At 70.1% G+C, this 56,231-nt stretch carries 50 protein-coding genes, 1 tRNA gene and 4 pseudogenes (2 of these 55 only partly in view); 35 read left to right on the top strand and 20 right to left on the bottom strand.

The window, feature by feature from the left end; all coding sequences use genetic code 11:
- Positions 1–687, top strand: the 3' portion of a protein-coding gene (locus ACTWQC_RS10820) for an RDD family protein (protein WP_443315381.1). It extends 39 nt beyond the left edge of the window; the window shows 687 of its 726 coding nt (coding positions 40–726); the start codon falls outside the window, past its left edge; its stop codon occupies positions 685–687.
- 17 nt (positions 688–704) lie between these two features.
- On the opposite strand, the gene ACTWQC_RS10815 is transcribed toward ACTWQC_RS10820, so the two are convergent.
- Complete coding sequence (locus ACTWQC_RS10815; protein ID WP_443315380.1) at positions 705–995, bottom strand: hypothetical protein; 291 nt, start codon at positions 993–995, stop codon at positions 705–707.
- Between the two features lie 309 nt (positions 996–1,304).
- On the opposite strand from ACTWQC_RS10815, the pseudogene ACTWQC_RS10810 reads away from it, so the two are divergent.
- Together ACTWQC_RS10810 and ACTWQC_RS10805 are read left to right on the top strand one after the other, a co-directional pair.
- Positions 1,305–3,721 (top strand): annotated as a pseudogene (locus ACTWQC_RS10810) (immune inhibitor A domain-containing protein).
- Between the two features lie 125 nt (positions 3,722–3,846).
- A pseudogene (locus ACTWQC_RS10805) lies at positions 3,847–4,170 on the top strand (hypothetical protein); the annotation flags it as partial.
- A 481-nt stretch (positions 4,171–4,651) separates the two neighbouring features.
- On the opposite strand, the gene ACTWQC_RS10800 reads toward ACTWQC_RS10805, so the two are convergent.
- On the bottom strand, positions 4,652–5,236 hold the full coding sequence (locus tag ACTWQC_RS10800) for an isochorismatase family protein (protein WP_443315379.1): 585 nt from the start codon (positions 5,234–5,236) through the stop codon (positions 4,652–4,654).
- 499 nt (positions 5,237–5,735) lie between these two features.
- Positions 5,736–7,064, bottom strand: coding sequence for a nicotinate phosphoribosyltransferase (locus ACTWQC_RS10795; protein ID WP_443315378.1), 1,329 nt, complete (start codon positions 7,062–7,064; stop codon positions 5,736–5,738).
- 178 nt (positions 7,065–7,242) lie between these two features.
- Here ACTWQC_RS10795 and clpS point away from each other — a divergent pair, with 178 nt between their 5' ends.
- From clpS to ACTWQC_RS10760, 7 genes are all read left to right on the top strand, one after another.
- Positions 7,243–7,554 carry an ATP-dependent Clp protease adapter ClpS gene (gene clpS, locus ACTWQC_RS10790; RefSeq protein WP_365260592.1) on the top strand — a complete coding sequence of 104 codons (312 nt, stop codon included), beginning with the start codon at positions 7,243–7,245 and terminating at the stop codon, positions 7,552–7,554.
- Positions 7,554–8,147: a DUF2017 domain-containing protein gene (locus ACTWQC_RS10785; RefSeq protein WP_443315377.1), complete on the top strand. Its 594-nt coding sequence runs from the start codon at positions 7,554–7,556 to the stop codon at positions 8,145–8,147. The genes clpS and ACTWQC_RS10785 overlap by 1 nt, the downstream gene beginning before the upstream one ends.
- Before the next feature lie 396 nt (positions 8,148–8,543).
- Positions 8,544–10,001, top strand: coding sequence for an amino acid permease (locus ACTWQC_RS10780; protein WP_443315376.1), 1,458 nt, complete (start codon positions 8,544–8,546; stop codon positions 9,999–10,001).
- 121 nt (positions 10,002–10,122) lie between these two features.
- On the top strand, positions 10,123–10,548 hold the full coding sequence (locus ACTWQC_RS10775; RefSeq protein WP_443315375.1) for a Mov34/MPN/PAD-1 family protein: 426 nt from the start codon (positions 10,123–10,125) through the stop codon (positions 10,546–10,548).
- A gap of 98 nt (positions 10,549–10,646) precedes the next feature.
- Complete coding sequence (locus ACTWQC_RS10770) at positions 10,647–10,781, top strand: putative leader peptide (RefSeq protein ID WP_443315374.1); 135 nt, start codon at positions 10,647–10,649, stop codon at positions 10,779–10,781.
- 118 nt (positions 10,782–10,899) lie between these two features.
- The gene (locus tag ACTWQC_RS10765) at positions 10,900–11,178 is read left to right on the top strand and encodes a MoaD/ThiS family protein (protein WP_443315373.1); all 279 of its coding nucleotides are present in this window, start codon (positions 10,900–10,902) and stop codon (positions 11,176–11,178) included.
- Positions 11,178–12,128: a PLP-dependent cysteine synthase family protein gene (locus ACTWQC_RS10760; RefSeq protein ID WP_443315372.1), complete on the top strand. Its 951-nt coding sequence runs from the start codon at positions 11,178–11,180 to the stop codon at positions 12,126–12,128. The genes ACTWQC_RS10765 and ACTWQC_RS10760 overlap by 1 nt, the downstream gene beginning before the upstream one ends.
- Before the next feature lie 105 nt (positions 12,129–12,233).
- Here ACTWQC_RS10760 and snpA read toward each other — a convergent pair whose 3' ends face one another.
- Positions 12,234–12,935: a snapalysin gene (snpA, locus tag ACTWQC_RS10755; protein WP_443315371.1), complete on the bottom strand. Its 702-nt coding sequence runs from the start codon at positions 12,933–12,935 to the stop codon at positions 12,234–12,236.
- A gap of 288 nt (positions 12,936–13,223) precedes the next feature.
- On the opposite strand from snpA, the gene ACTWQC_RS10750 reads away from it, so the two are divergent.
- Positions 13,224–14,231, top strand: coding sequence for a LysR substrate-binding domain-containing protein (locus ACTWQC_RS10750; protein WP_443315370.1), 1,008 nt, complete (start codon positions 13,224–13,226; stop codon positions 14,229–14,231).
- 297 nt (positions 14,232–14,528) lie between these two features.
- Here the strand turns inward: ACTWQC_RS10750 and ACTWQC_RS10745 are convergent, their stop codons facing one another.
- Positions 14,529–15,056, bottom strand: coding sequence for a type II toxin-antitoxin system PemK/MazF family toxin (locus tag ACTWQC_RS10745; protein ID WP_443315369.1), 528 nt, complete (start codon positions 15,054–15,056; stop codon positions 14,529–14,531).
- A gap of 190 nt (positions 15,057–15,246) precedes the next feature.
- On the opposite strand from ACTWQC_RS10745, the gene ACTWQC_RS10740 reads away from it, so the two are divergent.
- Positions 15,247–15,999 (top strand): MBL fold metallo-hydrolase, encoded by a 753-nt coding sequence (locus ACTWQC_RS10740; RefSeq protein ID WP_443315368.1) that lies wholly within the window; start codon positions 15,247–15,249, stop codon positions 15,997–15,999.
- 10 nt (positions 16,000–16,009) lie between these two features.
- Here ACTWQC_RS10740 and ACTWQC_RS10735 read toward each other — a convergent pair whose 3' ends face one another.
- The 4 genes and pseudogenes from ACTWQC_RS10735 to ACTWQC_RS10720 form a co-directional block, all read right to left on the bottom strand.
- Complete coding sequence (locus ACTWQC_RS10735; RefSeq protein ID WP_443315367.1) at positions 16,010–16,963, bottom strand: hypothetical protein; 954 nt, start codon at positions 16,961–16,963, stop codon at positions 16,010–16,012.
- A 253-nt stretch (positions 16,964–17,216) separates the two neighbouring features.
- The gene (locus ACTWQC_RS10730; protein WP_443315365.1) at positions 17,217–17,342 is read right to left on the bottom strand and encodes a hypothetical protein; all 126 of its coding nucleotides are present in this window, start codon (positions 17,340–17,342) and stop codon (positions 17,217–17,219) included.
- 261 nt (positions 17,343–17,603) lie between these two features.
- On the bottom strand, positions 17,604–18,905 hold the full coding sequence (locus tag ACTWQC_RS10725) for a PTS transporter subunit EIIC (RefSeq protein WP_443315364.1): 1,302 nt from the start codon (positions 18,903–18,905) through the stop codon (positions 17,604–17,606).
- A 168-nt stretch (positions 18,906–19,073) separates the two neighbouring features.
- Positions 19,074–19,553, bottom strand: a pseudogene (locus ACTWQC_RS10720) (PTS transporter subunit EIIC); the annotation flags it as partial.
- A 353-nt stretch (positions 19,554–19,906) separates the two neighbouring features.
- Between ACTWQC_RS10720 and ACTWQC_RS10715 the strand changes: the two are divergent.
- The 4 genes and pseudogenes from ACTWQC_RS10715 to rdgB all read left to right on the top strand — a co-directional run.
- A pseudogene (locus ACTWQC_RS10715) lies at positions 19,907–20,146 on the top strand (glucose PTS transporter subunit EIIB); the annotation flags it as partial.
- Positions 20,147–20,221: 75 nt separating this feature from the next.
- Positions 20,222–20,953, top strand: a complete 732-nt coding sequence (gene rph, locus ACTWQC_RS10710) for a ribonuclease PH (protein WP_443315363.1) — start codon at positions 20,222–20,224, stop codon at positions 20,951–20,953.
- 178 nt (positions 20,954–21,131) lie between these two features.
- A complete protein-coding gene (locus ACTWQC_RS10705) occupies positions 21,132–21,533 on the top strand; it encodes a hypothetical protein (RefSeq protein ID WP_443315455.1) in 402 nt (133 codons plus the stop codon).
- A 32-nt stretch (positions 21,534–21,565) separates the two neighbouring features.
- Positions 21,566–22,168 (top strand): RdgB/HAM1 family non-canonical purine NTP pyrophosphatase, encoded by a 603-nt coding sequence (gene rdgB, locus ACTWQC_RS10700; RefSeq protein ID WP_443315362.1) that lies wholly within the window; start codon positions 21,566–21,568, stop codon positions 22,166–22,168.
- A 66-nt stretch (positions 22,169–22,234) separates the two neighbouring features.
- Here rdgB and ACTWQC_RS10695 read toward each other — a convergent pair.
- Positions 22,235–22,319 (bottom strand) — tRNA-Leu (locus ACTWQC_RS10695).
- Positions 22,320–22,527: 208 nt separating this feature from the next.
- Positions 22,528–22,995, bottom strand: a complete 468-nt coding sequence (gene bcp / locus ACTWQC_RS10690; RefSeq protein ID WP_443315361.1) for a thioredoxin-dependent thiol peroxidase — start codon at positions 22,993–22,995, stop codon at positions 22,528–22,530.
- 133 nt (positions 22,996–23,128) lie between these two features.
- On the opposite strand from bcp, the gene ACTWQC_RS10685 reads away from it, so the two are divergent.
- Both ACTWQC_RS10685 and ACTWQC_RS10680 read left to right on the top strand, forming a co-directional pair.
- Complete coding sequence (locus ACTWQC_RS10685) at positions 23,129–23,449, top strand: DUF3618 domain-containing protein (RefSeq protein ID WP_443315360.1); 321 nt, start codon at positions 23,129–23,131, stop codon at positions 23,447–23,449.
- Between the two features lie 99 nt (positions 23,450–23,548).
- Positions 23,549–23,851, top strand: a complete 303-nt coding sequence (locus ACTWQC_RS10680) for a GroES family chaperonin (RefSeq protein ID WP_443315454.1) — start codon at positions 23,549–23,551, stop codon at positions 23,849–23,851.
- A gap of 74 nt (positions 23,852–23,925) precedes the next feature.
- Here ACTWQC_RS10680 and ACTWQC_RS10675 read toward each other — a convergent pair whose 3' ends face one another.
- Positions 23,926–26,184: a transglycosylase domain-containing protein gene (locus ACTWQC_RS10675; RefSeq protein ID WP_443315359.1), complete on the bottom strand. Its 2,259-nt coding sequence runs from the start codon at positions 26,182–26,184 to the stop codon at positions 23,926–23,928.
- Positions 26,185–26,407: 223 nt separating this feature from the next.
- Here ACTWQC_RS10675 and ACTWQC_RS10670 point away from each other — a divergent pair, with 223 nt between their 5' ends.
- The 4 genes from ACTWQC_RS10670 (at position 26,408) to ACTWQC_RS10655 (ending at position 29,815) form a co-directional block, all read left to right on the top strand.
- Positions 26,408–27,208: an ABC transporter permease gene (locus tag ACTWQC_RS10670; protein WP_443315453.1), complete on the top strand. Its 801-nt coding sequence runs from the start codon at positions 26,408–26,410 to the stop codon at positions 27,206–27,208.
- The gene (locus ACTWQC_RS10665) at positions 27,201–28,091 is read left to right on the top strand and encodes an ABC transporter permease (protein ID WP_443315358.1); all 891 of its coding nucleotides are present in this window, start codon (positions 27,201–27,203) and stop codon (positions 28,089–28,091) included. Before ACTWQC_RS10670 ends, ACTWQC_RS10665 begins: the two co-directional genes overlap by 8 nt.
- Positions 28,092–28,177: 86 nt before the next feature.
- The gene (locus ACTWQC_RS10660; RefSeq protein WP_443315357.1) at positions 28,178–29,032 is read left to right on the top strand and encodes an ABC transporter ATP-binding protein; all 855 of its coding nucleotides are present in this window, start codon (positions 28,178–28,180) and stop codon (positions 29,030–29,032) included.
- A 90-nt stretch (positions 29,033–29,122) separates the two neighbouring features.
- On the top strand, positions 29,123–29,815 hold the full coding sequence (locus tag ACTWQC_RS10655) for a DUF1707 SHOCT-like domain-containing protein (protein WP_443315356.1): 693 nt from the start codon (positions 29,123–29,125) through the stop codon (positions 29,813–29,815).
- Positions 29,816–29,925: 110 nt separating this feature from the next.
- Here ACTWQC_RS10655 and ACTWQC_RS10650 read toward each other — a convergent pair whose 3' ends face one another.
- Positions 29,926–31,236, bottom strand: a complete 1,311-nt coding sequence (locus ACTWQC_RS10650) for an SGNH/GDSL hydrolase family protein (protein WP_443315355.1) — start codon at positions 31,234–31,236, stop codon at positions 29,926–29,928.
- A 289-nt stretch (positions 31,237–31,525) separates the two neighbouring features.
- Between ACTWQC_RS10650 and ACTWQC_RS10645 the strand changes: the two genes are divergently transcribed.
- A complete protein-coding gene (locus ACTWQC_RS10645; protein WP_443315354.1) occupies positions 31,526–32,881 on the top strand; it encodes a DUF445 domain-containing protein in 1,356 nt (451 codons plus the stop codon).
- 43 nt (positions 32,882–32,924) lie between these two features.
- On the opposite strand, the gene ACTWQC_RS10640 is transcribed toward ACTWQC_RS10645, so the two are convergent.
- The gene (locus ACTWQC_RS10640) at positions 32,925–33,911 is read right to left on the bottom strand and encodes a CHRD domain-containing protein (protein WP_443315353.1); all 987 of its coding nucleotides are present in this window, start codon (positions 33,909–33,911) and stop codon (positions 32,925–32,927) included.
- A 216-nt stretch (positions 33,912–34,127) separates the two neighbouring features.
- Between ACTWQC_RS10640 and ACTWQC_RS10635 the strand changes: the two genes are divergently transcribed.
- The 6 genes from ACTWQC_RS10635 to ACTWQC_RS10610 all read left to right on the top strand — a co-directional run bounded on the left by ACTWQC_RS10635 (position 34,128) and on the right by ACTWQC_RS10610 (position 40,923).
- Entirely contained in the window at positions 34,128–34,622 is a 495-nt protein-coding gene (locus ACTWQC_RS10635) for a COG4315 family predicted lipoprotein (RefSeq protein ID WP_443315352.1), read from the top strand.
- 422 nt (positions 34,623–35,044) lie between these two features.
- Positions 35,045–35,866, top strand: coding sequence for a hypothetical protein (locus tag ACTWQC_RS10630; protein ID WP_443315351.1), 822 nt, complete (start codon positions 35,045–35,047; stop codon positions 35,864–35,866).
- 765 nt (positions 35,867–36,631) lie between these two features.
- Positions 36,632–37,912, top strand: coding sequence for an ABC transporter substrate-binding protein (locus tag ACTWQC_RS10625; RefSeq protein ID WP_443315350.1), 1,281 nt, complete (start codon positions 36,632–36,634; stop codon positions 37,910–37,912).
- Positions 37,909–38,862: a carbohydrate ABC transporter permease gene (locus ACTWQC_RS10620; protein ID WP_443315349.1), complete on the top strand. Its 954-nt coding sequence runs from the start codon at positions 37,909–37,911 to the stop codon at positions 38,860–38,862. Before ACTWQC_RS10625 ends, ACTWQC_RS10620 begins: the two co-directional genes overlap by 4 nt.
- Positions 38,862–39,695: a carbohydrate ABC transporter permease gene (locus ACTWQC_RS10615; RefSeq protein WP_443315348.1), complete on the top strand. Its 834-nt coding sequence runs from the start codon at positions 38,862–38,864 to the stop codon at positions 39,693–39,695. Before ACTWQC_RS10620 ends, ACTWQC_RS10615 begins: the two co-directional genes overlap by 1 nt.
- Before the next feature lie 19 nt (positions 39,696–39,714).
- Entirely contained in the window at positions 39,715–40,923 is a 1,209-nt protein-coding gene (locus ACTWQC_RS10610; RefSeq protein ID WP_443315347.1) for an ABC transporter ATP-binding protein, read from the top strand.
- On the opposite strand, the gene ACTWQC_RS10605 is transcribed toward ACTWQC_RS10610, so the two are convergent.
- Positions 40,892–41,854, bottom strand: a complete 963-nt coding sequence (locus ACTWQC_RS10605; RefSeq protein ID WP_443315346.1) for a LysR family transcriptional regulator — start codon at positions 41,852–41,854, stop codon at positions 40,892–40,894. The two genes, ACTWQC_RS10610 and ACTWQC_RS10605, sit on opposite strands and share 32 nt — an antisense overlap.
- 156 nt (positions 41,855–42,010) lie before the next feature.
- On the opposite strand from ACTWQC_RS10605, the gene ACTWQC_RS10600 reads away from it, so the two are divergent.
- Positions 42,011–42,298 carry a hypothetical protein gene (locus ACTWQC_RS10600; protein ID WP_443315345.1) on the top strand — a complete coding sequence of 96 codons (288 nt, stop codon included), beginning with the start codon at positions 42,011–42,013 and terminating at the stop codon, positions 42,296–42,298.
- 7 nt (positions 42,299–42,305) lie between these two features.
- On the opposite strand, the gene ACTWQC_RS10595 is transcribed toward ACTWQC_RS10600, so the two are convergent.
- Positions 42,306–42,836: a nuclear transport factor 2 family protein gene (locus ACTWQC_RS10595; RefSeq protein ID WP_443315344.1), complete on the bottom strand. Its 531-nt coding sequence runs from the start codon at positions 42,834–42,836 to the stop codon at positions 42,306–42,308.
- Between the two features lie 258 nt (positions 42,837–43,094).
- On the opposite strand from ACTWQC_RS10595, the gene ACTWQC_RS10590 reads away from it, so the two are divergent.
- Together ACTWQC_RS10590 and ACTWQC_RS10585 are read left to right on the top strand one after the other, a co-directional pair.
- Positions 43,095–50,066: a golvesin C-terminal-like domain-containing protein gene (locus tag ACTWQC_RS10590; RefSeq protein ID WP_443315343.1), complete on the top strand. Its 6,972-nt coding sequence runs from the start codon at positions 43,095–43,097 to the stop codon at positions 50,064–50,066.
- Between the two features lie 74 nt (positions 50,067–50,140).
- Positions 50,141–50,602: a hypothetical protein gene (locus tag ACTWQC_RS10585; protein ID WP_443315342.1), complete on the top strand. Its 462-nt coding sequence runs from the start codon at positions 50,141–50,143 to the stop codon at positions 50,600–50,602.
- Between the two features lie 63 nt (positions 50,603–50,665).
- Here ACTWQC_RS10585 and ACTWQC_RS10580 read toward each other — a convergent pair whose 3' ends face one another.
- The 3 genes from ACTWQC_RS10580 to ACTWQC_RS10570 form a co-directional block, all read right to left on the bottom strand.
- Positions 50,666–51,484 carry an IPT/TIG domain-containing protein gene (locus ACTWQC_RS10580; RefSeq protein ID WP_443315452.1) on the bottom strand — a complete coding sequence of 273 codons (819 nt, stop codon included), beginning with the start codon at positions 51,482–51,484 and terminating at the stop codon, positions 50,666–50,668.
- Between the two features lie 328 nt (positions 51,485–51,812).
- Positions 51,813–52,301, bottom strand: coding sequence for a transposase (locus ACTWQC_RS10575; RefSeq protein WP_443315341.1), 489 nt, complete (start codon positions 52,299–52,301; stop codon positions 51,813–51,815).
- 192 nt (positions 52,302–52,493) lie between these two features.
- Positions 52,494–53,261 carry a class I SAM-dependent methyltransferase gene (locus ACTWQC_RS10570; protein WP_443315340.1) on the bottom strand — a complete coding sequence of 256 codons (768 nt, stop codon included), beginning with the start codon at positions 53,259–53,261 and terminating at the stop codon, positions 52,494–52,496.
- 93 nt (positions 53,262–53,354) lie between these two features.
- Here ACTWQC_RS10570 and ACTWQC_RS10565 point away from each other — a divergent pair, with 93 nt between their 5' ends.
- From ACTWQC_RS10565 to ACTWQC_RS10555, 3 genes are all read left to right on the top strand, one after another.
- On the top strand, positions 53,355–53,909 hold the full coding sequence (locus tag ACTWQC_RS10565; protein WP_443315339.1) for a winged helix-turn-helix transcriptional regulator: 555 nt from the start codon (positions 53,355–53,357) through the stop codon (positions 53,907–53,909).
- Positions 53,910–54,070: 161 nt separating this feature from the next.
- Positions 54,071–54,640 (top strand): GNAT family N-acetyltransferase, encoded by a 570-nt coding sequence (locus ACTWQC_RS10560; RefSeq protein ID WP_443315338.1) that lies wholly within the window; start codon positions 54,071–54,073, stop codon positions 54,638–54,640.
- Between the two features lie 229 nt (positions 54,641–54,869).
- Positions 54,870–55,220, top strand: a complete 351-nt coding sequence (locus ACTWQC_RS10555; RefSeq protein WP_443315337.1) for a DoxX family protein — start codon at positions 54,870–54,872, stop codon at positions 55,218–55,220.
- Between the two features lie 30 nt (positions 55,221–55,250).
- Here the strand turns inward: ACTWQC_RS10555 and ACTWQC_RS10550 are convergent, their stop codons facing one another.
- Positions 55,251–56,231, bottom strand: partial view of a molybdopterin-dependent oxidoreductase gene (locus tag ACTWQC_RS10550; RefSeq protein WP_443315336.1) — the 3' portion only. The gene runs 1,737 nt beyond the window's last position; the window shows 981 of its 2,718 coding nt (coding positions 1,738–2,718); its start codon lies off the right edge, out of view; the stop codon is at positions 55,251–55,253.

Here is a 56,231-nt window from a genome sequence, read left to right as displayed (position 1 = left end):
CCGGACGATGACCCGCTGCGGAAGCGCCCGCCGGACAGTCCTGAGGGTGGCGGCGGAGGTGGCTCACCGTATGACGGCACCCCGCCGCCGGGCGGCGAACCGCCGCAACCCCCACCCGGCGGCGAGCCACCGCCGCCCCCTCCCGGCGGTGGTCCGTTCGGCGGCCCGCCCCCGCCCGGCGGCTGGCCCCCCGCGGGCGAACCGTTCGGCGGTGCCCCGTACGGCGCCGAGCCGCTCGCCGGTATGCCGCCGCTCGCCAACCGAGGCAAGCGCCTGCTCGCCCGCATCATCGACGGCCTGCTCATCAGCATCCCGGTCGGCGCGATCATGTACGGGATTGTCGGCGGCTACGACCCCACCGACGCCGATGACAGCGGCAAGTCCGCGGCCGTCCAGGGTGTGGTGCTGCTCGCGTATCTCCTCTACGAGGGGCTGATGCTGACCCACTCCGGCCAGACCGTCGGCAAGCGGCTGATGAACATCCGCGTCGCCCTGCTCGAGAACGGCGGTGTCCCGAAAGGGCAGCCGGGATGGATCCGCGCCTGCGTCTACTCGCTGCCCGAGATCGTGCCGTGCTGCGGCTTCATCTTCTGGCTGGTCAACGTGTTGTGGTGCACCTGGGACAAGCCGTACCACCAGTGTCTCCACGACAAGGCGGCGAAGACCGTTGTCGTGGAGACCCGTTAGCCGACGGGCCTGAAGGATCAGGAGTGGACCGAGTGCTCCTCGACGCGCGGCTCGGATATCGCACGCGCCCTCGGCCCCGGCACCACTGCGTCGAGCCGCTCCTCGGCGGGCGCGGCCGGCTGCGCCTGGCGGTCCGTTCGCGGCACGGGCACCGTCGCGGAGACCAGGAGCCCGAGGGCCAGTCCGGCGAAGGCGATGACCGCCACTCCGATACCCGAACGGGTCTGGGAGAGCAGGAGCATGGCCAGGGTCGAGAAGACGACGGTGACCGAACCGTAGGCGAACTGGGCGGCAGTCGGACGCGGCATGGCGGGGGTTCCGTCCTCGGGACTGATTTGGGGGTTTGAGTGCTGTCTGCCCGAGGCGAATCAGCGGTAAGCGTGACCTAACACACGGCACCGTTGCACAGGGGGCGCACGGAGTCATGCGGCATTCCAACTGCCGAGACAGGCGCGCCCGTTCGACCGCGCCATACGTGTCCGGGTGCCGTTCGGATTCCGGACCGCGTGAACCGAGTAACGTACTCGCCTGGCGTGTTCAAGTCAAGATCTGTCTTTTCCTCCCCGTCTCCGGTCCAATGCCCCCTGACCACGCAGCAATCGGGGAGGACCACACAAGTGAAGAACGCGACGAGAGGGCGGCGGGCGGTCAGATCCGCAGCCCTGGTGACAGCGGTCGCCGCGATCGGCGCGGCCGCACTGACCGCAGGTGCCGCCGCGCAGGCGGAAGACCGGTCGGGCGCCGACGCAGTCGAGCGCCACGACCCGGCGCCCGGGAAGGGCCATGCCGAGCACGCGGAGCACGACCTGGAAGGCCCGTTCAGCGAGCGGCAGGCGGCCCGGCGCGAGGAGGCGTTGCAGCGAGTCCTGGCCGGAGACGCCAAGGCCGAGAAGCGCGGCGCCTCCCAGGTGGTCAGGCTCGGCAAGGGCAAGTACGCCGAGCTGGGCCGGGAGAAGACCGACAAGATCTTCACCATCCTCGTGGAGTTCGGCGACCAGGTCGACGACACCACCACCTTCGACCCGGACGGCCCGGAGGGCCCGAAGCCGCCCGTCGTCAAGTACGGCGGCGACCCCGGCCCGGCCCACAACGCGATAGCCGAGCCGGACCGTGCGAACGACAACAGCACGGCCTGGCGCGCGGACTACAACCGCAAGCACTTCGAGGAGCTGTACTTCTCCGAGGCCAAGGGCGAGGAGTCGCTGAAGAAGTACTACGAGAAGCAGTCCTCGGGCCGCTACTCGGTCGACGGCGAGGTCTCCGACTGGGTCAAGGTCGAGTGGAACGAGGCCCGTTACGGCTCGAACTACTGCGGCGACACCAACTGCGCCAACGTCTGGGACGCGGTCCGCGACGGCGTCAATCAGTGGGCCGCCGATCAGAAGGCCGCCGGGAAGACCCCCGAGCAGATCAAGGCGCAGCTCGCGCAGTACGACGCCTGGACCGCTACGACTTCGACGGCGACGGCGACTTCAACGAGTCCGACGGCTACATCGACCACTTCCAGATCGTCCACGCGGGCGAGGACGAGTCGGCGGGCGGCGGCGTGCAGGGCGAGAGCGCGCTGTGGGCGCACCGCTGGTACGCGTACGGCAGCGACGCGGGCGAGACGGGCCCGGCGGACAACAAGGCGGGCGGCGCGCAGATCGGCGACACCGGCGTCTGGGTCGGCGACTACACCATGCAGCCGGAGAACGGAGGCCTCGGCGTCTTCGCCCACGAGTACGGGCACGACCTCGGCCTCCCCGACCACTACGACACCACGGGCAAGGGCGAATCCTCCGTCGGCTTCTGGTCGTTGATGTCCTCGGGATCCTGGCTCGGCACCGGCGGGAGCGAGATCGGTGACCTGCCGGGCGACACGACCGCCTGGGACAAGCTGCAGCTCGACTGGCTCAACTACGCCAAGGCCGAGGCCGCGACGGAGTCCCTGCACGCGCTAGGCGTCGCCGAGTACAACACGAAGCTGAAGCAGGCACTCGTCGTCGAGCTGCCCGCGAAGGCGAAGACCACCACGATCGCCAAGCCCGCGGAGGGCTCCAGGCAGTGGTGGAGCGACATGGGCGACGACCTCAAGAACACCCTCGGCCGGCCCGTCGACCTCACGGCCAAGTCCAAGGCCTCGCTGGACCTCCAGGGCTGGTGGGACATCGAGGAGAACTACGACTACCTCTACGCCGAGGTGTCGGAGGACGGCGGCGCCAACTGGACGCCGGTGGACGGCACCGCGGACGGCAAGCCGATCCCGCGGGACGGCGGCGACAAGCCGGCCCTGACCGGGACCTCGGGCGCGTACCAGAAGCTGTCGTACCCGCTGGACGCCTACGCGGGCAAGAAGATCGATCTCCGCTTCCGCTACCAGACGGACGGCGGGACCTCCGGCAAGGGCTTCGCGGCCGACGCGATCACACTGACCGCGGACGGGCAGCCGCTGTTCACGGACGGCGCCGAGGGCGACGACAACGGCTGGGCGGCGAAGGGCTTCTCGCGCATCGGCGAGTCCTTCACCCAGGACTACCCGCAGTACTACATCGCGGAGAACCGGCAGTACGTGTCGTACGACAAGACCCTCAAGACCGGCCCGTACAACTTCGGTTTCGCCTCGGGCCGGCCCAACTGGGTGGAGCACTACCCGTACCAGAACGGCCTGGCCGTGTGGCTGTGGGACACCTCGCAGGCGGACAACAACGTGGGTGTCCACCCGGGCGAGGGGCTGATCCTTCCGGTCGACGCGCACGCGGTGCCGGAGAGGTGGGCGGACGGCACGCTGATGCGCAACCGCATCCAGGCGTACGACTCGCCCTTCAGCCGCTACCGTACGGACGGCATCACGCTCCACAACGACGGCAAGGCCGCGAAGATCAAGTCGAAGAAGGGCGTCCCGGTCTTCGATGATCACAAGGGCACGTACTGGTATGCGTCGAACCCGACCGCGGGCGTGAAGGTTACTGACACCAACACCCGCATCAAGATCCTCAAGGAGGCCCGGAACGGGTCCTTGATGATCGTCCAGGTTGGACCTTCGGTGAAGTAATCAGCGTTATTGCAGGTCAGAGTGGGTTCGGCCGCCGCCCTCTAGCGGGCGGCGGCCGTTCGCGTTTAGATGCTCTGGCAAGCTTTCTTATTGACACAACGTCTCAACGGGGGAGATCCGCGGGTATGGCAGGTGGAGGGTTCAGCAAGCTTCCGGACGGCAGCGTGGTCGTCGCGCTGTCGCTGCCCCGCCCCCACAGGGCGCCGGGTGAGGGCGTCCGCGATGCCGTACGGGTCCGGGTGCTGGTGCACGCCGCGAACCGGGCGCGGGCGCTGACCAGGCTCAGGAACCTGGGGCTGCGGGCGGTCTACCTGCGCGGCAACGCGGAGCCGCCGACGCCGGACGAGATCACTGCCGTGCTGCACCACCCCGACGGGCTCGTCTGGCGGGCGTCGCTGCACGACGACACCGAGTCCTGGCATCCCATCCGCACGCTCCTGCGGCCTCCGGCCCAGGTCCAGAGGCAGGACCAGGACCAGGACCAGGGCCAGGACCAGGGCGGCCGGGCCCCGGACCGGGCGCAGCGCCCGGCGGCGGCCGCGCCGGTCGCGGACCTGGGGGCGGCGGGCCCGGCGGGGACGTGGGCGTGGGAAGGCTGGGAAGGCATCCTGGCGGAGTGGTCCGCCGCGACGTAACCCCTCCGGGGCGGATCGCAGGGCGCCGGTGCCGGGTGATCGTCCCCCGGCCCCTGGGGCGGAGCCGCCCGCGTCGGTCCGGCGACGGACGGCGCGGCAGCCGTCGGCCCGTGTGGGCATTCGTTCCGCCGGGGCGATGGGAGTGCCCCCATGCCGTCCAGGCTATGGGGGAGGGTGGGCACACCCGGCCCGCACCCGGCGACGGCGATCCGCGCGACCGTGGGGAGGCCGGGGGCCGGAGGCCGGACTTCAGGCCCCCGGGCGCCTCCCGGAGCTACGGCTGAGCGCGCAGCGGTCAGACGACCGGCTTGCCGCTGAGCTCCACGCCCGCTTTGCTGAGTGCCTCGATCGCGCGCTCCGTGGTGTGCTCGGCCACGCCCGCGGTCAGGTCGAGCAGGACGTGCGTGGCGAAGCCCTCGCGTACGGCGTCCAGCGCGGTGGCCCGTACGCAGTGGTCGGTCGCGATGCCGACCACGTCGACCTCGGTCACGCCGCGGGCCCGCAGCCAGTCGGCGAGGAGCGTGCCGTGCTCGTCCCTGCCCTCGAAACCGCTGTACGCCGCCGAGTACTCCCCCTTGGAGAAGACCGCGTCGATCGCTCCGGAGGCGACGGCGGGCGCGAAGTTCGGGTGGAAACTGCTGCCTTCCGTGCCGGCCACGCAGTGTGGGGGCCAGGAGTGCTCGTAGTCCGGATTGTCCGAGAAGTGGTCGCCCGGCTCGATGTGGAAGTCGCGTGTCGCCACGACATGGCGGTAACCGGCGGGGGCCTCCGCGACCAGGTCGGTGATCGCGGCGGCGACGTCCGCGCCGCCCGCGACGGCGAGGCTGCCACCCTCGCAGAAGTCGTTCTGCACGTCGGCGACGATGAGTGCCCGTTGCATGGCGCATGCCTTTCGGCTGGTGAGCGGTGAATGGCGGGAGAGAGGGGATCCCTGTGCCGGGGGGTGGGGCGGCGTCCCCGCCCCAGGGCTGGGGATGCCCTTGTCTCCTGAGAGTAGAGACTCGAACGCCGGGTTGGGAGGGGACCTCCGAATCCCCAACTAGCCCCGCCTCCGGGCCCGTGCTCGGTTCCGCCCGGCCCAGCCCTCGGCCCCCGCACCGGGCCCGCGCCGGTCCCGCCTCCGCGCCGGGGCGATGGAGCCGGAGGCCGGGCGGGCGGGTTGCGGTGGTGGCATGACCGCCGGCCTCCGCCGTCGTGGTGGGGCCGTGGCGGCGGATTCTTCTTGTCGGCGCAGCGGCGGTGTTCGGCCGCGCGGGACTGGCCGTGGGCCTTCTGGGTCCGGAAGGGGGCGATGTAGTCGCGAGACCGCCGGTCCGTCGGCGAGGGCTCGCCGGGGCGTTGGGGTCTGGGCCGCGCTTCGTGGTCATGGCTGCTCGCCGCTAGGCGTATTCCGTGAGGATGACCGCCTCGCCGCGGGACAGCTGCATCGCCGACAGCGGCAGATTCCCGCGCGCCGCCACATGCCGGTCCCGCGCCGCGTCCAGCGGCTCGCGGCCGGTGATCTCGCCGCCCCTGACGAGCTCCACCAGCAGCTCGTGGCCGGCGAGCTCCGGCGGGAGCTCGCCCGTGCCGACGACCTCCGCCTCGGCCACCCCGTCCTCGTCCCGCCGCCGCGCGGCCCACTTGCGACCGCCGATCGACGTCTTCCCGCCCAGCGCCTTCTTCGCCACCGGCACCAGCGGCGACCCCGGGGCGTCGGACTCGGCCCTGGCGACCAGCTTGTAGACCATCGAGCAGGTCGGGTGGCCGCTGCCGGTCACCAGCTGGGTGCCCACCCCGTACGCGTCCACCGGGGCCGCGGCCAGCGACGCGATCGCGTACTCGTCCAGGTCGCTGGTCACCACGATCTTCGTGTTCTTCGCGCCGAGGTCGTCCAGCTGCTGCCGCACCCGGTGCGCGACCAGCAGCAGGTCGCCGGAGTCGATCCGTACGGCCCCCAGCTCGGGCCCGGCGATCTCCACCGCCATCCGCACCGCCTCCGCCACGTCATACGTGTCGACCAGCAGCGTCGTCCCCCGGCCGAGCGAATCGACCTGTGCGGTGAAGGCGTCCCGCTCGCTGTCGTGCAGCAGCGTGAAGGCGTGGGCGCTGGTGCCCACGGTCGGGATGCCGTAGCGGAAGCCGGCCGCGAGGTCGGAGGTCGAGGTGAAGCCCCCGACGTACGCCGCGCGCGAGGCGGCCACCGCCGCCAGCTCGTGCGTGCGGCGCGCGCCCATCTCGATCAGCGGCCGCGACCCGGCCGCCACCGCCATGCGGGAGGCCGCCGCGGCGACCGCCGAGTCGTGGTTGAGGATCGAGAGGATCACCGTCTCCAGCAGCACGGCCTCGGCGAAGGTGCCCTCGACCCGCAGGACCGGGGAGCCGGGGAAGTACACCTCGCCCTCGGGGTAGCCCCAGATGTCGCCGCTGAAGCGGTAGCCCGCGAGCCATTCGAGCGTCGGCTCGTCGACCACCCGGTGGCTGCGCAGGAAGCCGAGGACGCCCTCGTCGAAGCGGAAGTTCTCGACGGCGTCGAGGACCCGGCCGGTGCCCGCCACGACGCCGTAGCGGCGGCCCGCGGGCAGCTGGCGGGTGAAGACCTCGAAGACCGACCGGCGCCCCGCCGTGCCGGCCCCGAGTGCCGCTTGCAGCATCGTCAGCTCGTAGTGGTCGGTGAAGAGGGCGGTCGACGGCACGTCCACGGGCAGGCGCAGGTCCGCTGTGTTCATGGCAGGATCGTACCCCCATTACTCGTCACTTTGACGATTTCCCTCGAGCCGGGCTCCCGGACCGCTCCCGGACCGCTCGCGAACCGCTCGCGAACCGCTCGCGAACCGCTCCGGGCCCCGATTTCCCGGTCCTGACGCGTGGGACCGGTTTGTGCGATGCACCACCCCGGGTGGCAGCATGGAACGCGTGAGTGTCGCACCCGTCGAGATCGAGCGCCCCGAGTCGAGCGAAGCACCCTCCGCGGTGCCCGAACCCGACGTCCCCTGGGTCACGCTGGTGCACAACGACCCGGTCAACCTCATGAGCTACGTGACGTATGTCTTCCAGGCCTACTTCGGCTACCCCAAGGACAAGGCCCACAAGCTGATGCTCGACGTACACCACAAAGGCCGCGCCGTCGTCTCGCAGGGCACCCGCGAGGAGATGGAGCGCGACGTGCAGGCCATGCACGGCTACGGGCTGTGGGCGACTCTGCAGCAGGACCGCTGATGGCAGGACAGTTCGAAGCCATTCCCGGCGGCGGGGCTGCCGTGGCGCTCGACGAGGTCGAGATCGCCATCCTGCGCAGTCTCGCCGTGCAGCTGCTGGAGCTGGTCGGCCCCGGGGACCAGCCCGTCGAGGGCCAGGACCCGCTGGCCGAGCTCTTCGCGGAGGGGCCCAGCGAGCCCCCCGCCGACCCCGTTCTGGCCCGGCTCTTCCCGGACGCGTACGGCGGCCCCGAGGCGAAGCCGGACGACGACGAAGCGCGCGCCTTCTCGGCCGAGTTCCGCCGCTACACCGAGAACGATCTGCGGGCGCGCAAGCGCGACGACGCCCTCGCCGTCATCCGCTCGCTGGACGCCCTCACGGTGGCGGGCAACGGCGGCGCGGTGCTCAAGCTGGGCCCTGAGGAGTCCCACCGATGGCTGGGCGCGCTCAACGACCTGCGGCTGGCCATCGGCACCCGCCTCGAAGTGACGGACGAAGAGGACGGCGACGAGCTCTACCGGCTGCCGGACTCCGATCCGCGCAAGCCGATGGTGATGGCGTACCTCTGGCTCGGCGGGCTCCAGGAGTCGCTCGTCGAGACCCTCACGCCCTGACGCCGCACCTGGCGCCGCACCTGACGCGGCGCTCATCCGCCCAAGTCCCGCCGGATGCCCGGCCGATGGGGGCTGATGCGGACTGACGAAGATCGTCCGATTTGTGTTCGCTCAGCGGACACTCAGATCCGGATAACGATCGTGCAACCGATCCCGCCATGCTTGGGGACGGTTGCGTCGTATGTCCGCTTCTTCTTGTGATTCGCGCCACGGGCGCCTCCTCGGACCGCCCCCCGGCTCGTGATAGACCTTCACGACGCCTGCCGGGACGCCACCCATGTCCCGGCAGAGTGCTGAGCCGGCCGACCGCCGGCTTGCAACTCCATCCATTTCCGGGGGGTCGGGACCCGATCCGCGCCATAAGGGCCGGTCGGGCGTGGAGAAAGGCGCAGCAGCATGACCTCAGCGCAGGTCGCGAAGCACAACGACGACGGCAACGGGGCCGCGGGCAACACTCCTGAAGAGGGCTATCAGCGGGGGCTGGGCAGCCGCCAGGTCCAGATGATCGCCATCGGCGGCGCCATCGGCGTCGGCCTCTTCATGGGTGCCGGTGCGAACATCGCCAAGGCCGGCCCGAGCATCATTCTCATGTACGCCCTCGCGGGCGTGGTCATCTTCTTCATCATGCGAGCGCTCGGCGAGCTGCTCCTCTACCGGCCCGTGTCCGGCAGCTTCGCGGAGTACGCCCGCGAGTTCCTCGGCCCGTTCTTCGGCTATGCGACCGGCTGGACGTACTGGCTGATGTGGGTCGTGACCGGCATGGCCGAACTCACGGCCGCTGCGATCTATATCAACTTCTGGTTCCCCGAGATCCCGCAGTGGGTCAGCGCCCTCGTCTTCCTCGTGGTGCTCTTCGGCGTCAACCTGATCTCGGTGAAGATCTTCGGCGAGGTCGAGTTCTGGTTCTCGATGATCAAGGTCACCGCGATCATCGGCATGATCGTGATCGGCCTCGGCGTGCTCACCCTCGGCTTCTCCGACGCCGGTGAGACCGCCGCCGCCAGCAACCTCTGGGCGCACCACGGCATCTTCCCGAACGGCATCGGCTCGAGCCTGATGACCCTCCAGGGCGTCATGTTCGCCTACCTGGCCGTGGAGCTCGTCGGCGTCACCGCGGGCGAGTCGGAGAACCCCGAGAAGACCCTCCCCAAGGCGATCAACACTCTGCCCTGGCGCATCATCGTCTTCTACGTGGGCGCCCTGGTCGTCCTGCTCTCGGTGATCAAGTGGACCGAGTTCTCAGCGGGCCAGAGCCCGTTCGTGCACGGCTTCGAGAAGATGGGCATCCCGCTCGCGGCGGGCATCATCAACTTCGTCGTCCTCACCGCGGCCCTGTCGTCCTGCAACTCCGGCATGTACTCCACCGGCCGGATGCTGCGCGACCTGGCCTCCAACGCCGAGGCCCCGAAGGTCTTCGGCAAGCTCAACGCCCGTAAGACCCCTGCGGTCGGCATCACCGTCTCCGTCGCCCTGATGGGCATCGGCGTGGTCCTCAACTACGTCGTCCCGGAGAAGGCCTTCGGGTACGTCACCTCGGTGGCCACCGCGGCCGGTATCTGGACCTGGATGATGATCCTCGTCAGTCACATCCTCTACCGGCGGGCCGTGCGGGCGGGCCGTCTGCAGGCCTCGTCCTTCCCGGCGCCCGGCGGTTCGCTCTTCAGCTACGTGGCGCTGGCCACGCTGATCTTCGTGACCGGCCTGATCGCGTACGACAAGGACGCCCGGGTGTCCCTGTACGTGGGCGCGGGCTGGGCGCTCTGCCTGGCCATCGGCTGGGCGATCCTGAAGACCCGCAACCCGCAGGTCGCCGCTCCGGTGGAGGAGCGGGAGCTGGAGACCGTCTCGAAGTAACAGCACAGCGCGTCTCACCAGGCGGCCTCCGGACCGATGTCCGGAGGCCGCCTTTGCCCGCCCGTCGTCCACCACCACCCTCAACCGAGGCGCTCTGCGCCGCCTCTCTTATCCTCGTTCCATGCTCACCATCACCCAGGACCTGCACGACCGGATCGTCGCGCACGCGCGCGTGGACCACCCTGACGAGGCGTGCGGCGTCATCGCGGGCCCGGCCGGAACCGACCGCCCCGAGCGCTTCATCCCGATGCTCAACGCGGCCCGCTCGCCCACGTTCTACGAGTTCGACTCGACGGACCTGCTGAAGCTGTACCGCGAGATGGACGACCGGGACGAGGAGCCGGTGGTGATCTACCACTCGCACACGGCCACCGAGGCGTACCCGTCCCGTACGGACATCGGCTACGCCAACGAGCCGGGCGCCCACTACGTCCTCGTCTCCACCGCCGAGTGCGGCAACGACGAGGGCCCCGTGCAGTTCCGCTCCTTCCGGATCGTGGACGGCGAGGTCACGGAGGAAGAGGTCAAGATCGTCCCGGCGTACTGATCATCCCTGGTGATCGCCCCGGCGCCGGTGTCCAGGAGAACGTCCGCATCCTGGGACGGTCTCCCGGAGCGCGGAGGGGGAATCGTTACGATGAGCCCATGGTTGTCGATGACGTGAGCGATAAGGCGCCGGGCACGCTGCTCGTGGCGCGGCTGCACGTCGACCTGTGCCGCCTCGCCAGCGCGATCTGTCCGCGCCCCGCCGCTTGCCGCACCACGCGCCGTACGGCCTGAGCACGCGCGCCGCGGCACACCGCACCACCGGCACCACCCGCACCCCCCGATCCCTCTCCCGCCGCCGGCGCAGGACGACGCCGCGCGCCCTCAGCCTCATCCCGACAGGAGCCCACCCATGGCCATCGAGGTCCGCATCCCGACCATCCTCCGCACCTACACCGACGGCCAGAAGGCGGTCGAGGGCAGCGGCGCCACCATCGATGAGCTGTTCACCGACCTCGAGTCGCGGCACGCCGGAATCCGCGAGCGCCTGGTCGACGGCGGCGAGCTGCGCCGCTTCGTGAACGTCTACCTCAACGACGAGGACGTCCGCTTCCTCGACGGGATCAAGACCAAGCTGGCCGACGGCGACAGCGTCACCATCCTTCCGGCCGTCGCCGGGGGCGCCGGCTGATGCGCTACGACTCCCCGCTGGCGGCGGTCGGCAACACTCCGCTGGTCCGCCTGCCGAAGCTGTCCCCGTCCCCGGACGTCCGGATCTGGGCCAAGCTGGAGGACCGCAACCCCACCGGCTCGGTGAAGGACCGCCCTGCCCTGCACATGATCGAGCAGGCGGAGAAGGACGGCCGGCTGACCGCGGGCTGCACCATCCTCGAGCCGACCTCGGGCAACACGGGCATCTCGCTGGCGATGGCGGCCAAGCTCAAGGGCTACCGCATCGTGTGCGTCATGCCCGAGAACACCTCGGAGGAGCGGCGGCAGCTGCTCGCCATGTGGGGCGCCGAGATCATCTCCTCGCCGGCGGCCGGGGGCTCCAACACGGCCGTACGGGTCGCCAAGGAGCTGGCGGCCGAGCACCCGGACTGGGTGATGCTCTACCAGTACGGCAACCCGGACAACGCGGGCGCGCACTACGCGACGACCGGTCCCGAGATTCTCGAGGACCTGCCCTCCATCACCCACTTCGTCGCGGGCCTGGGCACGACCGGGACGCTGATGGGCGTCGGCCGCTTCCTGCGGGAGCACAAGCCGGACATCAGGATCGTCGCCGCCGAGCCGCGCTACGACGACCTCGTCTACGGGCTGCGGAACCTCGACGAGGGGTTCGTGCCCGAGCTCTACGACGAGTCCGTGCTCACGACCCGCTTCTCGGTCGGCTCGGAGGACGCGGTGCGCTGTACCCGCGAACTCCTGCAGCAGGAGGGGATCTTCGCGGGCGTCTCCACGGGCGCGGCGCTGCACGCGGCGCTCGGCGTGGGCCGCAAGGCGGTCAGGGCGGGCGAGACCGCGGACATCGTCTTCGTGGTCGCCGACGGCGGCTGGAAGTACCTGTCGACGGGCATCTACACCGCCGAGTCCACGGAGGCCGCGGTCGAGGCCCTCCAGGGCCAGCTCTGGGCGTAGCGTCCCGGACCTCCGACGTGTCCGGGACGGCAACCGCCCCTGTGGGGGCGGGGCGGTTGCCGCGTATGGGTCCGTACGTCGTGGCGTGACGCCGTACGCGGTCGGTCAGCGGACCGTCGCCAACTCCGACTTGTGCAGGCCCTTGAAGCCGTTGGCCCACAGCTCGTCGACCCGGGCGGACTCGTTCGCGTCCGGGTTGGCGTTCGTGCAGGACGGCCCGGGGCCGCCGCCGGACATCAGCTCGCTGCACGGACCCTCGTAGTGGTCGGGCAGGCCCAGCACATGGCCGGTCTCGTGCGCAGCGACGCGGGTGGAGTTGTACTCCTGGTTCTGCTGGTAGTCGAGGAAGATGTAGCCGTGCCCGTGGCCGTCGGTGCTGGCGTACGAGCCGCGGGGGTCATCGCCCTCGCGGTATGTGAAGTCGGCGTTGCTTCCCTCCTGCAGCCGGACGTTGCTCACCGAGGAATTCCAGATCGAGGCGCTGCTCGATATCTCGGCGGCGAACGTGGGGGCCGCGCCGGCGTCGTAGGTCACGGTCACCGCCGCGCTGCCCGTCGCCTTCTGCTTGGCCTTCGCCGACTTCATCACGGCCTCGAAGAAGGCCCGCGTGCCGGCCTCGTCGGCGGCAGAGCCGCTGTAGGCGGCGATGGTGGCGGTGTGTGCCGAGTATCCGGCGGGGCCTGAGGAGTTGGCGGAGTCGGCGGCGCCGGTGGCGGCGGATCCGGCCGCTGAGGCCGGCACCACGGCCAGCGAGGCGAGCAGGCCGAGGCCCAGCGCCGCCGACCCGAGTATCTTGGAGCGATTCATGGGGGGTCTCCAATCAATTTCCGGAGAAATCCCGCCAAGTCGCCTGGGTGAGCGACCGGGGACCGTCCGGAGAACATCTGGGTAAGGCAGAGTCTCGGGGCGTTTCCGGTCGCGCGGATGATGCCAACTCCCGATAGCGTCGGCCAATCGCCCCGCATTTCCTGGCGAATCGGCCATTCCATGGAACATACGGAAGATGGCTCAATCTCCAAATGAGGGCGATGATTTCGGGTTTCACGGCCTTTATGGGTCTGGTGGCCGGAGCTGATACGCCGTTATTCTCCCGTCGTGGAGCTCGATGTGAGGCACCTTCGTGCGCTGTGTGCGATCGCCGACGCCGGCAGCGTGCGCAAGGCCGCGGTGCAGCTGGGGATGACCCAGCCCTCCCTGACGACTCAGCTCCGCCGTATCGAAAAGGCCATCGGCGGTGCGCTGTTCACGCGTGGGCGTACCGGGAGCAGGCCGACGCCGCTCGGGCGCTCGGTGCTGTCCCGGGCCCGGCCGATCGTGGCCGAGATGAGCGCGCTGATGAGCGCCGCCCAGGACGCGGCCGTTGACGCCGGGGGAGCGCGCCTGCGCATCGGATCCACCGGGAGCCGGGCGGTGGCCGGCTGGATCCGCAGGATCCGCGCCCGCCTCCCCGCCACGGACACCACGATTCACATCGACGTGTCGTCGAACGCGCTGCTGGAGATGCTCGCCACGAACCAGCTCGACGTGGCCTTCGTGCACGAGCCGGAGAACTTCCCGCTGCGGGTGCCCGCCGGGCTCGAACAGCGGGTCGTCGTCGACCGCGAGCCGCAGTTCGTCGCGGTGTCCGCAGCGCATCCCCGGGCGGGCCGGGCGTCCGTACGGCTCTCCGACCTCGCCGCCGACCGGTGGATCGTCGATCCGGCGGCGGACGACGAATTCGCCGCGCTGCGGCGGGCGTTCAGCGAGGCGGGGTGCGATCCGCGCTTCGTCACGGTCAGGGACATTACGACGGCCGCGGATCTGGTGGCGTCGGGCGAGACGGTGAGCCCATGCCAGCCGACGTCGCGAGCGCGGCAGGGGATGGCCATACTGCCGCTCGTGGACGACCCGCTGGCGGTCCGTCTGCTGCTGGTCTCCCGGCCGTCGGCCGCGGCGGCGGACATCGAAGCGCTCCATGAGGAGCTGGAACAGTCCTACGTCGACGCGGCGTGGGCGAGCCCCACGTACCGGCAGTGGCTGCGGAGCCGGGGCAGCCCGCTGCTGCGCGGCCGTCGCCTCCCCGCGGTCCAGAGTCCCCGCCCCCAGACCCCGGCCCACACCTGAACTCCATCCGGGCCGGGGGCCTCTGACCACGCCCAGTCGCCCTACGCGACGCTCTCACACCTGAACTCCGGCCGTGCCCCAAGCCCTTGATGTGTGGTCAATCTCTCCCGCCGCCGGGGTACTCAGCCCCGGGCATTCACCACCGCGCACTCGTGCCCCGCCGTGGGCCCGGGCACGGGCTGCGGGGTCCAGCTTGGGCACTCGGATAAACGGGCGGGTGGGTTGGAACGAAGCCCGCGGCCGGAGGCCGGGTGCTCAGATCATCGCGGAGCGGACGCCGCGTCGAGCGGACCCGCGTCAGCGGGCCAGGTGGCGGACGCGCGCCCAGACTCCCCGGTCCACAGCCCCCACATGCCGCCGGAACTCCACAACCGGCACCTCCCGCAGCTCCTCCGTCTCCAGATAGCTGCGGTGCCCGGCCGCGTCACCGACCTCCCCGTCCGGCAGGGCGATCACCCCGTCCCGCCTCTCCCGCGCCTGGCTGGTGATCTTCGCGACCAGCGCGACATCCCCGCGCAGCGCGAGCACCAGGCACGGCCGGTCCTTGGACCCCGGCCCGTCCTCGTACGGCACGTCCGCCCACCAGATCTCGCCCGGCCGGGGCAGCCTTCCGGGCGCCCGCCGCCCGGGCCGGCCGGGCCTCGCGGGCCGTCCCGGCGGCCTGCGCACACCCCGAGGCCCGCGCCCGCCCCCCGGCCCCTGCCCCGCCTCTCGGCCACGCCCTGGCCCCCGCGCCGGTCCGCGCCGCCCCCAGCCGTCGGCCGCCGCAGCGATCAGCGCGACCACGACCAGCGCCCCCAGAGCCCACCACCACGACGTGTCCACGCCCAGAACCGTACCGTCGCACCACCGCCCGGCAGCGCCCCCCCGTACCGGTGAAGCCACGGGTGAGTTCCCCCACAACACCGCTCCCTGGAGGGGCGACCAGCCCTTTCGCGTCTTACGCTCGACGCACCGCAAGCGCTCACTCCATGCCCACCGCACATACCCCCGGAGCCTCGGAGGTTTCTGCTTCATGAAGCTCACCGTCGTCGGCTGCTCGGGGTCGTTCCCGTCCGCGGACTCGGCCTGTTCGAGCTACCTCGTCGAAGCCGACGGCTTCCGGCTGCTCCTCGACATGGGCAACGGCGCCCTTGGCGAATTGCAGCGCCACTGCGGTCTCTACGACCTCGATGCCGTATTCCTCAGCCACCTGCACGCGGACCACTGCATCGACATGTGCGGCTACTTCGTCGCCCGCTACTACCGCCACGACGGCGGCCGCGCCGACGCCCTCCCCGTCTACGGCCCGGAGGGCACCGAGCAGCGGCTGACCACGGCGTACGCCGACGTGCCCTCCGAGAAGTCGATGAGCGAGGTGTTCGACTTCCGCACCCTGGAGCCCGGCAGCTTCGAGGTGGGCCCCTTCACGGTCCGCACCGACCGCGTCTGCCACCCCGTCGAGTCGTTCGGCTTCCGGCTCGAGCACGGCGGCCGCACGCTGACGTACTCCGGGGACACCGGTCCCTGCGAGGCGCTCGACCGGCTCGCCGAGGGCGCGGACCTCTACCTGTGCGAGGCGTCCTTCACGCACGGCAAGGAGGACGTGCCGGAGCTCCACCTCAACGGGCGGCAGGCGGGGGAGTCGGCGCAGCGGGCGGGCGTCGGGCGGCTCGTGCTGACCCACATCCCGCCGTGGACCGATCCCGAGGTCAACCTGCGGGACGCCGGCGAGGTCTACGACGGGCCCGTGGAACTGGCCCGCGCCGCCGCGGTCTACGAGGTGTAGCCGGGCGCGGTCACCGGCTGTCCCGCCGGTCGTCCCACCGGTGTTCGTGCCGGCCGCCGCGCCGCTGTTCCCGGTCGTGCCGCTGCTCGCGGTCGTGCCGCTGTTCCCGGTCCCGCCGCTGCTCGCGGTCGTGCCGGTGGTGCCACCTCTCCGGCAGTTCGTGCAGCTTCTCCGGCAGCTCGTGCAGGATGTCCGGCAGGTCGTGCCTGCCGGACAGGAACTCCTGGAACTTGATCTTCGCCGTGATCACCGGGTGCCGCCAGCGCTCGTCCCGCCGGGCGGCCCGCGCCAGCCGCTTCGGCTTGTCGCGGTAGCGCCAGCGCGCCCACGGCGCCTCCGGGCGGCTCAGCCGTACGGCTCCGATGACCAGCAGCGGCACGAAGAACAGGCCCAGCAGCCCGGTCCACACCTTCCCCTTCAGCAGGGTGATCACGGCCAGGCCCAGCGTGAGGACCAGGACCCCGCCCAGCAGCAGCGCGTTGCCGGCGCTCGGGTCTGCCTGGTACCCCGACCAGTCGATCACCGAGACCGGGCGGAACCCGAGCAGGACGAGAGCGCAGAGGGCGATGGCCACGAAGACCGCGTCGACCGAAGTGCGGCCCGCCTCGGTCCAGTAGACGTCACGCAAATGCAGGATCAGCGCGAATTCGTCCAGGACGAGCGCGGCGCCGACCCCGAAGATTCCGGCCAGTACGGATTTCACGGTGTCCGACGGGTCGGTGACCAGAATCAGCGCGACCCCGCTGATCAGCATGAAGACGACGCCGAAGACCACGTGGTGGATATGCAGCCCGCCGGGTTTGATGTTTCCGGGCCACCACCGCACCTGCGCCCTGATCATCCGGACGCTGAGACGGATGAAGCCGAATCCGACGATGAAGGAGCAGAGGAAGACGAACAGCGGGAGCAGCCCGGTGCCGACGATCTCCCGGTGAAACCAGCCGCCCTGCGCCAACGTCACCACACCGAAACGCTAACCGACAGCCAGGGGAATTCCTTGGCGAGCGGCCCGTAAGCCCCTCCCTGGAGTGGCCGCATGAGCGTCACCGCCGGGGGGCGGCCGGAAAGCCGCTCAGGCCCGGGGACCCCGGCCCGACGGGGAAGGCGCGAGCGGCCGGAGCGCCTGGGGCCGCTTCCTGCACCGCGTTCGCGGCGGATTCGGCGCCTTCTTCGGCTGCCTCGCTGTCTACTGCGCGATCATCGCCGTCATTCCTCCGCTACGGCTCGCCGACACCCGCCGCGGCGCGGTCCGGCGCGCCCTGCTCGTCCTCGTCGTGGGCCCGGCCGTCGCCATCCTCGTCGGCGGGGCCCTGGTGGTGCTGGCAGGGACGGCCCCGCGGCATCGCCGCTCCGGTCAGCACCGCCGGCCTGCCCTCGCTCGCCGAACTCGGCCTGGCCGGGCCGCCGGCCGGGCGAGCCCGGTGATCGTTGCCGGTGAAGACGGTCCACGGCTCCGTGTCCGAGGCCCTGGGCGAGGAGATCGACGGCGATACACGATCCGCGAGACGCTGCCCTTCCCGCTGGAGTGGCGGCGCTGACGCCGGCCTTGCGCGAAGGCCCCCGGAGCGAGGGGCTCCGGGGGCCTTCTTCATGTGCTGCCGCGATCAGGCCTTGGTCAGGTCCTCGACCTCTTCCTCGGGTTCGCGGCCCGGGGTGGCGAGATTGAACTTGGTGATCGCGAACCGGAAGACCGCGTAGTAGACGGCCGCGAAGACCAGGCCGATCGGGATGATCTTCCATGGGTCGGTGGCCAGGTTCCAGTTCAACAGGTAGTCGATGGCTCCCGCCGAGAAGGTGAACCCGGCGTGGACACCGAAGGCCCAGGTCAGAGCCATCGAGATGGCCGTGAGCAGCGCGTGGATCGCGTACAGCACCGGCGCGATGAACATGAACGAGAACTCGATCGGCTCGGTGACGCCGGTGACGAACGAGGTCAGGCCGACCGAGACCATCATGCCGAGGACGGCCTTGCGGCGCTCGGGGCGAGCGCAGTGCGCGATGGCGAGTGCGGCGGCCGGCAGGCCGAACATCATGATCGGGAAGAAACCGGTCATGTACTGGCCGGCGGCCGGGTCGCCGGCGAAGAAGCGGTTCAGGTCACCGTGGACGACCTCGCCCGCGGCGTTGGTGAAGTCGCCGAGCTGGAACCAGGACACGGTGTTCACGAACTGATGCATGCCGATCGGGATCAGCGCCCGGTTGATCAGGCCGAACAGACCGGAGCCCGCGGCGCCCAGGCCGGTCATCCACTCGCCGAAGTTCGTGATCACTTCGCCGATGGGCTGCCAGCCCAGGACGACCAGGACGCCCATGCCCGTGCCGACGAACGCCATGATGATCGGGACGAGCCGGCGGCCGTTGAAGAAGCCGAGCCAGTCCACCAGCTTGGTGCGGTGGAACCGCTGCCAGAGGACCGCGGTCAGCAGGCCCATGATGATGCCGCCGAGGACACCCGGGTTCTGGTAGCTCGCCGCGGTGACCTCGGAGCCCTTCTGCCAGGCGCCGCTGAGGAAGCTGGTCTGTACGAACGTGGCGCCGTCGGGCCCTGCCACCGGGAACTGGTGGATCACCGAGTAGTAGACGAGGAAGCCGGCCACCGCGGCGAGCGCCGTGGAGCCGTCCGCCTTCCTCGCGAAGCCGATCGCGACACCGATGCAGAACAGCAGCGGCAGCGCGAGCGAGGAGTCCAGCAGCGCGCTGCCCGCGCCGGCGAAGACCTTGGCCACATTGTCCCAGCCGAGGCCCTCGGCGCCGAAGACGTCGGGCTGGCCGAGGCGCAGCAGGATCCCGGCGGCCGGGAGGACGGCGATCGGCAGCTGCAGGCTGCGGCCGACTTTCTGCAGACCCTGGAAGAGGCCGGCGCCCCGCTTTCTGGCGGGCGCCGCGTTCGCGGTCGTCGTACTCATAGGGGATCCTTCGGAGCGCGAGCGGGCGGGCTTTGACCGGCCCGGGGACGGGGTTCCACCGCATGGTCTACACCGCATGGTCTACACCAGTCAGTGGTTTAGACCATGTTGTAGCACGGTGAAGGCGGGATAAGGAACCCGCGGTTCCCGGACTTTTCCTCACCGCCACTACTTCGTGATGTCCTGCTCGGTCTCCGCCTCCACGTCCTCCGGCTCCCGCCCCGGCGTCGGCAGCTTGAGCAGGCTGATCATGCCGCGGAAGACCACGTAATAGACCACCGCGAAGCCCAGCCCGATCGGGATGATCAGCCAGGGCTTCGTATCCAGGTGCCAGTTGACGATGTAGTCGATCAGACCCGCCGAGAAACTGAAGCCCGCGGGCACGCCCAGTGCCCAGGTGATCGCCATGGAGGCGCCGGTGAGCAGGGCGTGAATCCCGTAGAGCAGCGGTGCCGCGAAGAACGAGAACTCGACCGGCTCGGTCACGCCCGTGACGAACGAGGTCGGGGCGACCGAGATCATCATGCCCGTCACGGCCTTGCGCCGCTCCGGGAAAAGATCCGCGTTCGGGTCTTCGGCGAAGAAGCGGGTCAGGTCGCCCTGCACCGTCTTCCCGTCCGGGGTGGTGAACTGGCCCGCCTGGAACCAAAAGATCGAGCAGGCCCGCCGCCGGCAGCACCGCGATGGGCAGCTGCAGCGACCGCCCCAGCTTCTGCAGCCCCAGGAAGAGGCTCGTCGCCCACTTCCTGCTCGGTGGCTGCTGCGCCGCGGCGGCAGTGCCGGTGCTCATCGACATCCTCCCCGGAACTGGGTTTGGCCGGGACGGCATACTGGTGTAGACCAGTCGCACAGCGCGGTTGGCGCCGCCTCCGCGGGCACGGAACCAGTGGTCGTCATCATTCGACACATGGCGCAGACGTGCCCGGGAAGCTGTGCCAAACGTGCGTTACCGTCTGAATCGGTCGGGCGGCGGAACGTAAAGCCCCGAAAACACGCAGGAGTGGGACATGGCCACGAAGGCTGAGAAGATCGTCGCCGGGCTCGGCGGAATCGAGAACATCGTCGAGATCGAGGGGTGCATCACCCGCCTGCGCACCGAGGTCGAGGACGCCTCGCTCGTCGACGAGGCCGCGCTCAAGGCCGCGGGCGCCCACGGCGTCGTGAAGATGGGCAACGCCATCCAGGTCGTCATCGGCACCGACGCCGACCCCGTCGCCGCCGACATCGAAGACATGATGTAAGCCATCGCCGCACGCCACAGGGCCCCGTTCGCAACCCGGAACGGGGCCCTCTGCACAGCCGATAGGGTCATCCTCATGTCTCGTATCGACGGTCGGAACCCCGACCAGCTGCGCCCTGTCACCATCGAGCGCGGATGGAGCAAGCACGCCGAGGGCTCGGTCCTCATCTCCTTCGGCGACACCAAGGTCTTCTGCACCGCCAGCGTCACCGAGGGCGTGCCGCGCTGGCGCAAGGGCAGCGGCGAGGGCTGGGTCACCGCCGAGTACTCGATGCTGCCCCGCTCCACCAACACCCGCGGCGACCGCGAGTCCGTACGAGGAAAGATCGGCGGCCGCACCCACGAGATCTCCCGGCTCATCGGCCGCTCACTGCGTGCCGTCATCGACTACAAGGCGCTCGGCGAGAACACCATCGTGCTGGACTGCGACGTCCTGCAGGCCGACGGCGGCACCCGCACCGCCGCCATCACCGGCGCGTACGTCGCGCTGGCCGACGCCATCGCCTGGGCCCAGGCCAAGAAACTGATCAAGCACGGCCGCAAGCCGCTCACCGGCACCGTCTCGGCCGTCAGTGTCGGCATCGTCGGCGGCGTCCCGCTCCTCGACCTCTGCTACGAGGAGGACGTCCGCGCCGAGACCGACATGAACGTCGTCTGCACCGGCGACGGCCGCTTCGTCGAGGTCCAGGGCACCGCGGAGGGCGCGCCGTTCGCCCGCGAGGAGCTCGGCTCGCTGCTGGACCTGGCCGTCGCGGGCTGCGCCCAGCTCGACTCGGCGCAGCGCGAGGCGCTCGCCAAACCGCTCTAGCGGGCCCGCTGGAGCCGACCCGCCGGGACTCGCCCGCATGCGCAACCTCGCACGCGGTGTCGAGCGTTCTTACGGGTACGGGCGGTACGGGAACACCGTCCGCCCGTACGGAAACACCGTGCGGCCGTACGCACACCCGCCCGTACACCACCCGTACACCAGGGGAGGACCCGACCCAATGGCCCACCGCCACCACCATCGCCGCCGCATGACCGCCGTCGCAGCCGTAGCCGTGCTCGCCGTCGCCGTACCCGTCACCACTGCGTGCAGCGCCGTCAACAAGGCCCTGGACTGCGCCCAGACGGCCGACGCGATCCTCACCAGCGTCGACGACCTCCAGCAGGCCGCCTCCGACGCCGCCGAGAACCCGGCGGACGCGGAGCGGGCCCTCGACCGGATCGACAAGAACCTCGGCGACCTGAACGACAAGACCGACAACGCCGATGTCAGCAAGGCGGTTGACGACCTGACCCAGGCCGTGAAGAACGTCCGCGAGTCGGTCGACCAGGGCAAGAACCCCGACGTCACGCCGGTCACGGACGCGGCCGACGAGCTGACCAAGGTCTGCTCCCCGGGATGAAGCCCGAACGGGCCCGCCGGGATAATCGGCCCATGCAGCGACTGATCCTGGCCACCCGCAACCCCAACAAGGTCACCGAACTCCGCGCCATCCTGGCGGGGGCCGGCGTGTCCGTGGAACTCGTCGGCGCCGACGCGTACCCCGACGTCCCCGACGTCCCGGAGACCGGCGTCACCTTCGCCGAGAACGCCCTCATCAAGGCCCACGCACTGGCCCGCGCCACCGGACTCCCCGCGATCGCGGACGACTCGGGCCTGTGCGTGGACGTCCTCGGCGGCGCGCCCGGCATCTTCTCCGCCCGCTGGGCGGGCCGGCACGGCGACGACAAGGCCAACCTCGACCTGCTCCTGGCCCAGCTGGCCGACATCCCGGACCAGCAGCGCGAGGCCCACTTCGCCTGCGCGGCCGCCCTCGCCCTCCCGGACGGCATGGAACGCGTCGTGGAGGGCCGCCTCCACGGCACCCTCCGCCACGCCCCGTCGGGCACGGGCGGCTTCGGCTACGACCCGATCCTGCAGCCGGAGGGCGAGTCCAGGACGTGCGCGGAGATGACCCCGGAGGAGAAGAACGCGATCAGCCACCGCGGCCGCGCCTTCCGCACGCTGGCACCGGTGATCCGGGAACTGCTGGGGTGAGTCCGGGGAGCGGAGGGACGAGCAATGGCCTGCGACTCATACCCTTGAGTCGCAGGCCATTCCGGGTGCGGCGGAAGGGATTCGAACCCTCAAGCCCGGTCAAGGGCCACAGATCCTAAGTCTGCTGCGTCGCCAACTGCGCCACCGCCGCTAGCCGCCAGCCATGTTAGCGGGCTGGTGGCGGGGTCGGTGTGCAGGCTGCCATCGTGCGCTGCGCCGACCTCGTCGCCGGTCACCTCCCCGACACCAGGTGCGAGTGATGGCATGGCAGTTGGGGCAGAGCAGCCGGAGATTCCCGGGCCGGTCGTCGCTCCAGTCGCCGTTGATGTGGTACTGCGGGCTCCCGAGGCGTTCCCTGGTCAGATCTCCAGGTCCTTGATCAGCTTGGCGACGTGGCCCGTGGCTTTCACGTTGTAGAGCGCCCGCTCGACCTTGCCCTGTTCGTCGACGATCACCGTCGAGCGGATGACGCCCGTGACGGTCTTGCCGTAGAGCTTCTTCTCGCCGAAGGCGCCGTACGCGGCCAGGGTCTCCTTCGACGGGTCGCCGACCAGGGTGACCTTGAGGTCTTCCTTGTCGCGGAACGTGGCGAGCTTCTCCGGCTTGTCGGGCGAGACGCCGATCACCTCGTAGCCCGCACCCGCCAGCAGCTCCAGGTTGTCGGTGAAGTCGCAGGCCTGCTTGGTGCAGCCCGGGGTCAGGGCGGCCGGGTAGAAGTAGACGATGACCTTGCGGCCCGAGTGGTCGGCGAGCGAGATCTCGTTGCCGTCGGCGTCGGGCAGGGTGAAGGCGGGGGCGGTGTCGCCGGGCTGCAGTCGTTCGCTCATGGCTGAAGGCTCTCCTCGTCGGTCTGCGGCTACACCAGAGATTAGCCGCGGCCGCGGGGGTGCCATGGCGCGCGTCCCCTGCCGAGCTGACAGACTGTCCACCACGGACAGTCAAGACGACGGAGGCAGCGCGGTGTCGGAAGCCAGGACCCCGGCGCAGATCGAGGCGGACATCGCCGGCAGGCGCGAGGCGCTCGCGGCGACGCTCGACGAGATCGCGGTGCGGGTGCACCCGAAGACGATCGTGGGCGACGCGAAGGCGAGGGCGGCCTCGACGATCGACCGTACGGCGGGCCGGGCGTACGTGGCCGTCAACCGCGCCGTGTCCGATGTGCGCGCGACGCTGGTCTCCGCAGACGGCTCGCCGCGGCTGGAGCGCCTTGTGCCGGTGGCCCTGGTGGCGGTCGCCGTGGTGGGGGTGCTGGCGGTCTCCGCGCGCCGCCGCCACCGCTGAGCGCCAGTCGGCTCGGCCCTCCGCGCGCCGTGCCCCCGCGCGGCCAGGTACGGTCTTGGCGTGAGCACGAACGCTACCCACGACAAGCTGCCCATCCGGATGCTGCACGACCGCGTGCTCGTCCGCACCGACATCCCTGAGGGCGAGCGCCGCTCCAGCGGCGGCATCGTCATTCCCGCGACCGCGGCCGTCGGGCGCCGGCTGGCCTGGGCCGAGGTGGTCGCGGTCGGGCAGAACGTACGGACGGTGGAGCCGGGGGACCGGGTGCTGTTCGACCCCGAGGACCGGGCCGAGGTCGAGGTCCGCGGCGTCGCGTACGTGCTGATGCGCGAGCGCGATCTGCACGCGGTCGCGGCCGAGCGGCTCGAGGGCTCCGAGGACTCGACCGGGCTCTACCTCTAGCCGCACTGGCCGCACCCGCGCCGGGCGTCGGCCCCGGCACGCCCGCACCCCGCCGCTATCGCACCCCCGAACCGCTACATCCCGTCCGGGAAGAACTCGTCCTCGTCCTGCGTGGTGATCGGTGAGCTGGGGACGTCGGTCGGTGAGGTCGGGGGAGCCGTGGTCGGCGAGGTGGGGCTGCCGGATGTCGGAGGTGCCGACGACGGTGTGCCCGACGGGCTCGCCGAACCCGAGGGCGGCGACGCGCTGCCGGATCCCGACGGATCCCCGGACGGCGATTCCGACGACGGCGGACTCGTCGACTCCGCGCCCTCCTGGAGCTCCAGATCGAAGGACTCGGCCGGGCTGCTCCGCAGGGCCGCGGCCGTGTACTGGCCCCAGATCTGCGCCGGATACCCGCCGCCGTTGATGCGCGGGAGCCCCGTGGCCCCGTAGAGCGGCTTCTGTTCCCCGCTGTCCGGGTCCTGCCCCATCACGGCGATGACGGTGGCCAGGTCGGGGGTGTAGCCGGCGAACCAGGCGGCTCTGTCCTCCTCCGCGGTGCCGGTCTTGCCCGCGGCCGGGCGCCCTGCGGACTGGGCGGCGGTGCCGGTGCCGCTCGCGACGACGCTCCGCAGTATCGAGGTCGTCGTGTCGGCGGCCTCGCGGGAGACGGCCGGTTTGGGGTCCCGGTCCGGAAGGGACACGTCCTGGCCGCCCTTGGTGACCTTCTCGACCAGGGAGTACGTGCCGTGCTCGCCGTGATTGGCCAGCGTCGCGTACGCCTTGGTCATGTCCAGGACGCTGGCGTTGACCACGCCGAGGGCCACGGACTGGCGGGCCTCGGCGAGGCCGGGGGCGTCCTTCGGGACGCCGAGGTCGGTCGCGGTCTCTTTGACCAAGCCCTGGCCGACGTCCTCGCCCATCTGCGCGTACACCGAGTTGACGGACCTGTCGGTGGCCTCGGCGACCGTGATGTCGCCGTAGTCGGCGTCGTCCTCGTTCGCGGGCCGGTAGCCGGTCGGGCCGTTCCGGCCCTGCACCTCGCGCTTGTTGCTGCCGTCGTAGACCGTGTTCGGGGTGATCCTGCGGCCGTCCTGGGTGGTGGAGCCGTTCTCGACGGCCGAGGTGAAGACGAACGGCTTGAAGGTGGAGCCGACCTGGTAGTCGCGGCGGGTGGCGTTGTTGACGTACTGCTTGGTGTAGTCGATGCCGCCGTACATGGCGACGACCTTGCCGGTGTCCGGGTCGATCGAGGCGCCGCCCGCCCTGACGTACGTGTCGACCTTGCGGGAGTCGCGCAGCTTGCTCATGAGCTGGTCCTGCACCGCCTCCGCCATGGCCTTCTGCTTGCCCTTGTGGAGCGTCGTGGTGATCCGGTAGCCGCCCGCCTGCAGGGTGTCCTCGTCGATGGCGCCGCTGCCGCTGAGGTAGGTGTTGACAGCCTCGACGAGATAGCCGCGCTGCCCCGACATCCCGGCGGGCGCCTTGCTCCTGCCGGGCACGGGGAACTCCAGCGCGGCGCGGTCGGCCTGGACGAGCCAGCCCTCCTTGACCATGCCGTCCAGGACGTAGTTCCAGCGGGCCTCGGCCCTTGCCCTGTTGTCCGGGTGGGCCGAGACGTCGTACGCGCTGGGGGCGTTGAGCAGCGCGGCGAGGTAGGCGCCCTCGGCGGTGGTCAGCTCGTCCGAGTCCTTGCCGTAGTACGCCTGGGCCGCGGCCTGGATGCCGTACGCGTTGCGCCCGAAGTAACTGGTGTTCAGATAGCCGGTGAGAATCTCGTCCTTGCTCTTCTCGCGGTCCAGTTTGATCGCGATGAAGAACTCCTTCGCCTTCCGGGTGAGGGTCTGTTCCTGCGCCAGGTAGTAGTTCTTGACGTACTGCTGGGTGATGGTCGAGCCGGACTGCCTGCCCTTGCCGGTCAGGGTGTTCCAGGCGGCGCGGACCATCGCCTGCGGATCGATCGCCGACTCGGAGTAGAAGTCGCGGTCCTCGGCGGACAGCACGGCCTGCTGCACGGTCCTGGGGACCTGGGTGAGCGGCACGCTCTCGCGGTTGACCTCGCCGTCGCGGGCGAGCGGCGAGCCGTCGGCGTAGAGGTAGACGTTGGACTGCTTGACGGCGGTCGCGTTGGCGGGCGGGATGTCGACCAGCGTGTATCCGGCGATGAAGCCGCCGGTCAGGATCAGCAGGAACAGCAGCAGTCCACCGAGCACCGTGCGCCAGGTGGGCAGGAAGCGGCGCAGTCCGGTCCGCGGCGGCCGGGGCGGCCGCTGCGGGGCGCCGCCCCCCGGCACCCAGCTCTGAGGAGGTGCCGTGCCGCGGGTGGCCGGCCGCTGCGGATGGCTGCTCATCGGCGGGACTCCGTTTCGCGTGGTAAGCCCGTCCCGTAACGAACTGTCGCATCCTCCGTCGCGTACGGGCAGGTCGGCGCGCTCCTGTGACCGCTCTGTGACGGGCCGTTCGGCTCCTTCCGGCCACTCCCTAGCGTGAATACCCGATGGCAGCCCGTTCCCATCTTGACTAAGCTCCTCCCCTTTGGACGCCGGGTGGGCCGAGCGGTCGGGGGGCGTGGCGATGCGGTTGTACGGGGCCGTGGCCGTGAGCGGCTTCAGGCGCTACGCGACGTACCGGGCGGCGACCGCGGCCGGGGTGTTCACCAACACCGTCTTCGGCTTCATCCTCGCCTACACCTACATCGCGCTCTGGGAGCAGAAACCGCACCTGGGCGGCTACGACCTGGCCCAGGCCCTCACGTATGTGTGGCTGGGCCAGGCGCTGCTGATGACGATGGCCATGATGGGCGGCGGCTTCCAGGACGAGCTGAACGAGCGCATCCGCACGGGGGACGTGGCGATCGACCTGTACCGGCCGGCCGATCTGCAGCTGTGGTGGCTCGCCGGGGACCTCGGGCGGGCGGCCTTCCACCTGCTGGGGCGCGGGATCGCGCCAATGCTGGCGGCGGCCCTGGTCTTCGACCTCGTCCTGCCCGCGAATCCGCTGACCTGGGCGGCCTTCCTGCTGTCCGTGGTGCTCGGCGTGGTCGTCAGCTTCGCGATCCGCTATCTGGTGGTGCTGACCGCCTCCTGGCTGCTGGACGGCGGTGGCGTCTTCCAGATCGCCGGTCTGGCGAGCTTGTTCTTCTCCGGGATGCTGCTGCCGCTGACCGTGTTCCCGGGCGGGCTGGGCGAGTTGGCGCGGGCGCTGCCGTGGTCGGCGCTGATGCAGGTGCCGGCGGATGTGTACCTCGGCACGTACGCGGGGTGGGGGCTGCTGGAGGCTTACGGGTTCCAGGCCGGGTGGGCGGTGGCCCTGCTCCTGGCGGGACGGGCTCTGCAGTCGGTCGCCACCCGGAAGGTGGTGGTCCAGGGTGGCTGACGCGGGCGGGGAGCGGGTCCTGGTGACGGGCCTGCGGGCGTACGGCCTGATCGTGGCGATGTGGATCCGGTCCACCTTGGCGTACCGCGCGTCCTTCGCCATGACGGCGTTCGGGAACCTCGCGGCGACCGGGCTCGACTTCGTCGCGATTCTGCTGATGTTCTCGCACGTCACGACGCTCGGCGGGTTCACGCTCCCGGAAGTGGCCTTCCTCTACGGCACGTCGGGGACCGCCTTCGGGCTCGCGGACCTGGTGATGGGCAGCATGGACCGGCTCGGGCGGCGGGTCCGTGACGGCACGCTGGACACGCTGCTCGTACGGCCCGCTCCGGTGCTGGCGCAGGTGGCGGCCGACCGCTTCGCGCTGCGCAGGCTCGGCCGGGTCACGCAGGGGCTGCTGGTGCTGGTCTGGTCGCTGGCGCAGCTGGAGGTGGCCTGGACGCCGGTGAAGGTGCTGATGCTGCCGCTGATGGTGGTCAGCGGCGCGGCGATCTTCTCGGCGGTGTTCGTGGCCGGGGCGGCCTTCCAGTTCTGGGCGCAGGACGCGTCGGAGGTGCAGAACTCCTTCACGTACGGCGGCAGCACGCTGCTGCAGTACCCGCCGACGGTCTTCGGACACGACCTGGTGCGCGGGGTGACCTTCGTCGTGCCGTGCCGCCTGCGGCGCGCTTGGCGTGGAGCCGCCGCCAGCGCCTCGCCGGGCGGTCCGCCTCTGCCTCCGGCGGGTGCCGCCGTGGGTGCGTGGGTCGGGGGCGCCGCCGGGGTATCTCCTCGGGCGGCGAACGCGCGGGACGTCGATCGGCAGCCCCTTGGTGTTCGTTCGCCGCCCTGCGGGGACACCCCGACGTCACCCCCTCCGCGCCGTCCGCGGCCGACTCGCTGACTCCACCATCCAGGAGGGCAGCCGGCTACGGCTGAAAGGGGGCGTGGCGGGGTGTCCCCGCAGGGCGGCGAACGAACACCGGCCGAATGCCTGTGAATTACCCGCACGTTCGCCGCCCGAGGAGATACCCCGGCGCGGTCCCGACCCACGACGCGCTGCGGCCCGGTGGGCAGTCGCCCCCGCGGCGGCGGAGCCGCTGCGGGGCGGGCATCGACCCGTCCCGGGAGCGCACCCGGCTGGCCCGCCGCATCGGCGTGGTCTTCGGCCAGCGCACGACTCTGTGGTGGGACCTGCCGCTGCGCGACTCGTACGCCCTGGTGCGCCGGATGTACCGGATCCCCGGCGACCGGTACCGGGCGAATCTGGAGCGCTGCGTCGAGCTGCTCGACCTGGGCGCGCTGCTGGAGGTGCCCGTACGGCAGCTCTCGCTCGGCCAGCGGATGCGCGGCGACATCGCGGCCGCCCTGCTGCACGACCCCGAGGTGCTCTACCTCGACGAGCCGACGATCGGGCTCGACGTCGTCAGCAAGGCGAAGGTGCGCGGCTTCCTGCGGGAGATCAACGCCGAGCGCGGCACGACCGTACTGCTCACCACCCACGACCTGACGGACATCGAGCAGCTGTGCCGACGCGTGACGGTGATCGACCACGGGCGGCTGATGTACGACGGCGGTCTCGACGGGCTGCACGCGGTGGGGGAGAGCGAGCGGACGCTCGTCGTCGACCTGGAGCGGGAGCTGCCGCCGATCACGGGGGTGCCGGGGGCGCGGACGGTGCGGGTGGAGGGGCCGCGGCAGTGGCTGGCGTTTCCCGCCGCGCAGAGCGCGGCGCCGGTGGTCGCGGCGGTGGCGGACGGCTATCCGCTGGTGGACCTGTCGGTGCGGGAGCCCGCGATCGAGGAGGCCGTCGCGAAGCTCTACGCGGACAGGTCCGCGCTGTGACGGGCTCCGTGGCCGGTCCTGCCCTCCGCGCGGTGAGCGGCCCTGAGACCGGCGCTGTGATGAACGACACGGCCCGCATAGGCTGTTGCCATGAGCGAACGCCCTGAACTGCCGGAGCTGCGGGCCTCCGACGCCGACCGTGAGCGGGTCGCCGAGGTGCTGCGCGACGCCGTCGCCGAAGGCCGCCTGGACATGGAGGAGTTCGACGAGCGGCTGGGGGCGGCGTACAAGGCGCGTACGTACGCCGAGCTGGAGCCGCTCACCCGCGATCTGCCCGCGGCCGGCTCGGCCGTACCGGAACCCGCGCCCTCGGGAGTCCCGGGCGCCTGGGCGGGGCGCATCGGCGGCCGCGCGAGCTCGACGGCGGGCATCGCCTTCATGAGCGGCTTCCAGCGCAAGGGGCAGTGGACCGTGGCGCGCCGCTTCACCTCGTTCGCGTTCTGGGGCGGGGGCGAGATCGACCTGCGCGAGGCCCGCTTCGAGGAGCGGGAGGTCGTCATCCGGTGCTTCGCGATCATGGGCGGCATCAATGTCATCGTGCCGCCGGGCGTCGAGGTCGACGTGCGCGGCATCGGCATCATGGGCGGCTTCGACCACACGCAGGCGGGCGCTCCCGGCGAACCGGGCGCGCCTCGCGTCGTGGTCAGCGGCTTCGCCTTCTGGGGCGGGGTCGGCGTGGAGCGGAAGCTGCCCAGGGCCGAGCGGGACCAGCTGAAGGCTGAGCGCAGGGAGCGCAAGCAGCTCGAGAGGGAGGAGCGCAGGCAGCGTAAGGAGCTCGGATGACCGGCTCACGGGCTCCTGGCGGAGCGGCGCGCCCGCCTCACGGCTGACCGGTTCACAGGCTCATCGCTGACCGGCGCGCCGCCTCACAGCCGACCGGCGCGCCCGCCTCCTCACAGCTCGGCCGGTGCCGAGCCCTTCAGGTACGCCACGTTGAGGGCCTGTGCCATCGCCCGATAGCCGTCGTCGCTCGGGTGGAGATGGTCGCCGGAGTCGTAGCGCGGGAGGAGCCGCAGCGGCTGCGCCGGGTCGCGCAGGGCCTCGTCGAAGTCCACGGCCTCGTCGAACACCCGGCCGGCCCTGATCTCCGCGTTGACCTGCTCCCGTACGGCGTTGAGCCGGGGCGTGAAGCCGCGGTGGCCGCCGAAGGGCGTCAGCGTGCCGCCGACGACCCGCAGCCCGCGGGCGTGCGCCTGCTGCACCAGCTGCCGCAGCCCGTCGGCGATCTTCTGCGGGTCGGTCACCTGCGGAGTGCGCAGGATGTCGTTGAGGCCGAGTTCGATGACGACCGCCTGTACGCCCGTGGCGCGCAGGACATCGCGGCCGATGCGGCTGAGCGCGCTGGGGTTGTCCGGCGGGAACTCGTTGCCGTCGCTCAGCACCCGGTTGCCGCTGATGCCGTGGTTGAGCACGCTGTAGCGGGGCGCCCCGGGCTCGCTGCGCAGCCGGTCGGCCAGGAAGTCGGTGAAGCGGCGGTTGGCTCCCGCGGTGGAGGTGATGCCGTCGGTGATCGAGTCGCCGAGGACGACGACCGCGCCGCGCGCCTCGGTGGTCAGGACGTCCACTCCGGTGAGGTAGCGCCAGGAAGGGGTCTGCTCGGTGTACGCCGTGCCCGCAGCGTCCTCGGCGCGGTCGCCGCGCGCGAGGTAGGAGGTCTGCCGGGCGTGCGGGTGGTAGGTGACCGGGCCCGAGGGGGTGGGGGAGTACGTGGTGACCAGCAGGTCCGCGGCCGGGGGAACGTTCAGCCGGGCGGGGTCGCTGATCACGGACTGCCCGATGGGGATCGTCACCCATGTGTTGCCCGCGAAGGTCAGCCTGCGCATGGTGCCGGCCGCGGCGGTGGGGTTGCTGGGCGCTGCGGCGAGGGCGAGCGAGGCGTGGCTGATGGTCAGCGGCCTGTTCCCGTACAGGTTGGACAGCTGGATACGCGCGCTGGTGCCGCCGACGCTGGTGTGCACCACGTTCCGAATGGACATCCCGGCGTAGCCGTCGGGTGTGTTCGGCTCGGCGGCCGCGGGCGAGGTGGCCCAGGTGCCGACCCAGGTGCCTGCCGAGGCGGGGGCGGCGGGACCGCGGGGCTTGCGGGTGGCGGCTTCGTTGAGGTTCTCGTCGTTGCCGCCGACCCCGATGAATATCGCGGTGGAGATGAGGACCACTACTGCCGCGAGCGCGGCGAGCAGGGCATAACCATGGCGTTTGGTCATGCTCGGCGTATCTCCTCGGACAGCGGAGCACCGAGGCTCCGGTTCGGCAGCGTGGACAAGCGGTCGGCGGCGACTGCGGTGGCGCGCGGTCCGACGGGCCCATCATGATCCCACGGTCGGTTGGCCGCCCGGCGGGGGGTCCGGGGGTCCCCCGGGGGATGGCCCGCAGGGGCCCGTCGATGGCCCGCTCTGACAGACGCCGGGAACTCCTGGTGCGTTCCAGTAGTAGGTCATGTAGTGCGTCACATGAGGACAATGCACGGAGAAAGCTCGCGAACGGGTGGAGCGCATGGAGCGGACGAAGTCGGGCGAAGGGGATGAAGCCAGTGGGGTGAAGGCTGCCCGGCCGGGAGCCGTCTCATCCGCCGTCCCGCGGAGCGCTTTCGCCTACAGCGCGGCGGACGAGGAGCGGCGGCGCGGCGTACGCCGTATGAAGACCATCGCGACCGGGGCTCTGCTGCTCATCGCGCTGGTCTACGCCCTCGCGAAGTGGCGGCAGGTCTCGGGGGCGGAGCCCGCCTGGGCGGGCTATGTGGCCGCGGCGGCCGAGGCGGGCATGGTCGGTGCGCTGGCCGACTGGTTCGCGGTGACCGCGCTGTTCCGCAGGCCGATGGGCCTGCCCATTCCGCACACCGCGATCATCCCGACCAAGAAGGACACCCTCGGCCGCACCCTGGGCGACTTCGTCGGCGAGAACTTCCTCTCCTCCGATGTCGTACGGATGCGGCTGCGGGCGGTCGGCATCAGCAGCAGGCTGGGCGGCTGGCTGGCCGAGCCCGCCAACGCCGACCGGGTGACGGCCGAGCTGTCCACCGCCCTGCGCGGCGCGCTCCAGGTGCTGCGGGACTCGGACGTGCAGGCGGTCGTCGGCGAGGCGGTCACCCGCCGGGCGGACGCCCAGGAGATCGCGCCGGGTCTGGGCACGATGCTGGAGAAGATCGTCGCGGACGGCGGGCACCGCAAGGTCGTGGACCTGGTGTGCGTACGGGCCCACGACTGGCTCGTGCTGCACGGCGACTCGGTGATGGAGGCGGTGACGGGCGGGGCGCCCGGCTGGACCCCGCGCTTCGTGGACAGGCGGGTCGGCGAGCGGGTCTACAAGGAGCTGCTGCGCTTCATCAGCGAGACGCGCGACATGCCGGACCATCCGGCGCGCGGGGCCATCGACCGCTTCCTCACCGACTTCGCGGGCGATCTGCAGACGGACGCGGACACGCGGGTGCGCGTGGAGCGGCTGAAGACGGAGGTGCTGGGGCGCGGCGAGGTGCAGGAGCTGATCGCCTCGGCGTGGGGCGCGGTGCGCCAGATGGTGGTGGCGGCCTCCGAGGACGAGCGCAGCGAGCTGCGGCTGCGTACGCGCTCGGGGCTGCTGTCGCTGGGCGGGCGGCTGTCGTCGGACGAGCGGATGCAGGGGAAGGTGGACCGCTGGCTGGAGGACGCGGCGGTCCATGTGGTGACGACGTACCGGGACGAGATCACGTCGCTGATCACCGACACGGTGGCCTCCTGGGACGCGGAGCACACGTCGCGGAAAATCGAGGCGCACATCGGCCGGGACCTGCAGTTCATCAGGATCAACGGCACGGTGGTGGGTGCGCTGGCCGGCCTGGTGATCTACGCGGTGTCGCGCGCGCTGGGGGCGTAGCCGGGGCCTCCCGGCCCCGGACCGCGCCCCCAGCGGCCGGCGGCTAGCGGAACAGCTGGCCGCGGACGGCGCCGTCGGGGAACTCGGCGGTGTGGAGGTTGGCGTAGTAGTCGGACGGGTTCTTGCGGACCCGCTTGACGACGGCCGGGTCCTGGTCCCTGAGGGTCCCTGAGACGGCGAAGATGTTCTCCGGGACCGGGGTGGCGAACAGCGGGAACTTCACATCACCGTTCTTGCCGAAGGTGCCCTGGTGGATGTGGCCGAGCGTCGGCGGTGCGATGTTGACCCAGGCCAGGGAGTAGTCGACCCGGGTGCCCTTGGGATGCAGGAAGGTGACGGCATGCCCGTCGGGGTCGCCGACCTTCGAGGCGTCGTCCTTCGGTACTTCCTGGCCGCCGTCGGAAAGGGCACGCAGCTTGCCGCCCTTGATGATGTCGAGCGGGTTGACGGGGTGCCGGAGGGGCTCCAGCTGCCCGCGGACGGCGCCGCCCGGGAACTCCTTGCTGTGCAGGTTGACGTAGAAGCCCGCCGGGTTCGTACGGATCCGCTCCGCCAGCGCGGCGTCGGTGACCGCGACCTGGCCTGCGGCGGAGTGCACGGTGTCCGGCATGGCCGTCCCGAACAGGGTGACCTTCACACCGCCATTGGCGCCGGCCTTGCCCTCGTGGATGTGGCCGAGCGTGGGAGCGCCGATGCCCTTCCACTGCAGGGCGAAGGTGACCCGGTCGCCCTTCACGCGTACGAGGGCGACGGCTTTGCCGTCGGGGTCGTTCACGGCCGGGCCGCCCTGCACGGGCACCTCGTCGGCGCCGGAGAGCTCGGCGGCGAGGAAGACCGACGGCCCCCGCGCCGGGGTCTTGGGGGTGGTGCCGGAACTGTGGCCGCTGCCGCTGCCATGGGAGCCGCTGCTGTGGGAGCTGTCACTGCCGTGAGAGCCGCTGCGGCCCCCGTGGTCGGCGGCGGCCGGTGAGACCCCGATGGTCCCGAGAGCGAGCGCGGTGGCAGCGAGCGCCAGAATGCGCCTTCGCATTGAGTTCATCCTTCCGTCATCAATCCGAGACCGACTTCAGGTTGCCGTCGGCTACCCGGACTTACGCACCGGCTCCGCGGATTGCTCAAAGGAATCCGGATTTCTGTTGAACAGGGTGTCAGTGGGCCTCGTAGTAATGCACGGCTGGGCCGTGCCCGTGGTTTCCGTGGTTTGACGGTCCGGCACAAAACACGAACACCTGAACGGGGAGATCTCATGCGCATGCGCACCGCGCTGCTCGCGGCACCACTCGTATCGCTCGCACTGCTCGCTCTTTCCGCCTGCGGCGGCGACGCCGGGGACGGTGAAGGCGCCGGAGGCGGCGCATCCACGGCCGGGACGAAGCCCGACCGGCACGTCTCGGTCAAGGTGGCCGACTCCGAAGCCGGCCCCATCCTGGTCGACCAGTCCGGCCGCACCCTCTACGGATTCACCAAGGACAAGGGCGGTGCGAGCAGCTGCGACGCCGACTGCATCGCCGTCTGGCCCGCCCTGACGAGCGGGTCCGAGGTGAAGCCGGGCAAGGGCGCGAAGGCCGCGCTGCTCCGGGAGACCGAGCGCGCAGAGGGCGTCGAACAGGCCACCTACGGCGCTTGGCCGCTGTACTACTACGTCGGCGACTCGGCACCCGGAGAACTGAACGGACAGGGTCTCGACGGCGAATGGTTCGTGGTGGCGGCCGACGGCAAGCTCATCAAGAAGCCCGTCTGACTCGGGCTCACTCGGGCGGGCCGGGGAAACCCGCCTGACGCAAAAGGTCGCCACACGGTTCCCTGAATTCACAGTTGTCTCGGAAATTTCATCGAATCGCAATAATCGCCGTTCCGAATGGACTGGATGACGAGGACGCGACAATGAGGCCCGTGGGCCCCTGACGGCCTCATGCGGAGGCCGGTGGCCTGTCGCCTGTGCAGAGTAATTTTCAGCCATAGCGCGAATGGCTGACAGGGCGTCGCTGACCTGGAGAGGTGACGGTCCGTCGGGTGAAGGAGTCCGCCACTGGCGGGTGATCACTGACGGGCCGTCAGCGCGCGGGCCCGGGCGGCAGCACTTTCCCTGGACCCCGTAGGACGCGGGCGCCCACAACCCGCGGGACATCCGTCCCGCACTCGCGTCCGCAGGAAGGAGTTCCTGTGCGCCTCCATCGCGCAGCCGGCGTGGCCCTCGCCGCCGGTGCCTTCGTCAGCATGGCCGCACCGGTCGCCACCGCCGCACCCCTGTCCGACGATCCCGGCGGCTCGTCCCGTGCACGCCTCATCGCCCACCCGGACAGCGTCCGCCCGGGCGGGACCGTCAGCCTGACCCTCTTCTGCCCCCGCGACGCCGAACGCGCCGAAGGCAGCTCCCGGGCCGGCACCGTCCGCTTCGACCACTCCGGGCACAGCGTCTTCCACGGCACTCTGCGAGTGCACCGTGACACCTCGCCGGGCACGTACACCGTCCGGGCCACCTGCATCGGCGGCCGGGGCGGCGACGGGCGTGACGACGGGCGCGAGGAGGGCCGTGACAACGGGCGTGAGAGCGGCCGTGACGACATGCGTGAGGACGGTCGTGAGAGCGGCCGTGACGACATGCGTGAGGAGGGTCGTGAGAACGGCCGTGACGACATGCGTGAGGAGGGTCGCGAGAACGGCCGTGAAAACGGACGTGACGACTGGAGCGGCGGCGGTAACTCGAACAGCGGCGGCAACTGGAACGGCGGCGGTGACTGGAGCGGCCGTACCGACGACGGTCGTTCGGGCGACATTCGTGCCGACGCCGGCCATAGTGACCGGGTCACGGCCACCACCACCATCAGGGTCACCCGCCGGCCCGTCGGCGGAACCCGGGGCGGTGAGGGCGGCTCCCAGGGCCTGGGCGCCACGCAGCTCGCCGCAGGCGGAGCGCTTGCCGCGGCCGCCGTCGGTGCCGGATTCATCGTCATGCGCCGCCGCGCGAACGGCGGCCGGGCCTGATCTGACGCCGCCGTGATAAGCGCCGGCGCCGGCAGCGAGCATCAGCCAGCAGTGGGGCGACGTCCCCTGGCATCCCGTACGAGTGGTGTACGCGGGGCAGCCAGGGGACGTCGCCGGTTCGCCGGGCCGCCCGTCGATCCCCTGTCGCCATCTGTGCCATCCATGTCATCTGTGCCATCCAGGTCAGCTGTGTCATCGGGGTGGGCTGAGGCCGGGGCGGCGGGGCGACGTCCAGGACGGGGAGAAGGTGGTGCTCCTCGTAGGCGAAGTGCTCCTCCAGGACGGAGGCCGGCCGCTCCAGTTCGGTGCGGAAGACCCCGCTGCCGTCGAGCCGTCGGGGCCGTCGTCGAAGGAGATGCCAGGCAGTGCCCCAGCAGCCCCTGCCCCCCGGGCAGGGCCGCCTCCCCGGGCAGGGCCGCCTCCCCGGGTGCGCCCGGCGCGCCGGGTGATACGGGCCGCCGCCCGGCCGTGGTCAGCAGGACGAGGGGAGCGCCCTCGAACATGCCGGGCCCCTCCGGTGTCAACCGACGGTCGAGGCGCGCCCGGATCCGGCCTGGGTGTCGACGACGCGGTGCGGGCGCTGCTGCTGCACGCGGGACGCGCAGGGCGACGATGGTGCGCCGCGCAAGCGCTGATCGCTCTCTTATGTCCCATAAGAGAGCTTGATATCGGTTTGCCCGAGGTCTAGTGTCCGATCCCGAAGACGGTACGGAGGGTCACCGCGCGCTCGTGAAGCGCCGGCTCCGGGACTGAGGTGGAGGGCGCATGGACCGACGAGCCCGGCGGGCATGGCGGTGGCGGACCCTCGCCGTACTGCCGCTCCTCGCGCTGCCGCTCGCCGCGTGCGGGGACGACGGCGGCGACTCGGCCGGCCGGACCACACTGAACTGGTACAACTTCCCCGACGACTCCGGCGCCCTGCAGAAGGCGGCCGACTCGTGCAGCCGGGGCTCGGACGGGCGCTACGCCATCACGTACCACAAGCTCCCGCGGACCGCCGACGGCCAGCGGCAGCAGCTCGTACGCCGGTTGTCCGCCGAGGACACCTCGCTCGACATCCTCGGGCTCGACGTGACGTGGCCCCCGGAGTTCGCCGAGGCCGGCTGGATCCTTCCGTGGACCGGGGAGAACCGGCAGCGCGCCACTCAGGACACCCTGCGCACATCGCTGGAGACGGGCACCTGGAAGGACAAGCTCTACGCCGTCCCGTACAACGCCAACACCCAACTGCTCTGGTACCGGGACGACTTGGTGCCCACCCCGCCCAAGACATGGGCCGAGATGCTCGACATGGCCCGCGCGCTCGCCAGGCAGGGCAAGCCGCACTTCGTGGAGATCCAGGGCGCCCAGTACGAGGGGCTGACCGTCTGGTTCAACACCCTCGTGGCGAGCGCGGGCGGCTCGATCATGACACCGGACGGGCAGCGGCCCTCGCTCGGCCCGCCGGCCGACCGGGCCGCCGGGATCATGCGCGACCTGGCGACCTCGCCCGCGGCCGACCCCTCGCTGACCAACCAGATGGAGGACGAGAACCGGCTGGCGATGGAGTCCGGCACCGCCGCCTTCGAGCTCAACTACCCCTTCGTCTATCCCTCGATGAAGGCCAACAACCCCGAGCTCTTCGAGCACTTCCGCTGGGCGCCCTACCCGAGGGCCGACGCGGACCGGCCGTCCCGCCCCACGATCGGCGGCATCGACCTCGCCGTGAGCGCCCACTCCCGCCACCCCGACCTGGCCTTCGAGGCGGCCCTGTGCCTGCGCAACCGCGAGAACCAGCTGACCGCCGCGCTCGAAGGCGGTCTGCCGCCCACCCTGCGCGCCCTCTACACCGACCCGGCGCTCGTCAAGGACTACCCCTTCGCCGCCGATGTGCTGGGCGCCCTGGAGACGGCGAGCGTCCGTCCGAAGACCCCGGCCTACCAGAACGTCTCGATCGTCATCTCCCACACCCTCTCGCCCCCCTCCGAGATCAGGCCGGCGAGTGCGGTCGCCGAGATCAGGGGCCAGATCAACGACGCGCTGCAGTCCAAGGGGCTGATCCCGTGACCACACGACCGAGCGCTCGCCCCGAACCCGGCGGACCGGCGGACGCAGCCCCCGCGGGAGGCCGCGAGGCGCTGTCGGCCGGGGCGCGGCAGGAGCGGCGCCTGGGCTGGCTGCTGTGCGCGCCCGCGGTCGTCGTCATGCTCGCCGTGACGGCCTATCCGATCGGCTACGCCGTCTACCTGTCCCTCCAGCGCTACGACCTCCGCTTCCCCGCGATGGCCGAGTTCGTGGGCCTGAGCAACTACGGGGCGGTGCTGTCCTCCGGGTTCTGGTGGCAGGCGTTCTGGGTGACCATCCTGATCACCGTCGTCTCCGTGGCCATCGAGCTGGTCCTCGGCATGGCGCTCGCCCTCGTCATGCACCGCACCATCTTCGGCCGCGGCACCGTCCGAACGGCGATCCTCATCCCGTACGGCATCGTCACGGTCGTCGCGGCCTTCTCCTGGCAGTACGCCTGGACTCCCGGCACCGGGTATCTGGCGTCCCTGCTCCCCGAGGGCAGTGCGCCGCTGACCGATCAGTGGCAGGCCATCGGGCTGATCATCCTCGCCGAGGTGTGGAAGACCACCCCGTTCATGGCCCTGCTGCTCCTCGCCGGGCTCGCGCTCGTACCCGAGGAGACGCTGCGGGCCTCCATGGTCGACGGCGCGGGCGTCTGGCAGCGGCTGTTCCTCGTCACGATTCCGCTGATGAAGCCCGCGATCCTGGTGGCGCTGCTCTTCCGTACCCTGGACGCCTTCCGGATCTTCGACAACATCTTTGTGCTGACCGCGGGCGCCCACGACACGGCCTCGCTGTCGATCCTCGGCTACGACAACCTCTTCACCGCGCTGAACCTCGGCATCGGGTCCGCGGTCTCGGTGCTGATCTTCATCTGCGTCGCGGTCATCGCGTTCGTCTTCATCAAGCTCTTCGGCACGGCCGCCCCTGGCACGGAGGTGAGTCGCTGATGGCTGCGGCAGGCAAGAGGCACGTCCTCGGCTGGAACGTCGTCAATCTGGTCGTGGTGCTGTACGCGCTGTTCCCGGTGTGGTGGATCGCCGCGCTCTCGTTCAAGGACCCCGGCACGCTCTCGGACGGCAACTTCGTCCCCACCAAGTGGACCTGGGAGAACTACCGAGGCATCTTCGAGACCTCCGAATTCACCCGCGCCCTGATCAACTCGATCGGAATCGCGGTCATCGCCACCACGATCGCGGTCGCGCTGGGCACCCTGGCCGCCTACGCGGTGGCCAGGCTGCGCTTCCCCGGCAAGCGGCTGCTGATCGGCATGTCCCTGTTGATCGCGATGTTCCCGCCGATCTCCCTGGTCTCCCCGCTGTTCAACATCGAGCGGATCCTCGGCCTCTTCGACACCTGGCCGGGGCTGATCATCCCGTACATGACCTTCTCGCTGCCGCTGGCGATCTACACCCTGTCGGCGTTCTTCCGGGAGATCCCCTGGGACCTGGAGAAGGCGGCGAAGGTCGACGGCGCCACTCCCGCACAGGCCTTCCGGATGGTGATCGCTCCGCTCGCGGCTCCCGGCGTCTTCACCACCGCCATCCTCGTCTTCATCTTCTGCTGGAACGACTTCCTGTTCGCGATCTCCCTGACCTCGACCGAGGCGGCGCGCACCGTGCCCGCCTCGCTCGCGTTCTTCACCGGGAGTTCGCAGTTCCAGCAGCCCACCGGGTCGATCGCCGCGGCCGCCGTGGTGATCACCGTGCCGATCATCGTCTTCGTGCTGCTGTTCCAGCGGCGCATCGTCGCCGGACTGACCTCCGGTGCGGTGAAGGGCTGAACCGAGAAGGGCTGAACCGATGGCCGAGATCATTCTCGAAGGAATCACCAAGCGGTATCCGGACGGTGCCCTCGCCGTGCAGGACGTCGACCTCCATATCGCGGACGGCGAGTTCGTGATCCTGGTCGGCCCGTCCGGCTGCGGCAAGTCCACCACGCTCAACATGATCGCGGGTCTGGAGGACATCACCGCGGGCACGCTGCGGATCGGCGACCAGGTCGTCAACGAAAAGGCGCCCAAGGACCGCGACATCGCCATGGTGTTCCAGAGCTATGCGCTCTACCCGCACATGAGCGTGCGGGACAACATGGGCTTCGCGCTCCGTCTGGCCAAAGTCGACAAGGCGACCATCAAGGAGAAGGTCGAGGAGGCGGCCCGGATCCTCGACCTGACGGAGCATCTGGACCGCAAGCCCGCCAACCTGTCCGGCGGGCAGCGGCAGCGGGTGGCCATGGGGCGCGCGATCGTCCGCAACCCCAAGGCGTTCCTCATGGACGAGCCGCTGTCCAACCTGGACGCCAAACTCCGCGTCCAGATGCGGACCCAGATCTCCCGGCTGCAGCAGCGCCTCGGCACGACGACGGTCTACGTGACGCACGACCAGACCGAGGCCATGACGCTCGGCGACCGGGTCGTGGTGCTGCGCAGCGGCGTCGTACAGCAGGTCGGCACGCCGCAGCACCTTTACGACGAGCCGCGCAACCTCTTCGTGGCGGGCTTCATCGGCTCGCCCGCGATGAACTTCCTCTACGCGACGCTGGAGGACCGGCCCGAGGGCAGCGTGCTGCGTACGTCGCTGGGCGACCTGCCCGTCGATGACAGGACCCGGCAGTCCCTGGAGCGGCAGAACGCGCCCCGGGATCTCATCGTCGGCTTCCGTCCCGAGGACTTCGAGGACGCGTCGCTGGTGGATACGAGCCGGGGCGGGCCTTTCCTCACGTTCACCACGACGGTGGGTGTGGTGGAGTCGGTGGGCTCCGACGTCTTCGTGTACTTCCTGGAGGAAGGCCACCGGGCCGTCACGGCCGAACTGGAAGAGCTCGCGGCCGACTCCGGTCTCAGGGACACGGGCACCCAGGTCCACCAGATCGTGACCCGCCTCAACGCGGCCACCCGTGCGCGGGAGGGCGAGCGCCTCGAACTGTGCTTGAACGTGGCGAAGGGGCACATCTTCGACCCGTCGACAGGGGTGAACCTCACGCATCCGGAGAACGCGCGCCAGGAGTAGGCCCCCCGCACAGGCGCTGCGTCACGGTGTCGGCGAAGGCGCGGGCGGGCGGACTCAGCGCGTCCCACTGCCGGACGGCCCACCCGACGGAGAGCGGCGACAGTCCGGGTATGGGCACCAGCCGGACACCCGGGTGATCGGCACGGGCGGCCGCCCAGCCCGGCAGCTCCGGCACGATGGCGTGGCCGAGCCCCAGCTCGGCCAGCAGGATGGCGGTGTCCCAGTCGGCCACGCCCGTCGTCGAGGTGAGCCGGACCCCGAGTTCCTCGCATTGGGCTTGCAGGTGGGCGTGCGAGGTGGAGCTCTGCGGTAGCCCGATGTGGTGGATCCGGGCCAGGTCCTCGCGGTCGATGCTGCTCTTGGCCGCGAGCGGGTCGTCGGCTCGTACGGCCAGCACCCAGGGGAGGTCGGCGACCGGCCGCTGTTCGATGCCTCGTACGGCGGTGAGGCCTCGTACGGCCGTGGCGCCTCGTACGGCGGTGTCGATGGTGATCCAGGCGAGGTCGGCGTCGCCCGCGGCGAGCGCGGCGAAGCAGCCGCGGCTGGAGTTCTCGGTCTGGAACTCCAGGCTCATCTGGGGGAAGCGGCGGCGGAAGGTGACGACGGCGTCGGACATGAAGTGCCGGACGGTCGTCGCGCCCGTAGCGATCCGCACCGAGCCGCCGCCTCCGTGCTGGAGGTCGCGGAGCTGCCGCAGCGCGCGGTCGATGCCGCCGAGGCCGTCGGCGGCCGCAGCCTGGAGTATGCGCCCGGCGGGGGTCGGCGTGACGCCGCGGGGGCGGCGTTCCAGCAGGCTGAGCCCGAGTTCCCGCTCCAGGCGCTTGACGTGCTGGCTCACGGCCGACTGTGTGCAGGACAGACTGCGGGCCACGGCACTGAGGCTGCCGGAGTCGCACACGGCGACGAAGACGCGGAGGTCGTCGAGAGTCACAAACCCAAGCTAGAGCTTGGGTGTTCGCCAGGAAACCCGAGGATTGACTTGGAATTCGCCGGTGGGCGACGATCGGTGGCGGGCCCGGGGCGGCAACCCGTTCCGTCCTGTCGCGGAGACCTTCTCGGCCGGACGGCTGCGACGACAGCGGGACGGGTGCCGACCCTCCGTGAGGGAGTCCGCGGGAGTCCGCGGGAGTCCGCGGTCGCGGACACCGGCGACCGCGTGACGTTCCGCGACCGCTTCACCGGCCGCGTCTTCACGCCGACGCCGCAGCAGCGCCGGGACTTCGCCGAACTCACCGCCGCGAACGAACTGGACATCGCCCGGATCAACCCCCGGTTCCGCGCGCGGTGCGGCCCGGAGCTCCTGGGCCTGTTCACCCGTCTCCGTCCTCTGCTGAGCGAGCAGGCGTGGCAGGACTGCCGAGCGGTCCTCTCCTGAGGGGTTATCAGGGACCTGGCTCCGCCAGCCGGTTGAGGGGGCTCCGGCCCTCCAGTACGTCCTCGGGGGCTGCGATGACGGGGAGCCGGCGCACCGTCCCCGCGTCCAGCAGCCGCGTCTGCGCGAGCACCGCGGCCTGGTCCCAGTAGATGTGCTCGCTCGCAACGGCCGTGTTCTGGAAGCCGACGACGGCGACGACCGGGATGCGTACGGGCCTGCCGGTGGGGCGCACGGCGGGCAGGATCCACGGGACCTCGATGTCGTGGGTGAACGACACCACCATCTCGTCGACGATCCGCTGATCCCCGATGGTCCGGGAGAGCGACCGCACGGCGAAGTCGTCCGGGTTCCGCCCGATGAACCAGCGCCCGTAGAAGTGCTTGACCTCTTCGTACCCGACCGCGCCCATGGCGGTGGGCACGTGCAGAACGGCGGGTTCGCCGGACATCGTGCTCATCGTGGCCTCGACGTCGAGGGCCTCGAACTCGCCCGCCATATGGGCTTCCCAGACACGCTCCATCGCTGCGTGGTCGGCCATCCGTACGCTCCTCCGGTCCGCGGAAACGCCCGTATCGGGCGCACGCAGAATACGTCTCAGGTGCGGGGCTTTTGCCCGGGTTTATCGGCGCGCGTCACTGGACCTTTCCGGCGTAACGAGGCATGGCCGAAACGGATTGTCGTGACCTTGACCGCTCTTCGTCATGTCACTAGACACGGATGCCTGTCGTGTCCACGGCAGGATCGCGCGCACCACTGACTGACACCTCTCACGTCTGCGGCGACAAGGAGCCGGGGGATGGCAAAGCTCCGCACTGCACTGATCGGCACGCTCACGACCGCCTTAGTGGTCACGCTGACCGGCGTGGCCCCTTCGGCCCTGACTTCGGCATCGACAGACGACACCGGGCCCGCGTGGTCCCGTACCGATCCGCGGGACGGCTGGCGGCCGAACAGCGAGAAGGCCAGAGGCCAGTGGGAAACCGATACGCCGGCGCCGCCCCGCATCCGGCTCGACCGCTCCGTCGGAGCCGGCTCCGGGCAGGGCGCCTGGAAGGTGAGCGGCACCGCCGACGGGTTACGGCTGAACACCCCTGACCTGCTGCACGCGACCGGCGCGGACCTGTCCTGGAGCCCGTACAAGGGCGAGGACCTCCTCGAGTACGAGGTCCACCGCAGCACCGCGAAGGACTTCAAGCCCTCGGCCGCCACCCTGGTCGCACCGCTGGATCCGGACACCCGCAGCTTCTCCGACCGCGCCGCCCCGCCCGCCGTCAAGGGCAGCGGAGGCGACAGCGGTCGCACGTACACCTACCTGATCGCGGCACGGACCAAGGACGGCAAGCTGCTGACCAGCCCCGCCCGGTCCTTCGAACTCCCGCTCCTCGGCAGCCTCTTCAAGGGTGAAGGCGACGACCGCAAGCAGGCCCGCGACCCCGCCGCCGAGTCGACCTATCACCTCCCCTACACCCCCGCCCGTGCCATCCCCGGCGAGCGGCTCAGCGTCGAAGCGACGCTCACCAACACCACCGACCAGGTCTGGAAGGCCGACCGGCGCGTGCTGTCGTACCGCTGGACTCTGGACGGCCACGACGTCTCCAACCTCTTCAACCAGAAGTCCACCGAGCTGCCGAAGGACCTGGCGCCCGGCGAGAGCACCACCTTCAAGGCCACGCTGCAGATCCCCAAGCTCGGCAATCTGCTCGCCTCCCGCGTCGAGTACCAGCTGCACTGGGACCTGCGGGACAAGGTCACCGAGAAGTGGCTGTCCGAGACCGACGACGTCCCGCCCTCGACCCACGACGTCGTGGTCGAGAAGCCCACCTCCGACGAACTGGGCCTGGAGCAGTTCCAGTCCTACGCGGGCAAGAACACCGGCGCGGCCTCCACGCTGATGGGCAACCTCCGCTCGGGCAACGCCGTCTGGTCGTACAACGCCTTCTCCAACCCCTCCCTCGGCTTCTCCACCTTCGCCCGCCTCGCCTACAACTCCCAGGACTTCTCCAGCACCCCCGCCGGCCGCGGCTGGTCGCTCCAGCTGTCCTCCCCGGTGCGGCTCGGCACCCCGCTGCACTTCTTCCCCGCCGGCCTCCTCCCGCTGAAGGTCACCATGACCGACGGCGACGGCACCAGCCACGTCTTCCGCAAGGACGTCAGGACGCACACCTGGCGCGCCCCCGCCGGCGTGAACCTGCGGCTCAAGCAGCTGGTCAAGACGTGCCTGCCGATCGTCTCGGACGAGCGGGAGGCGTGGGAGATGCTGCGCCCGGACCGCACCCGGTTCCTTTACGACTGCCAGGGCCATCCGACGGCCATGGTGGACAAGAACGGCAACCGGATGGAGTTCACGTACGAGAAGAAGCTGCTCGGCGTCCTCGGCAAGCAGCTGAAGTACATCACCGACGCCTCCGGCCGCCGCACCCTCACCGTCGACTACTGGGAAAAGCTCGAGCCGTACCGCTACGTCGACGAGGACGGCGAGGTCAGGACCGGCAGGCACCTGCTCAACCCGCACATCATCGGCAAGGTCAAGAGCCTCACCGACATCTCCGGGCGCCGCGTCGAGCTGACGCACACCCGGCACGGGCAGCTCGGCAGGCTCGAGGACGGCGCCGGATCGCGGCAGCCGAAGGTCTTCTCCTTCCACTACGGCAAGGCCTGGGGCCTGCCGATCAGCAAGCTCGACAAGGTCACCGACCCGCGCGGCCACGCCACGGCGCTGGACTACGTGTCCCCGCACGACGACGAGCAGAAGCACTTCTCCGGGCACCTGAAGGAAGTCACCGACCGGCTCGGCGGGAAGACCCGGTACGCCTACTACGACCCGGACGGGCACAAGGGCCGCTCCCTCCGGTCGGTGGTGACCGACGCCGAGGGCAACCCCGCCGAGCAGCTCCTCGACGGCTACGGCCGCCCGACGCGGCTGACCGACGCCAAGCAGCGTGTCACCAAGCTCGGCTGGGACGCCGACAACAACGTCACCCGGCTCGAGGAGAACAACGGCGCGGCCAGCACCTGGAGATACGACCCGAAGACCGGCTATCCGCTGGAGATCCGCGACGCCGAAGCCGTGGCCGGCAACCGGCCCGCGTCCAGGATGAGTTACGCGACCGGCGAGGACGGCTACGTCGCGGAGCTCGCGTCGCGCATCAGCCCGGAGGGCCGCAAGTGGTTCTTCGGCCACGACGCCAGGGGCAACCTGACGTCCGTCACCGACCCCAAGGGCGTCGAGAGCGACGAGGACGGCGACTACACCACCACGTACGCCTACGACGAGCTCGGCCGGCTGGCGGAGGCCACGGACGCGAACGGCCACGCCACCCGCTACAGCGACTACGACCCCGTCGGCTATCCCCGCGCTGCCACCGACCCGCTCGGCAACCGCACCGTCACCACGTACGACGTGCGCGGCAACGTGACCGAGCTGGAGGAGGCCAACGGCGCGAAGACCAGCCAGACCTACGACGTCTTCGGGCGCCCGCTGGAGCACCGCGTCCCCAAGGACCAGGAGGCCGGGGAGTTCATCACCACCCCGGCGCCCGAGTACGACGCCAACGACAACACCGTCACCTTCACCGCCCCCAACAACGCCTCCACCACCAGTACATACGACGCCGCCGACCAGCTCACCGCCGAGGTCAAGCCCGAGGACGAGCCGGATGGCCCCGAGCGGAAGGCCACCTACACCTACGACAAGGTCGGCAACCGGCTCACCGAGACCGAGCCCAGGGGCAACCTCACCGACGACCCGGACGACTTCACGACCACCACGCGCTACGACGAGCTGTACCAGCCGGTGGAGGTCGTCAACGCCGAGGGCCACAAGGCCACCTCGAAGTACGACGACGTCGGAAACCTGGTGGAGGTCACCGACCCGCTGAAGAACGAGAGCACGGACCCCGGCGACTACAGCAGCAGGTTCGCCTACGACCTCAACCACCAGCTGACCAAGTCCACCGACGCGGCAGGGAAGTTCACGACCAGCGTCTACGACTGGGACGGCCTGGTCACGGCCACCACCGACGCCGAAGGCAACCGCACCTCGCAGCTGCTGGACGCGCGCGGCTCCCTCGTCGAGCAGCGCGTGCCGCACGCGAAGGACGGTGACGGCGGCGTCACGTACAACGCCACCCGGTACGAGTACGACGAGGCCGGCAACCAGACGAAGGTCGTCAGCCCGCGGGGCGTCAACACCGGCGACCCGGCCGACTTCACCGCCGAGACCGTCTACGACGAGCTGAACCGCGTCAAGGAGACGCTGACTCCGTACGACCCGGACGACCCGCGCTACGACAAGCCGGACCGCACGTTCTACAGCTACGACGAGGTCGGCAACCTGAGCAAGGTGAGCGCTCCGCCCTCCCAGGGCCAGAGCGTGCGCAACGACACCACGTACGCGCACTTCGACAACGGCTGGACGAAGAAGTCCACCGACACCTTCGGGATCGTCAGCTCCTACGAGTACAACAAGCTCGGCCAGCAGATCCAGACGACGCTGACGAGCGCGGGCGGGTCGGTGTCCCGGACGCTGGACACGGCGTTCTATCCGAGCGGGGCGATGAAGTCCCGCTCCGACGACGGTGTGCCGGTGGGCCTGCACGCAGCCCTGGTGGACAACTCCGACATCAACAACACGGCGACGCAAGGGTCATGGGACGCGGTCCGTGCCCCGGGCTCGTACGGCTACGACGCCCAGACCCACGGCAAGGGCAGTGGCGAGGCCCGCTTCGCCTGGCAGCTGAACATCCCCAAGGGCGGCAAGTACGAGGTCTTCGTCCGCTACCCGAAGCTGGACGGCGCGGCCACCGACGCCACCTTCGAGATCAAGCACAAGGACGGCGAGGCCGAGAAGAAGGTCGACCAGACCGAGAAGCCCGGCGAATGGCGGTCCCTGGGGTCGTACGACTTCACGGAGAACGGCGCACACGCCGTCACCCTCACCGACGCCGCCGACGGCACGGTCGTCGCCGACGCCGTCCGGCTCGTCCGCGACAACTCCGGCGACACGGACAGGGAAGCCAAGGACTTCACCTACCGCTACGACGCCAACGGCAACCAGACCGAGGTCACCGACCGCAGCCCCGGCGCGGAGGCCGACCGCTACACGATGGCGTACGACGGCCTGAACCAGCTCACGCGGGTGCGGGAGCACGACGGCGACGCGGTCCGCAACACCACGGACCTGACCTACGACGCCAACGGCAACACGCTGACCACGCAGCACGATCTGACCTGGAGCAAGCTCGAGTACGACCCGCTGGACCGGGTCAAGAAGATCACCAACGCCGACTCGCCGGACGCCGGCGACAAGCAGGTGACCTCGGTCTCGTACACGGCGCGCGGCGAGCTCGCCAGGCAGACCAAGCCCAACGGCAACGTCGTCAGCTACTCCTACTACCTGGACGGCGCGACCGAGCGGCAGCTGGAGAAGACCGACGGCGGCAGCGTGGTCTCCGACCACCGGCTCACCTACAACGCCAACGGCCATAAGTCCAAGGACGTCCTGAAGCTCATGGACGCCGACGCAGGCGGCGACACCAAGGACAACACGTACGCGTACACCTACGACCCGCAGGACCGTGTCGCCAAGGTCAGCAAGTCCGGCGACAGCGAGGCGACGGAGTCCTATGCGCACGACGCGGCGGGCAACGTCGTCTCGCAGACCACGGACGACACCACCACGACCCACAAGTACGACCGCAACCGGCTGCTGACGTCGACGGCCGACGGCGTCTCGACCACGTACAACTACGACCCGCTGGGGCGGCTCGACACCGTCTCCTCGGGCGGCGAGATCCAGCAGAAGCACCGCTACGACGGCTTCGACCGCATCGCGTCCACCACGACGGGCACCGGCGCGGCGAAAAAGACCAAGTCCCTGTCCTACGACCCCTTCGACCGCACCACGGAGGAGCGGACGGGCAGCGGCGACGACGCGAAGGTGAAGAAATTCACCTATCTCGGCATCACGTCGAAGTCGCTGCGCGAGGAGATCGCCGACGGGTCCAGGACCTCCTTCCAGTACTCGCCCTGGGGCCAGAAGCTGACCCAGATCAAGAAGGAGAAGGACGAGGACGAGGAGACGGCGCAGTACACGTACCACCCGCACGGCGACGTCGAGGCGCTGACGAAGGCGGATGGCACGACCAAGACCACGTACGGCTACACGGCGTACGGCAAGAACGACACCGCCCAGTTCAGCGGCGTCGACAAGCCGGGCGAGGACGGCGAGGAGAAGGAGGACCCGTACAACTCCTACCGCTTCAACGCCCAGCGCTACGACACCTCGTCGGGCTCGTACGACATGGGGTTCCGGACGTACGACCCCGGCCTGAACCGGTTCCTGACCCGCGACATGTACGGCGGCGCGCTCGCCGACATGGGCCTGGTCACCGACCCGTTCACCGGCAACCGCTACGCCTTCGCGGGCGGCAACCCGATCAGCTTCGTCGAGATCGACGGCCATCTCTTCGGCCTGTCGATCTCGGACATCGGCCACGCGGCGCTGGATGTCGCGGGGCTGGTGCCGGGCCTCGGCGAGTTCGCGGATCTCGCCAACTGCGGCTGGTACGCGGCCGAGGGCAACTACGTGGACGCGGGCCTGTCCTGTGCCTCGGCGATCCCGTTCGCGGGGTACGCGGCGACGGCGGCGAAGGGCGCGAGGTACGGCGGCAAGGCGGTGGATGCCGCCAACACGGCGAAGAAGGCCGACCCGCCGGCCCCGAAGAATCCGGACAACCCGGCTCCCGCGCCGAAGGATCCGGCCCCGGCCCCCGCCCCGAAGGACCCGGCTCCGGCGCCTGCGCCGAAGGACCCGGCTCCGGCCCCGGCGGCGAAGGACCCGGCCCCGGCGCCCGCGGCAAAGGACCCGGCCCCGGCCCCGGCGTCCCCCCAGAAGGCGCCGGAGGCGCCACCGAACAGCGGCGCGACGTGCCGCGTCAACAGCTTCGCCGCAGGGACTCCGGTCCTGATGGCGGACGGCTCCACGAAGCCGATCGAGGACGTGAGGGTCGGCGACAAGGTGGCGGCGACGGATGTGGAGACCGACGATGCCCGCACGGGCACGGTCACCAACACGATCACCGGCACGGGCAGCAAGGACCTCGTCCGCCTCACACTGGACACCGACGGCCGCAACGGCCACGGGACGGACACCGTCTCCGCTACCGACGGCCACCCCTTCTGGGTCCCGGACGTGGGCCGCTGGGTGGATGCCGGGGACCTGAAGTCCGGGCAGTGGCTCCAGACCAGCAGTGGGACATGGGTCCAGGTCACGGCGGTCAAGCACTGGACCGAGAAGACCAAGGTCCACAACCTCACCGTCGCCGGTGTCCACACGTACAACGTGCTGGCGGGCGCCACGCCGGTGCTGGTGCACAACTGCGGGGACGCCGACACGGGCGTCACGTACGTGACGTACACGAAGACCAACCCGCACACCGGCGAGATCTACACGGGACGGTCGTCGGGCACAGGCACTCCCGAACAGATCGTGGCTGCCCGCGACGCGAACCACCACATGACCGGCAAGGGTTTCGGTCCGGCTGTACCGGACCAGTCGGCACGTGCCACACGGGATTGGGCGAGTCGGCACAGCGATCCTGCCTACCAGGCCGTCCGAGGCCGCGAGCAGCAAATGATCGACTTCCATGGAGGCGCGAGAAGCGACGCGGGGACCGCAGGCAATGCCATCCGTGGCGTGGCGGCGGACAACGCGCTGCTGAAGACCTTTTTGGACGCGGCCACAAAGAGATTCGGCGCGCCGTCCTAGCCATGGCATCGAAGCACTAGGGTCAGCTGGGTACGCGTCCTGAGCAATGCCGGATCGCGCGGAAGGAGTGCGAGGTGGCGGTGCGGTTCACCGTGGGTGGTGTGCTCGAAATCCCCCTCTCCGGAGGAAGAGTGGCATACGGCGAGATGCTCGCCACCCGCCCCTACCTCGCCTTCTTCGCCGGTGGACCGGCGACGGGGGAGAAGGGGGCGCAGGAAGCCCTCCAGCATGAACCTCTGTTCATCGTTGCCGTGCACAAGTCCGCCTATTCGCAGGGACGCTGGGGTTCGTTCGTCCATCGTGCGCCAAAGGACGAACTGCCGGCTGTGCCAGAGTTCTTCCGGCAGAACGCTATGAATCTCGCCGACTGCCAGATCACCGATGCCCTCGGCAATACGCGACCGGCCACGCCTCAGCAGTGTGTGCATCTCGAACGAAGCGCTGTCTGGGAAGCCGAGCACATCGAGAGCCGCCTTGAGGACCACTACGCGGGTCGCCCCAACGCCTTCGTCGAGTCGTTGCGGGTGAAGCTCTAGCGGTTCGGTTGCAGTTTGGCTGGGGCACTCGCGTGCTTGCGCTGTCCTATGGGCGGGTGGCGCTTACACGTAGGTGTACCCGCCGGCGACGGTCGTGCTTCCGGCCGGGGTGGTGACGACCACGGGTACGTTTCCGGCGGCTCCCGGTGGGGTGAAGCCGATGAGGGTGGTGCCTGCGGCGTTGACGGATACTCCGGTGGCGGGGATTCCGTTGAAGGTGACGGTTGCGCCGGTGAGGTTGGTGCCGGTGATGACGAATGCGCTGCCGCCCGCCGTGCTCCCCGAGTTCGGCGTGAGCGACGTGACCACGGGCAGCGGCGGAGGCGCCGTATAGGTGAAGCCGCCGGTGACCGTCGTGCTGCCGATCGGGGTGGTGACGACGACGGGTACGTTTCCGGCGGCTCCCGGTGGGGTGAAGCCGACGAGGACGGTGCCTGCGGCGTCGACGGACACTCCGGTGGCCGGGAACCCGTTGAACGTGACGGTCGCACCGGTGAGGTTCGTGCCGATGAGGGCGAACGCCGTGCCGCCGGCGGTGGTCCCACTGCTCGGCACGAGGGCGCTGACGGTCGGACCACTCGGTGCCCCAATGTACGTGTAGCTCACCGGGTTGGTGACGCCATTCGGCGTGGTGGCGACGACCAGCACGGTGCCTGCCGCATGCGGCGGTGCGATGACCGTGACCGAGGCCCCGGAGGGGTCCTGGGCGACGATGGCGGCCTGCGTGCCGTCGAAGGTGACCTTGTAGGCGCCCTGCAAATTCACCCCGGTGAGCAGGACGGTGTTACCTCCGGAGATCGGCCCAGAGTCCGGAACTGCCTGATAAAGCCTCGGGTAACCGGGCCAGTTCCCGCCCCCGCCCCCGCCGGGCCAATCCCTCATGCCCTGGTGGGGCGAGGATCCTGAGGACGACACGTCACCATGCTGCTGTACGACTCCGGACATGACTTCTCCTTGAGGCAGCAAATCCCCTCGCTCGGGTCAAAGCAGCCGCCGTCGAGTGTGCTGGACCCATTTGACGGTAAGGTCCGTGCCAGGCATGAAGAAGGCGCATACGCAATGCCGATGATGCGTTCGGTCAGCAAAATGACCATATGCAAATGAGCGGTCAATAAACCTCTGCACCGGCGTGCGCCCGCCGGGTCCGTGTGGGCAGCCCCGAAGTGGGAAATCGCCATGCACCGAAGTGGGAATCGCATGCCCGAAGTGCTCACCGGCGTGCCCGAAAGGGCGCCAGAGCTGCCCGAGTCGGCTCAACTCCCCTGAGGTGCCAAAGAATTCGGGAATCGGGTGTCTGGTACGGACGAGATCCACTAGACAGGCAGGGAAGTACCCACGCCCACGACAGAGAAGGAGGTGTCCGTCCCGACGGCCCGGCCACGGATTCGATGGGAGAGGCCCACCAGGTGGGCGACAGCGCGTACAAACAGGCCCGGGTCCAGTCCAGTGCGTCGGCCGCGTGCAGTTCGGCGAGCAGGAGGCGGTGCAGCTTGTCGAAGGCGCCGGCCTCGTGCCACCGCCCGAGTCGGCGCCAGCAGGTCTGCCCCGAGCCGAACCCCAGCTTCAGCGGCAGCAGTTGCCAGCTGTCGTCGTTGTAGAGCACATACAAGATGCCCTGCAGGCACAGCCGGTCATCCACCGGCTTCGGCCCCGCGCCTTCTGCGGCCAGGGCGGCAGCAACGACACGATCAGCGCCCACAGTTCGTAATCCACGATCCAAGGCCGATTGCCCACACCTCACGAACGGCGGAATCGACGTCCTGGTCACGCCCGACCAGCACACCTCAACAAGACCGTGTTACGAGCTCATGGCAAGGCCAGGCCGGGTAAGAATTGCCGACGCCATTTTGGGGTGCGCCTGGGATGGCCGGTCCGGGGCCGGGAGCGTGGCTCATGCCCGGTAGACCGCATACCCCAGATACGTCACCACCGGACTGCCCTCCGGCTCGAGCACCATGTCGACCAGCTCCGGCAGCTGATCGTCGGTCAGCGTGCCACGCCTGCGCCCGCGCGTCGCGCGCACCAGGCTGCGTACGTCGCGCGGCTTGAACGCCGAGACGTCCTTCGCGGACAGCCCCGCCCGGTCGAGGGACTCGGCGAGCTCCACCGGGCGGCGCAGCCGGTGTGCGGCGTAACGGCCGCGGGGCATGATCCGTGTACCCGGGAAGGCTTGGAAGGCACCGAGGTAGATGAGGCGGGACACGGGGGTGCGGTTCACCGTGTCGTAGACGAAGGCCCCGCCGGGGCGTAGCACGCGCGCCGCCTCCACGAGGACCGCGTCCGGCCGTTCGGTGATCTCGAGGGTGTCGGCGCAGTACACGAGGTCGAAGGAGTCGCCCGGGAGGTCGAGTTCCTCCGCGGGCGTCGTCAGGTACGTGATGCCCAGCCCGTCGTCCGCGTCCAGGGCGAGGGCCGTCGCGGCGGGGGACGGATCGGCGGCGACGACCTCGAAACCGAGCTGGGCGAGGCCGCGGGCCAGAAGGCCGCGCCCGCTGCCGACGACGAGCGCCCGGCTGTCAGCCGCCGCGAGACTTAGCTCCGACAGCACGTGCCGCAGGTACTCCAGCCGTACGGACTGGAAGGTCAGGGCCCGGATGTGGCGGCCGTCGACGGCCGCGGGCCCGGCCGAGTCGAGTGCGATGTGCGGGGCGGTGGTCATGGCAGGCTCCCTCGACGTCCCAGGCCAGGTCCCCTGAGTAAACTTAACATCAGTCAGTTCCCTGAGGGAACCCATCGGCGATACGATGGGAGCGTGACCCGTACCCCGCTCTCCGGCGTCGCGTGCTCGATTGCCCGCGCGACCGACCTGTTCGGCGACGCCTGGACGGCCCTGATCATGCGCGACGTTCTCGTCGGCATCCGCCGCTTCGACGAGCTGGCGGAGGACCTCGGCCTGTCCCGCAAGGTCCTCGCCGCGCGGCTGGCCCGGCTGATCGAGGAGGGCGTGCTGACGCGCGAGCGGTACCAGGTCAGCCCGCCGCGCGAGGAGTACGTGGCCACGGAGAAGGGCCAGGAGCTCTACCCCGTCCTGCTGGCGCTGATGTCCTGGGGCGACAAGTGGTACGCGGGGCCCGCGGGGCCGCCCGCCCGGATCCGCCACGACGCCTGCGGGCACGTCACCACGCCGGTCGTGGCCTGCGACGCCTGCCAGGAGCCGCTCACGGTGGCCGACACGACACAACTGCCCGGCCCCGGCGGACGGGTAGGGCCGGGCACGCGGCTATTGGGACCGCTGATCGCCGCGCGGGGGGAGGAGGGCCCGGACCCGGCTACAACCACAGATCCCGCCCGATCAGCTCCTTCCTGATCTCGTTGCTGCCGGCCCAGGTCTTGTTCACCCGGGCGTCCTGCCCGGTGCAGGCCGCGCGGCGCCGCCCTGATCTGCCACCGCCGCCTTGCCAGGCAGGAAGGTTGACCGTCACCGATATCCGATTGCGGTGGCCCCCTCCAGGGAGCAACGATGCCGCGATGGAGCAGCCGAATGAGACCATTGACTGTCAGGACTTCGCCCTGCGGCGCTGGCGGGCGGACAGCGACTTCGACGCCCTGTTCCGGATGATCGAAGAATCACTCGACCACCTGAGGCCGTGGATGCCGTGGGTGGCGCGCCACAGCCAGCAGCACGTCCGCGACTTCCTCGCCGGCTGTGATCCGAAGTGGCAGAGCAGCGACGCGTACAACTACGCGATCACCGTGAACGGCGCACTCGTCGGCAGCTGTTCCATCTACCGCACCGGCGAGCCACAGGGCCGCTTCCTCGGGTACTGGCTGCACCCCGCCGCCATCGGACGGGGTATCGCCACCCGGGCCGCAGCGGCCATGGTCACCGAGGCGTTCGCGCTACCGGACGTGGAGTACCTGGAAATCGTGCACGACCTGGCCAACGCGGCCAGCGGCGCCATTCCCAGGCGCCTGGGTTTCACCGAGATCCGGCGCGAACAAGTAACACCGCCTGCGGCTCCCTCGGACTGCGGGACCGACGTGATCTGGCGGCTGAACCGCCCGAGATCGCCGCTCAACAACACTCCCCGCCCCTGAACTTCTGGAAGATGAAGTTCACCCCCCGGTAGAACGTCTCTGGTGCTGTGACCCGGAACGTGCGCCGGGCTTTCGGCGGCCTGGGTATTGTCCGTGCCGACCGGATGTGGGGATAGCGGAAACGCCTCCGATGTCGTGTGTTCGGTCACAGTCGGCCCTACGGCTGGCCGGCCATGGCCGATCATCGGCGCGTTGGTTCGTTCACCATCGACGTCAGCGAGGTGCGCACGTGAGCGTGGTAGCGGCCGTGTTGTCGGTTGTCGTCGGCGCCCTCTTCGTCGTCGCTGGCGGGGTGAAGGTGATCGGCCTCCGCCAAAGCCTGGCCGTACGCGACCACTTCGGCATGGCGCCCGGGGTCTGGCGAGCGGTGGGGCTACTGGAGTCCGCCGGCGGTATCGGCGTGCTGCTCGGAATCAAGGTCACTTTCCTCGGCCTGCTCGCCTTGAGCGGCCTGGCCCTGGTGATGCTCGGCGCCATTGCTACGCGACTCAGGGTGCACGATCCTGCCTACCTGCTTCTTGTCGATGTCACCACGCTCGCGCTTGTCGTGGGTACGGCGGCTACCGACCTTGCGGACTAGGCCACCAGCAGTCAACCCACCACTATTTGCTCAGGCCGTCGGCACCGACAGTTTTTCGTTGAGCCGGCTGAATATCCGTTCCGGAGTCAAGGGCAGCGCGCGGTAGCGGACACCCGTGGCGTCGTGGAGCGCATTCGCCAACGCGGCGGACACCGGGTTGATACAGCATTCCGCCATCCCCTTCGCCCGCAAGGGCCCAACGGAATCCGCCGAGTCCACCAGGAGTACGTCGGTGCGGGGGATATCGGCATAGGTGGGGATGCGGTAGTTGCGGAAGTTCGGGTTGACCATGACACCGTCCGCGTCGACCTGGTAATTCTCGGTCAGCGTGAAGCCGATTCCCTGGGCGACACCGCCTTCCACCTGTCCCCGGACTTGCGCGGGGTTGATGACTGCGCCGGCGTCGGTCGCCTGGACGCTGGAAAGGATACGGATCTCGCCCGTCACCCGATGGACGGCGATGCGGAACCCCTGCGTATTGAAGGTAACACTTCGGGGCGATCCGTAGGCCTTGCGGGCGGCGGTGAATCGAATTCCGCGCGCTCGGGCCAATGCGACGAGCTCGGCCAACGACACGCGCTGGTCGCCGCAGACGACACCCTCGTCGTCCAACGAGCACATGACGAGGTGGACACCGGTGTGCGCGGCAGCGAATTCCAGGATGCGGTCGCGTACAGCATTGGCCGCTCGAAGTACCGCGTTGCCCGACACGAAAAGGCCTGCACTCGCAAAGGCGCCGGTGTCGAATCCCGTGCGGTCGGTGTCGGATTGCACCAGGCGAATCCGCGACGGCGTCGTGCCCAACTGGCTGGCCGCGACCTGGACATGTGCGGTCGACGTACCCTCGCCGAATTCGGCTGTTCCGACGGCCAACTCGTACATGAGGTCGTCGCCAAGCGTGACCCAGGCCTCGGAGATGTGTTCGGTTGGGGGCGCGGTCTCGTGCAATGAACTCGCGACGCCGGCCCCCACGAGCCACTCGGGGCCAGGGGACGGCTCATCGGCTGTGCG

The organism is Streptomyces sp. 8N616 (assembly GCF_052246385.1).
In the GTDB taxonomy this organism is placed as follows: Bacteria; Actinomycetota; Actinomycetes; order Streptomycetales; family Streptomycetaceae; genus Streptomyces.
The sequence above is the reverse complement of the archived record's forward strand: the minus strand, read 5'-3'. Positions and strand labels throughout refer to the sequence as shown.

Coding starts and splice junctions, on each gene's coding strand:
- ACTWQC_RS10770 (WP_443315374.1), top strand. CDS start 10,647: ATGGTTGTCGATGACGTGAGCGATAAGGCGCCGGGCACGCTGCTCGTG.
- ACTWQC_RS10800 (WP_443315379.1), bottom strand. CDS start 5,236: ATGCAACGGGCACTCATCGTCGCCGACGTGCAGAACGACTTCTGCGAG.
- ACTWQC_RS10650 (WP_443315355.1), bottom strand. CDS start 31,236: ATGACCAAACGCCATGGTTATGCCCTGCTCGCCGCGCTCGCGGCAGTA.
- ACTWQC_RS10595 (WP_443315344.1), bottom strand. CDS start 42,836: ATGGCCGACCACGCAGCGATGGAGCGTGTCTGGGAAGCCCATATGGCG.
- ACTWQC_RS10705 (WP_443315455.1), top strand. CDS start 21,132: ATGGCCCACCGCCACCACCATCGCCGCCGCATGACCGCCGTCGCAGCC.
- ACTWQC_RS10775 (WP_443315375.1), top strand. CDS start 10,123: ATGCTCACCATCACCCAGGACCTGCACGACCGGATCGTCGCGCACGCG.
- bcp (WP_443315361.1), bottom strand. CDS start 22,995: ATGAGCGAACGACTGCAGCCCGGCGACACCGCCCCCGCCTTCACCCTG.
- ACTWQC_RS10660 (WP_443315357.1), top strand. CDS start 28,178: ATGCCTGTGAATTACCCGCACGTTCGCCGCCCGAGGAGATACCCCGGC.
- ACTWQC_RS10765 (WP_443315373.1), top strand. CDS start 10,900: ATGGCCATCGAGGTCCGCATCCCGACCATCCTCCGCACCTACACCGAC.
- rdgB (WP_443315362.1), top strand. CDS start 21,566: ATGCAGCGACTGATCCTGGCCACCCGCAACCCCAACAAGGTCACCGAA.
- snpA (WP_443315371.1), bottom strand. CDS start 12,935: ATGAATCGCTCCAAGATACTCGGGTCGGCGGCGCTGGGCCTCGGCCTG.
- ACTWQC_RS10640 (WP_443315353.1), bottom strand. CDS start 33,911: ATGCGAAGGCGCATTCTGGCGCTCGCTGCCACCGCGCTCGCTCTCGGG.
- ACTWQC_RS10785 (WP_443315377.1), top strand. CDS start 7,554: ATGGCAGGACAGTTCGAAGCCATTCCCGGCGGCGGGGCTGCCGTGGCG.
- ACTWQC_RS10795 (WP_443315378.1), bottom strand. CDS start 7,064: ATGAACACAGCGGACCTGCGCCTGCCCGTGGACGTGCCGTCGACCGCC.
- ACTWQC_RS10675 (WP_443315359.1), bottom strand. CDS start 26,184: ATGAGCAGCCATCCGCAGCGGCCGGCCACCCGCGGCACGGCACCTCCT.
- ACTWQC_RS10680 (WP_443315454.1), top strand. CDS start 23,549: ATGCTGCACGACCGCGTGCTCGTCCGCACCGACATCCCTGAGGGCGAG.
- ACTWQC_RS10655 (WP_443315356.1), top strand. CDS start 29,123: ATGAGCGAACGCCCTGAACTGCCGGAGCTGCGGGCCTCCGACGCCGAC.
- ACTWQC_RS10645 (WP_443315354.1), top strand. CDS start 31,526: ATGGAGCGGACGAAGTCGGGCGAAGGGGATGAAGCCAGTGGGGTGAAG.
- ACTWQC_RS10740 (WP_443315368.1), top strand. CDS start 15,247: ATGAAGCTCACCGTCGTCGGCTGCTCGGGGTCGTTCCCGTCCGCGGAC.
- ACTWQC_RS10580 (WP_443315452.1), bottom strand. CDS start 51,484: ATGAGGGATTGGCCCGGCGGGGGCGGGGGCGGGAACTGGCCCGGTTAC.
- ACTWQC_RS10730 (WP_443315365.1), bottom strand. CDS start 17,342: ATGCCGCGGGGCCGTCCCTGCCAGCACCACCAGGGCCCCGCCGACGAG.
- ACTWQC_RS10615 (WP_443315348.1), top strand. CDS start 38,862: ATGGCTGCGGCAGGCAAGAGGCACGTCCTCGGCTGGAACGTCGTCAAT.
- ACTWQC_RS10570 (WP_443315340.1), bottom strand. CDS start 53,261: ATGACCACCGCCCCGCACATCGCACTCGACTCGGCCGGGCCCGCGGCC.
- ACTWQC_RS10560 (WP_443315338.1), top strand. CDS start 54,071: ATGGAGCAGCCGAATGAGACCATTGACTGTCAGGACTTCGCCCTGCGG.
- ACTWQC_RS10670 (WP_443315453.1), top strand. CDS start 26,408: ATGCGGTTGTACGGGGCCGTGGCCGTGAGCGGCTTCAGGCGCTACGCG.
- ACTWQC_RS10815 (WP_443315380.1), bottom strand. CDS start 995: ATGCCGCGTCCGACTGCCGCCCAGTTCGCCTACGGTTCGGTCACCGTC.
- rph (WP_443315363.1), top strand. CDS start 20,222: ATGTCTCGTATCGACGGTCGGAACCCCGACCAGCTGCGCCCTGTCACC.
- ACTWQC_RS10725 (WP_443315364.1), bottom strand. CDS start 18,905: ATGAGTACGACGACCGCGAACGCGGCGCCCGCCAGAAAGCGGGGCGCC.
- ACTWQC_RS10625 (WP_443315350.1), top strand. CDS start 36,632: ATGGACCGACGAGCCCGGCGGGCATGGCGGTGGCGGACCCTCGCCGTA.
- ACTWQC_RS10635 (WP_443315352.1), top strand. CDS start 34,128: ATGCGCATGCGCACCGCGCTGCTCGCGGCACCACTCGTATCGCTCGCA.
- ACTWQC_RS10760 (WP_443315372.1), top strand. CDS start 11,178: ATGCGCTACGACTCCCCGCTGGCGGCGGTCGGCAACACTCCGCTGGTC.
- clpS (WP_365260592.1), top strand. CDS start 7,243: ATGGAACGCGTGAGTGTCGCACCCGTCGAGATCGAGCGCCCCGAGTCG.
- ACTWQC_RS10610 (WP_443315347.1), top strand. CDS start 39,715: ATGGCCGAGATCATTCTCGAAGGAATCACCAAGCGGTATCCGGACGGT.
- ACTWQC_RS10780 (WP_443315376.1), top strand. CDS start 8,544: ATGACCTCAGCGCAGGTCGCGAAGCACAACGACGACGGCAACGGGGCC.
- ACTWQC_RS10590 (WP_443315343.1), top strand. CDS start 43,095: ATGGCAAAGCTCCGCACTGCACTGATCGGCACGCTCACGACCGCCTTA.